Origin of the sequence: Sabulibacter ruber, from assembly GCF_017355955.1 — a bacterium.
Classification (GTDB): domain Bacteria; phylum Bacteroidota; class Bacteroidia; order Cytophagales; family Hymenobacteraceae; genus Nibribacter; species Nibribacter ruber_A.
Genome location: NZ_JAFFID010000001.1, coordinates 632,688 through 689,781, shown reverse-complemented (window position 1 = coordinate 689,781; position 57,094 = coordinate 632,688). Strand labels below are relative to the sequence as shown.

Genomic DNA, 57,094 nt, shown 5'->3' with positions numbered 1-57,094 from the left:
CGTCCGTTCCTTTTTACAGCAGATCAGAGGGTAGGGCAGTTGCTCTGAATTAAGGTGGGTTCTTCTCCTCCTCGCTCGCCTCTGGCGAGTGTGGGTTATCTTGCGGCCTCTGGCCGCTAGGTACATTCAAGAAATATACCCGCATTGCGGCCAGAGGCCGCAAGATAACTCACACTCGCCAGAGGCGAGCGAAGGGATTGTAGGGATGAATAGCCCATAGCCTAGGAACCACCTCCTCAGAAAACCTACCACTTTGCTGCTTACTCTTCAACTTTCAAAGTAACAAGTCATGCTTATTCAATTACATCCAGATATACGTCCTGAGGATAAAGCGGCCATTGTAGACAAGGCCAAGGAACTGAAATACAAAACCACTGAGGTGGTGACCCAGGCCGGCCATTACCTGGTGGGCACCGGCAAAGCTGAGTTTGACGTGCGTACCATCGGCAATCTGCCGGGCATCAAAGACATCCACATCGTGTCTGATGAGTACCGCCTGGTGTCGCGTAAGTGGAAAGTGAACCCTACGGTCATTGACTTCGGGGATGGGTTGCGGGTGAAGGAGGGCGAGTTCACCATCATGGCCGGTCCTTGTTCCATTGAAAGCGAAGAGCAGATTGAGAAAACCATCAACCACCTGGTGGCCAATAACGTGCGCTTCATGCGGGGTGGGGTGTTCAAGCCGCGTTCCTCGCCGTATTCTTTCCGGGGGATGGGGCTGGAAGGCCTGAAGATGTTCTATGACATGTGCCGGGCCCACAGCATTAAAATTGTAACCGAGGTAATGCAGGTCTCCCAGATCGCGCCCATGGAACCGTACACCGATGTGTTCCAGGTAGGCGCCCGCAACACACAGAACTTCAACTTGCTGGACGAGTTGGGCAAAGTAGACAAGCCCGTACTGCTGAAACGCGGTATCTCCGGAACCATTGATGAGTTGCTGTACTCTGCGGAATACATCTTCTCCGGCGGAAACGAGAAACTGATGCTCTGCGAGCGCGGCATCCGGACCTACGAGACCGCTAGCCGCAATACCCTGGATTTGAACGCTATTCCAATTTTAAAGGAGAAAACGCACCTGCCGGTGATTGTAGACCCTTCGCACGGCATCGGGATCAGGGAATATGTGGAACCGATGGCCTTGGCGGCTATCATGGCCGGTGCCGACGGCATCATCTACGAAACCCATGAGAAGCCAGAGGAAGCGGCCTCAGACGGAGCCCAGACCCTGAGCTTTACGGAGTCGGAACGCATGATCCGGAAAATGCGGAAAGTGTTTGCCCTACGTCAGGAATTAGTCTAAGTACTCCCAGAACTGTAACCAAAACCCATACTACCAGCGTATAAAGCTCAGTTTGCAGGTACTTTCAAAAAGTAATTGTAAGCGGAAGAGGAGGCAAGCTCTGTATTTAAGAAGTAAAAAAATAAACTTTTACTTGACTTTAAATATCGGATATTCTATATTAGTGTCAGTTATGAAAACATTTGCCCAAATTCTAATGATTGTCAATTGCAAACCGTACGCGATGCGTACCGGAGCGGGGACAATATGGGCTGAATCTTGATGACCTAAGAAAAGAAATTCAAACCCAATATGAAGCCTGGCTCCGGTTAACTGGAGTCGGGCTTTTTTTATGTGAAATAGCCATGTATCAACAACAGTACCATCAGTACACCATCCAGCACCAACAGACCTGGAACATCTTGTACACAAAGCGGACACAAGCGTTGTCTGCCGTAGTCTCTGCGCCCTTTTGGCAAGGAGTCAACGCCCTGGAACTGAAGGCTTATTTCATTCCCGATTTCCAGGAGTTGAATTATCTTTTGAAACGCCTTTCTGACTGGGAGGTAGTAGCCGTGGAAGAACCGCTCAGGCCCCGCCAGGTTTTGGCCAAATGGGCTAAGAAGAGATTCCCGGCAGTGACCCAGATACGTCTGCACCCAGACGCTGACCTTCGCTTGCAGGGAGACAAAGACCTCTTCCAGGATGTATTCAGTCTCTTGCCTTGGGTGTTACAGCCGGAGGTGGCAGACTTCATGCACCGGGTAGGGCAGCTGTCTTTGAAACACAAGGATCCGGCAGAAACCGAATTGCTGTGGCGTTTGGTGCAGCACGTATTGGGCAATGGCCTGTTACGCGATGCAGAAGGAAAAGCCACTCTGTTCGGGTTCCACCTGATCTCTAACGCCCCCGAGGCCGAAAAAGCCCTGAGAAGCGAAAACCAGTGGCAGCCTATCGTGCTGGAGGAAATCTTAGGGCAGCCTTACAAAGCGGTAGACCAACCCGTTTCCTACTTTGTTTTAGAATCCTTAGCCGATTTGACTTCCCTGGTTGATCAACTGGAGAAAGAAGGTTTGCCAGTGGTAGAAATACCTGCCCAGCTGCAATTAGCTGCGGTGTAGGCATTCCTTTTAGTGAAATAAAAAGACCTGTATGCTTCCTGTGAGGGCAGCGTACAGGTCTTTTGCTTTTAAAGTCTTTGGTCTATTTTCCAGGAAGAACTTTGGGCTGCGTAGGTGCTTATGATTTGGTGACTGCCATCATAGGGTGCACCTCATAGGAACTTAGCTGGTTTGCCGGATCATTGGTGATAAGCGTGTTCACTTCTTCCTCGTTGTCTACCCGTACTACCGCCGCGCCAAATGGACCGTTGGGGTCTAACACCGGGCCAATTACTACTACGGTTCCATTCTCTACGTACGGAGCCCAGTAGCCCATGTGGGACTGCATGACTTGTTTCTCATCCTCATTCATGTCAAAGGCGAAGGTGGGTCTGGGTGGATTCAGCTTTAAAAAGAAGTACTTCTTGTCTGTAGTCATATAACTAGTTTTACTATGGGTTGAACTCTAAGGGTTATGGGGAATATCTGCTGTTTTAGGCCTGTTTTCAGGAAAAGAGATGGAAAACAAAGCTTCCTTTACTGCTCTAAATTAAAGGCTATCTCATGAAATTTAGCTGAGTTTAATTTCTGGTATCTTACTCTGGTACAAAGCAACCAACTCAGATGCAGTAATTGTCAACCTGCTGAAACACTGGAGAATATAGTAGTGCTCTGCAAGCTGATGTAACGATTGGCGTTAGTCTGTCGTTTGCTCCTACGTCCCATTACCTAATAACTATGATTATCTACAACAGTGGGTTCTTATCACTGGACTATGATCCAAGCACCGATATCATGTCTGTCAGCTTGCCTCCCGTAAGCGATATCCTGGTGCCGGAGATCAACAGGTCTTTTGGCATCATTGTGGAGCATGCCAGAAACTATGACATCAAGAAGCTCCTGTTCGATGCCCGGGAAACCCAGGTAGACATACAGGAAGATGTGTTTGCTCCGGTCATCGCTCACTTTGTGCAGAGCCTGGCTTCCACCCGGGTGCAGAAAATAGCACGCGTTATCTCTTCCAGCATCTTCAGGGAACACGTGGTCAGGAAAGTGTTCAACAACAACGAGCTCCGCATCCAGTTCCAGAGCTTCACGGAGACAGAGCCCGCCCTGGAATGGCTGAAGGAATAGCGAAGTTCTCTTTAGTTCATTACCTTTAGGAAGATCCGGCTTTCTGCTGAAGTTGATTGTTTCCTATTAGGCACCGTTCATCTTCACCATTAATCGGGCTTCCGCTAAGCTTCACCCAATTACTTCTTTTCCTCAATTTTCTCGAAAATAAAGCTGAAAACGCGCACTGAGGCCACATCGGCGGGTCTTTTGCGCAAGGTAATGGTTTTCAGTTCATCGGTTATCTCAATCTCGCCGGCATAGACCGTTTTCGCTCCCTGGTCAGGAATTTCGATGTTAGTGGGAATCCAGCCGGAGATTTGAGAAGAGCGTTGCCACAGACTGAAAGGACTTCCCTGCGGGGTTTTGCCGTGCTCCACATAGACTTTGTACCGGCCATTATCCAATCCTTGCAGCGAAACCTGCGCCACGGGCACCGCATCTATGTCAATTTTGGCCGTCCAGGAATCAGAAGGCTTCAGGCCGAACACAATGGAAGGCTCTTGGTAATCGGCGGTGGCCAGCCAGTAGAGGGAATACACCATTCCTTGCGGCGTTAATTTATGCCGCTCGGGAAGTTTGGTAATCTGATCGTCTATCCTGATCTCAGAGTTTTCAAACTGCGGCTTATCGGCGTAAAACAAACCTACGGAGGTGTAATCGGTTTTCACGTTGGTTTTATCCTCGGGCTGGTGCTCGATGGTCAGGCGGAGCGAATCATTGAAGTTGAGCTTATCAGCAAGATAGAATCGGTAACCGCCGGTACGCGAGGTCATGAGGTCATAGGCCAAGGCTCCGTGAATGGGCAAACTGAAACCTTTGTCCCACTTGTCGGTGACGGCGTACCAGCCGCCGTTGAAGTAGTCTTCCGATCCCGTACCGTGTAACCGCAGCTTGCCATCAATGAAGGCCCGGTCATCGCCCTCAAAATAGTACGTGCTGCCTTCTTCCAGCCCTTGGGTTTGCAGAATGGTGCCAATGTAATGGCCTCTTCCTCTCACATTGGCGATCAGGTGCGGTACCGCCGAGGGGATGTTGTACTGCCGCCTTGCCTGGGCATACAACTTGCCTTCAGTGGCGGCATCCCGCTTGTCATTGGTGTAATAGATGGTGCCTGAGATCAGGATTTCGTCTGGGTCACCGGCCTTTCCTTTGTCGTACTTCAACTTCAGTTCCGCCGACCGATCCACGGGCATGGGTAAATAGGAGTAGAGCTTATTTCTGTCGGCGCCCAGGAGCATGGATTGCATGGCCGGTTTCCCGAACGCAAAGCCAAAGAAGTTGTGCAGGGGCAGTTCAAGGGCATTCTTTTGCTCATTATCCCAGCGGGCGCTCAGCAGTACTTTTTGGTAGGCTTGCAGAAGATCGCTTCCGGCTCCAAGTTCTATGCCTACAATGCGACCCCCTTTCTTCAGCTTAAAAAGGGTTTCTTCGGCTCCCTTCCTTAGCACCAGGTTTACTTTCTGTGACTTGATTTTGTCTCCATACAGCTGAAGTGGCGAGGTTTGGTGGCCCCACGCCGCCCTGACCTTTTCAAAGGCATCTTTATGCTGATCCAGCAGGGAAGGGGTGAAAGTGCCCATTTGTTCGTTTTCCTGCAGGGTGCGGTATTGTACCTGATGAAAGCGGAGGTTCTTGCCGGTATAGATGATCTTCAATGATTTTTGGTAAGGGATGGGCAGGTAACAATAATACCCACCTAGCTGGCTGCCCGAAAGGGGAGCCACAAACGGGTGCTGTTTACCCGAGAAAAGATGGATGAAAGGGATGCTGATTCTAGGGGTCTTTTCGCCGTCAAAGTAGAATTTAACGGTATCTACTTCCGGGGTAGGGGTCCAGATGCGGTTGACAACGCCCGGACCTTTCAGATCGGCCATGACCAAGCCTTCCGGTTCTTTCCGGATGGCCGAGTACTTGCCAGAAAACCCATCATCATTGCCCCCGGTTCGGTCATAGCTGGATAACTGCTCCATTGTTCCTGACCGATACATTGGCAACCGGGAAACATCGGCTAAGTTGAGTAATTCTTTGCGGTAGTTGTCGTTTTGGGCGTATCCGTTCAAAAAAGCACCAAAGAAAAATACGATAACCGATAATAGTTTTTTCATACGGGCTAAGTTAGGGTTAGAGTTGATTGCTTTTTCTGAACGAATGGTATGCTTTGGCCTACGTTTTTTTACCCATCATGCCCAAGGGCGAAGGGTGCTTTTAAGTAGAACCTTGCAGAAACCAGCTCCTGTATTCCGGGTGAGCGCTTCCGCAAAAGGTAGTCATTTAATCTACAAATTCTTTTTCATAAATAAGTACAGAGTTTTGAGTAACAGCATTCTAACCCATTTTCGGGCCAACTACCGTTTATCCTCATATTTTTATATTCCTTCAGCTTCTTGATTCCTCTTACTGGTAACAATTTGTATAAACGACGGGCAAAGCAATCGGCTGAAGGCTCATGTTTATGCCTTGATCCATGCCGTTTTCTATTCTTGCAAGTTACTTTTCAAGGCTAGTATCTTGTCTTTAAACCCATCGTCAACTCCGTATTCACTGTACTTTTTGATTGCCCAATGGAAAACAGGAATTTCAAACCCAGTCTTTTTATGAAGGAGTGTAGACTCCCAATACGGATATTTATAAACCCAAACAAAGCCTCCAATTTCGTTTTCCATTGTTTGGGCTAAAGCGCATCCGAATTCGATGATAGAGATCATGTATTGGTTACTATCATCATTTACGTCACTCGCGTCAATTATGCTTCTGATATATTGCCGGTCAATTGCCTTGTCCAATTTTTCAATGGTCTCTAGAGAGAACTCGTTGAAGTTTGCTAGTTCCTGGAAATCCTGTCTTGAAGCAGAAATCAATGCCTCCACTTGTTTCTTAGTTTTAACATAGCCCTTGTCAGTGCTGTCCACTAGTGTTGAAACGTACGTGTCAGGCTTGAAGGATTGGATCATGTCAGGTTTGACAATCGGTATTTTATGCTCCGGATTGTCGTTCCACTTGTGCACATAAGTTGCATACAAGTCATTACAGTCGGGTAATTCTTCTGATCTATCACAGCTAGAGAACAATGATAAATTGATCAGGGTAATTAGAAATGGGTATGCAAATTTCATATGGTCTTAATCATTTGTCGCTATGATGCCACAAAAAGGGGAGAGGGAAGTTTGTTGCTTTCTTAGTTAAATAGAAGTAAGAAGTAAAAGGTGTTCTCCAATATCATTATTAGTATCAAAAAATAATAAGGACCGTCTGTTGGTATAAGATACAATGCATGACTGAAGAAAAATGATACCTAGTAAAATGTAGATTTTATTCATCATAAATTTCTATCAGGGTCTATACTTACCGGCGAGCGGGGCGGTCAACCCTAGCAGGCGTTTCCTGTTGATGGTAGTAGAGATTATTTCTTTTTACAATCTTTTTAGGATAGAGTAAGCCTCCTCAGCCATTGATTTGAAAAACCGAGAGTCTTCCTCTATTTCTTGATAGCTCTTCCCGATTATTTCTCTTCTATTTTCAATATGGTCAAGTTCTGAATAGCTGATTACCATCCTAATCCGTTGTATTTCTCTATCTGTTAGTTGTTTTAATTCTATTTTTTTAAGCCTGTTAATCAGCTCTTGCCGAAAACCTGTATCTAAATATTGTTCATTATCTCTTAATCGAATCGCTGCTGCTGATGCCTCATCTTCAAATTCTGAGGTTAAAGCAATTTCAATCAGTTCAGTGGTTGTAGGCTCTGGCAGTTGAATAAGGTTAATTTGTCCTGCACCATGATACTCTGAGTTAATTTGATATTTCAGCCATTCCTTGCCGGTTAAATTATCTAAATACCTTTCAATCCAACCATCATTCTGTTGCTCTACTAATATCAAGTCTTTTATAAAACCATTAATTAGTTTTATGTCGCTATATAATTTCCTTTGTCTCAAATTTCTAATTACTTTAAACGGTATAACCAGCTGTTCTGATAAAAGACGGCAAGGGCAGTTAGTCGAGGCACATATTTAGGTATTGTCACTTACTGTTATTTTTTCCACTCTTGCAATTTAATTTCACATACTACCGAATCTCGCAGTCGAATCATTAAATTCTTTGTATAGACGGGGTCTATGTCCATACCGTAGTCTTCCACTATTTGATAGTAGTATTGGTTTGAGTCCGATTGCCAATTTCGCTGCGGTTCTCCAAGTAATTTAACCAACTCTTGGTATTTCAATCCTTTTATTTGTCGGTTGTTAATGAGATCATCAATCATCAAGTCACGGTGCGGGTAATCCATATCTACCTTTACCAACCACTTCTCAGTATCAAATTTTTCTTGTCGGTTACAGGCAGTTCCTGAAACCAGTACCCCAAGCGTGAAAGCTATTTTTGTAAATTTGAATCTCAATTTATATTTATTTTTATTAATTTAATCTAGCGTACTTGGGTAAACGAAGGCGGAAGCCATCAGCCCAAGCTGACGTTTAAGCGTTGTGCGGAGGCATTTTTAATTGATCTCTGAAGTGTCATTATCAGGCTCCCACTCATGTCGGTTTTTTACCTCTTTTGATGCAGGTCGCTTATATAGCTTAAACCCGAAACTATGTTGCAAATAGAAAATAAGGTTACCATCGCCGTCAAATTCTAATCTTACAAACTTGTCGTGGGTTACTATTTTATATTCTGTTTGAGTATCAAGTTCAAATTCAATGCAAGTCGGTTCTACCCAAACCGACTTTTTGTTTTCTGAATGATTAGCAAATTCAATTTCAAATAGCCGTTCTGGGTTTTCGTAAAAGTATTTAATCCGCTCTTCCAGATAATTCCTCTTTCTGAAAAGTTTAGAAAACCACATTTAAAGGCCGTGTTATATAATTTCTAATTTATTGCTTGCGCACAATTACTAGATAAACGTAGCCAATCCCAATTATCAGCCATACACACATGCTCAAACCTCAGGTTAACAATTCAATTTGGGCTGATAACCGGAATTGCTCAGCCGAATATACTGTATAGCAGCCACTAAATAAGCGTGCCTCCGTTTCGGGGCTGATTTTAAGAAACCAGCCCCGAAACGGAGGCACGTTAGCAATAGAAGCAGGGATCTACAAAACTCCCTTCAAGACTTCCCACACGTTGTTGGCCAGTATTTTCTGCCCGGCGGCGGTAGGGTGTACCCCATCGGGTTGGTTCAGGGAGCGCACTCCGCCAACGCCTTCTAACAGGAAAGGAACCAGGGCCATGTTGTTCTCGGTGGCCAGTTGCCTGAAAATCACCCTGAACTCACTGGCGTACCGGCCACCCATGCTGGGGGGGACCTCCATGCCCAGCATCACCTGTTTGGCGTCTGGGTACTTGGCCCTTACCTTGTCCACAATGGCCTGCAGGTTGCGCTTGGTCTCGGCTGGCGGAATGCCTCTTAACCCGTCGTTGGCGCCCAGTTCCAGCACAAACACATCTACGGGCTGGCGCAGGAGCCAGTCTATCCGGTTTTTACCGCCCGCCGAGGTCTCGCCGCTTAGGCCGGCATTGATGGCTTTGTAAGGAAGATCCAGCGAATCTATTTTTTTCTGAATAAGCGCCGGGAAAGACTCAGAAGGATTTAGTCCGTACCCTGCGGTAAGGCTGTTGCCGAAGAAGAGGATGTTTTTCATAGGTTGGGGGGCCTTGGACTCCGCGTCTTTCTGTTTGCCGGGTTCATTTTCTCCCGCGCCGCCGTTGTTTCCAGAACAACCGGCAAACAGAAAGGCACAGAGCAACAGGTACAGGAATGAAAGTTTATACATGTTCTCGCTTTTTCTTGTTCTCATACAAAGAAAGTACTTATAACTTGTTTAAAGCGTTTGAGGTTTACGTAATGCATTATAAAACCTGTTCTGTAATTTACCGACTACTTTAACGCTACCAGAACAATTTCCTTTCTCATCAAATAACTGCTTGTGACGCCAATTCTTCATATTCAGGATCTTACCAAAACCTACCAGAGTACCGGCCAAACCCTTACGGTACTGGACAACATCAATTTCTCGGTGGAGGCAGGCTCTACCATCTCCATTGTGGGTCCTTCCGGAAGCGGAAAAACCACCTTGCTGGGCCTTTGCGCCGGCCTTGACCGATCTACCTCCGGAATGGTGGAGCTGAACGGCATCCGCCTGGATACCCTCACCGAAGACGCCCGGGCGCAGGTCCGTAATCAGTACGTGGGGTTCATCTTCCAGAACTTCCAGCTGCTGCCCACGCTTACCGCCCTGGAAAACGTGATGGTACCGCTGGAACTCAGAGGTGAGCGGAACATCAAACCCCAAGCCATAGACCTGCTTGACAAAGTCGGCCTGGCTAACCGGTCTCACCATTATCCGGCGCAATTATCAGGAGGAGAGCAGCAGCGGGTATCTTTGGCCCGGGCCTTTTCCAATAAGCCCAAGATTCTGTTTGCCGATGAACCCACCGGTAACCTGGATGCCGAGACGGGCGAACGGGTAGAGAAACTCATTTTTGATCTGAACCGCGAGGCCGGCACCACGCTGGTGCTGGTGACCCATGATGCCGAGCTGGCTTCGCGTACCCAACGCATCCTGCGCATGAAAGGCGGAAAACTGATCTCAGACGAAAGAACCGAAAGTTTCTCCGGCAGCACGCTGGGCCAGCAAACCGGTTTTAATTGAAAATGGGAAAAACAGCCCCAAAACAGAAAACCACAGGTAAAACCGGGTTGATCTGGCTCTATTGGCTCAGTTGGGGTTCTTACGGGTACAAACGCTTCTAACACATGACAAACCTTAATTTTCCGTGGCTGGTGAAAATGGCCTGGCGCGATAGCCGCCGCAATCGCTCACGGTTATTTCTTTTTATCTCATCCATTATCCTGGGCATTGCCGCGCTGGTGGCAATTTTCTCCTTCGGCTACAACCTGCGCGAAGACATAGACGACCAGGCCAAAGAACTGATTGGCGCCGATCTGGTCATTACTAGCAACCGTCCGGTTAATCCCAAAATGTTGCCATTGTTGGATTCCTTGGGCACGCGGCGTTCGCGGGAACGCAGTTTCGCGTCCATGATCCTGTTCCCCAAAAACCAGGGAACCCGTTTGGTACAGATCAGGGCGTTGGAAGGGCAATTCCCGTATTACGGGGAATTGGAGACGGTACCGGCATCGGCGGCGCAGAATTTCCGGGAAGGGCAACAGGCAATCGTTGACAAAACCCTCATGCTGCAGTTTGATGCCCGGGTAGGAGACTCCATCAAAGTAGGAGAGGTGACTTTCCAGATTGTGGGAATCCTGAACAAAGCGCCAGGGCAAACGGGTATCTCCGCCACGGTAGCTCCGGCGGTGTACATCCCGCTGCGGTATCTGCCCCAAACCGGTCTGGAGCAAAAGGGCAGCCGCATCAATTACCTGTTCTACTACAAGTTCGGTAACCAAACCGATGTGCAGCAACTGGTCAAGAAGTTGGAGCCCAGGCTGGAGAAAGAAGCCCTGAACACCGAGACCATAGAGACGCAGCGCGAAGACATGGGACGTTCTTTGCAGGACCTTACCAATTTCCTGGCGCTGGTTGGGTTTATTGCCTTGCTTCTGGGCAGTATTGGCGTGGCCAGTGCCATACACGTGTACATTAGGGAGAAGCTCCGGTCTATTGCCATTCTCCGTTGCATGGGCGTAAGTGCGGTACAGGCCTTTTTGATTTACCTGATTCAGATACTGGGCATCGGGTTGCTGGGCTCCATCATTGGGGCGGTGCTGGGTACCGTGGTGCAGCAGTTGTTGCCCAAAGTGCTGGAAGATTTGTTGCCCATTGACATCACGGTTGGTATCTCCTGGCTGGCGATTTTCCAGGCCATCGGGTTAGGATTAATTATTTCCCTGCTGTTTGCCTTGCTGCCCCTGGTGAGCGTTAGGAACGTTTCACCGTTGAACACCTTACGAATCTCGCTGGAGAGTACCGGCATGTTCAAAGACCCGCTTAAATGGCTGGTCTACGCCCTTATTCTGTTGTTCATCTTCGGGTTCACTTACCTGCAGACCCAGAACCTGAAAGAGGCGGGCTACTTTACCTTAGGCGTCCTGGGCGGATTCATTGTCTTAGCGGGTATTGCGGCAGCGCTGATGTGGGCCGTGCGCCGGTTCTTCCCGGAGTCCTGGAGCTATCTCTGGCGGCAAGGCTTGGCTAACCTGTTCCGACCTAACAACCAGACCCTCATTCTGATAGTCTCCATTGGCTTAGGTACGGCTTTCATCTGCACGCTGTACTTTGTGCAAACCATTCTCATGAACAGAGTGACCCTGGCCGCCCGCGAAAACCAGCCCAACATGGTGCTGTTTGACATTCAACAAGGCCAACGGGCAGCCGTGGCGTCGCTTACCAAACAGCAGGGGTTACCTGTCATTCAACAAGTGCCCATTGTGACCATGCGCATTGAGGAAATCAACGGGTTAACCGCCGAGAAAGCTTTGGAAGACAGTACCTCAGGCGTATCTCCCAGGGCCTTCCAGCGCGAGATCCGGTCCACGTTCAGAAGTGTGCTGATGGATTCTGAACGGATTACCGATGGAACCTGGCTGGGCAAAGTAAATTCGCCATCCGACACCATTTACGTATCCATTGAGAACAACTATGCCGAGCGCATCAAGGTGAAAGTGGGCGACCAGATAGTGTTCAACGTACAGGGCGCGCTTATTCCTACGGTGGTGGGCAGCCTGCGCGAAGTAGACTGGAACCGCATCCAAACCAATTTCCGGGTGGTCTTTCCGGTGGGCGTGCTGGAGGAAGCCCCGCAATTCCACGTGCTCATCACCAAAGTGCCTTCAGCCGAGGCCTCGGCTAAGTTTCAGCAGGCGGTGGTGCGCCAGTTCCCCAACATTTCTATCATTGACCTTGAGTTGATTTTGAGCGTTATGGACGAACTCATGGATAAGATTGGCTTTGTGATCCGGTTCATGGCGGCATTCAGCATCATCACCGGTTTAGTGGTACTGGTAGCCTCGGTGCTCATCAGCAAGTACCAGCGCATGCAGGAGAGCGTGTTGCTCCGAACCATTGGGGCTAGCAAGAAACAGATTTTCGCCATCACAGCCCTTGAGTACTTCTTTTTGGGTGCCTTAGCGGCAGGAACCGGCATTGTGCTTTCCCTCATCGGGAGCTGGGCCCTGGCTAAGTATTCCTTTGAAACCAGCTTCACCCCGCAACCCTGGCCGGTATTGATCCTGTTCCTGATGATCTCCCTGCTTACGGTATTGATAGGCTTGTTCAACAGCCGAAGCGTGGTTAACCAATCACCTTTGGAAATACTACGGTCAGAATCTTGAGAGTTGTTCTTCCTTTCCTGGCGCGAGACTAAGGTCTCGTGACTTGAGATGTCGCGAGTCTCCAGACTCGCCGTGAACCAACAGCGCCATAGTAGGAAAGAATGGAAATTCACTAAAAAGCGAATCGGGGCTACATTTCAAAATGTAGACCCGATTCGCTTTTTAGTTGGTGTAAACGGTTTCTCTTCTGGGGTAAGAATCTAATTCCTTGATAGCGAACGGCGTTGGTTGATGTTCTTTTGGAATGCGTACGACGTTACAGTGTAACGTCGCTACAGTCCAGATATGTAGCGTCGTTGCACTGCAACGACGTCATCTGCCTGGATGAAAGGGTACGTCCCTCCATAGGCTAATAAGATGCAAAACACCTTCTAAACGCAAGAGTTCAGGGCAACTTAATTAGAATTAAATAAACCACCTTCTTCCTATTTAGGTCCTGTTTTCTTGAAAACAGGACCTAAACGATTTACCAATTACTTCCCTTTGGTAAAGGCTTACAACTCTTTCTTAGCAGAAGTCTCCACCACTTTATACCAGACCTCGCTTTTCTTGTCCTGCTTCTGCGTGTAAGCCACAAGGATTTTAGACGCACTAAGCCCCATCACCACCGGGTGGGTAGCGCTGGTGGCGTCTGAGGTAAGATACGTCTGCAACACGGTTTTACCCGAGGCATCCCTCACCTGTAACCCAATTCGGCTGTTGAACAACTTGGAATTAGGCACCTGCTCATCCCACACCAACGCCAGTTGGTTTTCCCCGAAGCTGGTGAGCTGCGGGTGTTTGGCCGAGGGAAGTTGACTTACTTGCTCTCTGGGGGCAAAGGTGTTTGCTGAAGTTTTATGGCTGTAGAAGACCCCGCTGCCGCCGCCCATGGTATACCAGGCCGCGTGCAGTCCGCTTTGGTTCCAGGCCAGGGTAGGGCCGGTGTGCGGACAGCCTTTGATAGTCCAATTATCTACGCTGATGCGTTCTCGGGGAGCGAAGGTCTGCCCGTTATCCGCGGAAACCAAGTGCATCATATCCCGGATGCTGTCGTTTAGGATGGCCCGGTAGGCGGCGTGGAGTTGGCCGGTGCCGTCCACGAACAGATCGGTGCGGCAGCATTGGCAGAGCTGCTGGTCAATGACTTTCTCGTAGGTGAACCCGTTTCGGCCGGAGGTGCTGGAGAAGTAGAGGCTGGAACCTTCCTTGGGCGTGTTCTTGCGGGAGTCCAGCCAGATGGCAGCAATTTCGCCGGTGGGCAGCAAGGCGATGTCAAAGTAGCGTTCGTCAATGCTGTTTTCGGCATCCTGCGCCAGTTGCTTAGGGTCGGTCCAGGTTTTCCCCCCGTCAAACGATTGGGTGTATTTCACCAGACCGGCGTAGCTGTTCTCGGGGTTGGGGTTCTGCACGGCAAACATGGCCAGAATGTCGCCGTTCTTCTTGAACAGGATCTTGGACAGGTTCTCATCGTGCGGATACACGCCCTGAGAGGTAGGCACCGTCATGGGTTCCCCAAAGGTGGTGCCGCCATCCTTTGAACGTGCGTACATGAGTAGGTAATTGCCCGTGGTGTCCTGCGCCTGTACCCAACACAGCACCGGATTGCCTTGCTGGTCCTGTGTGAGATAAGGGCAGGAGGCTTTCAGGTTTGCCAGGGAAATCCGGTTTTCTGATGGTACCTCCTGCGCGGCTTTGGAATGACAACCTGCCAGCCACAGGAAGCACAAAAAAGATAGAAGGGTAGTAATGCGGTATGGGTAGTGCATAAAGTCTTTGCGAAAAAAATGAGGTAAATGCCTGTGCTTGTTTTTAGCTTACTTTCTGTAAAACAGCTGTAAACCAAGCTTCAGCTAAACTAATCTGGTAAGTTGGTTGAGGTTATTCTCAGCCTCCTTTTCCAATGAATTGATACCCCACGCCCACGTTGAAGGTGCGCGGCACGCCTTGCCGATAGCTCTTGCCATAAGAGTATTTGTCTACCGTGGTGGCGTAAAGTTTATCAGTGAGGTTGATGGCGTTCACCCACGCTTCAAAGCCTTTGTAGGTGTAGCCCACCCGGGTATTGAACAGGTGATACCCGCCGTAATATTCAGAGTTCACGGGGTCCATGTAGTATTTGCCTACGCGCTGCCATTCCAGTCCCACACGGAAACCTTTCAGAAAAGCCGGACGGTAGGTGACTTCGGCATTGCCGATGAACCGGGGCGCGGTGGCCATCTCGTTGCCGGAGTAATCGGCGCCGCGCTCCACGTAGGTCAGAAACCAGTGCTGGGCATTGGTGCCGCTTACTCTAAAGGAGAGTGCCTCAGAAGGGGCATAGTTCAGGGTGTATTCAATGCCGCGGTGGCGGGTACGGCCGGTGTTCTGGTTTTGGTAGGAACCATCGTCCAACCGCACCGAGATGATCTCGTCTTTGCCGTCCATCTGGTACAAGCTCACATCCAGGTAGGCTCTGTGCTGCAAGAAACTCCACCAGCCTCCCACTTCGTAGCTGCTGAAATCAGAGGGTTGCAGGGTGGGCACTTTTACGCCGCGGTATAGTTCAGTGATCTGCGGCGGCGCAAAACCCAGGCTGTAATTGGCGTAAATTCCCTGACTTTTCCCGAAGTCATAGGTCAGGCCCAGCTTGGGCGAGAATTGCCGGTAACCGTTTTCCTCATCGGGGGCGCCGGTGAACGCGGAGGGCGGTAGGAAGTTGTCAAAGGTATAGTCCATCCGGTCGTACCGAAGGGCCGCCACCAGTTTCAGGCGCTCCAGCGGGGAGATCTCGGCGTGGGCGTTAACGGCGGTGTTCAGCAGATCCACGGAGTAGTGGGTAAGAAGCGAATCAGAGGAGGTGTAGCCGGTGTACAGGCCGTTTTCGTCCCGATCTATGTCAATGAACCGGGCGGTGTAGGTGGCGGGGCTGTAATCGGCACTGACGCCAGCAATGAGGCTGGCGTTCAGAAACGAGAAAGACTTGCGGTGCTGCGCAATAAGGCCGTAGCTGGTGAAAGCGTCTTCGTTGATCTCGCCTTTGGCTTTGCGGGCATTGCCCTGCACGTTCCCGATGGCGTAGAACGGGTTCTGCCCGATGGCGTTGTTCCGGAAGAACAGGGTAGCCTGGGTTTGGTTAGAGGCATCCCAGGCGTGTTCCAGGGTGCTTCTGAGGCGCAGGGCGTTGACCTTGCGGTAGGTGAAGGTGTGCAGGCTACTGTACTCTTTCCGGAAGAATCGGGTGCTGTCCAGGCCGCCGGTTTGGTCGGTTTGGTAGTCCACCAGGCTGCCCGAGGTGGTCAGTTTGCTGCGGTCACTGATGCGGTAATCGGCCCGAAGGGTGAACGCCAGCTTGTCAAAATCGCTGTGGCTGATGATGCCGTCCCGTTGCGCGGCGTAGTAGCCTCCGGCAAAGATGCCCACCTTCCCGTAGGTATTGGACACGCTGAAATCGGTTCTGCGGTAGCCCTGGTTGCTGCCTTCCACCTGTACTTTAGCGGTGGGTACCGGAGCCGGAGCCTGCGTGATGAAATTGACAGCCCCGCCAATGGCTTCGCTCCCGTACAGCGAGGAGGCCGGACCACGTATGACCTCAATGTTCTTCAAGGCCGCCATGTTGATCTCAATGAGCGCGTTGTGGTTGAAATCACCGGAGGTACGGATAGGAATGCCGTCTTCCAGGTACAGGAAAAGGCTTTTGTAGCCAATGGGTTGCCGGATGGCCATGGTGTGCTGCTCGTTGCCCAGGTTCACCATGTACACGCCACTTACCTTGTTGAGGACCTGGTCCAGCGTGGTGGCTTTGGTTTCCTGCAACACCTGGCTGGAGATCGTGCTGATGGCCACGGGCGCCTCGGTTCTGGCCTGAGCCTGCCTACTGGCCGAGACAATAACCTGGTTCAGTTGGTTGGAGGTGGGCGTTAAGGAAACCAGGGTAAAGTTTTCTTGTAGTGGTACTTGCCGGGTGTTGTAGCCCAGGTAGGAAACTATTAGTTCTTTAGGCATTTGCTCGGTTTTTAGGGTAAAGCTACCGTCGGTTCCGGTAATGGTTCCGGTGGTATTCTGGGCCAGTTGGACCGAGGCACCTACCAGGGCTTCTTTGGTATAGGCATCCAGCACCCGTCCCTTTACCGTGATTTGGGCATGGGCGTAGTGCACCAGCATCAGGAGCGTACAGATGCCGGCAAAAAGTCTTTTTTGCATGGAAATAATATTACAGTGTAGAAAATGCAGGTACAGCAGCAAGTCCCGGGCACATGCCGGACACGGCTATCCGCTTCGGCGAAAAGGTGCCGAAGTAAATTTTCCTTACACTGTAAACTTTGGTGGGTGGAAGACAGAAAGATGAACACCTATTGGCCTTCCTGCCGACGTAGAAGTGAACTGCTGGTACTGGTGAGGAATTCTAAGTGTGTTTGCGGCAACCAAAGGCTGGTAGTAAAGCGTAATCTCCTGCTTTTGTTTCTGGCTTTTCTGGTTGGTAGGGTCCTGGGTCTGCTCGGCCTTTTTGAGCTTTTTGGCCAGGTAGCACTTGCCGTGGCATTTCATCTGCGGCTTCTCGCGGTTAATGCAAAGCACCTTGGATATGAAATCTTTGTTGGCCTCGTAGTCCAGCACAATAAAGAACTTACTGAATGCCTGAGACAGCATCACCAGTAGCAGCAATATGGTGGCAAGTTTTTTCAAGAGGTTCTAAATCGGCGCAAAGGTAAGGAAGCAACTCTAAACTTCTTGAATCAAGACGGCCCAAATGCAGGAAGGGTTGCCTTTCTCCTGACAAACAGGTTTTTAGGGTGTTTTTTCTGAAATCAGGCAAAACCAACGATCTTCCGCGGAGGCTTGGTTTCTGTTAAGTGGAATTCTAGCTTACAGAAGGCTGGGAGTTAATACCGTAGTCCAAGCTTTTGGTAAATGAAGCTCAACAACCACACCGGGCCGATGAGCAGGAACTGGAGGTCTTTCAGGAAGGATGGTTTCTTGCCTTCAATCTTATGCCCGATGAACTGACCAATCCAGGCCACCACAAAGATGATGAGGCAGAAAGCCCAAAGCGGCAGTTGCTCGGCCTGGTCCAGTTGGTAGACAATCCAGAGAAAGAAAGCCGTGACCAGGATCATGCCCACCGCCAGGCTGGGGGAAAGCGCTATGTAGTACACCATGCACAGCAGCACAAACAGAATGCCCCAGTTGAAGATGAACGGCAGCTCCCGGAAGAACTCAGGAACGGGGATAGACCAAATCAACCCCACCAGGCTGATCATGATGGCGGGAACGCAGATCCAGTGGATGAGTTTGTTGGTGCCGTTGCGGTGGCTTTCGGCGTACTCGTCTAGCAGGTGATGAATTGCAGCCATGGCTCTTTTTTACTTTAAGGTACTCATTCTTTCAGAAGAAGTAAAGAGCTATATTCAAGTAGTTTATGCTACATAGAATGGAGGTTTGGCTGCTGTCTGGATTTTGTAAATTCAGGTAAAAAAAAACCTATTGGTGTGGTGAATTATGCTTTGTTTTCACCAGGTACAGGCCTTTATTTCCAAATAGGGTAGAGCAGGAAGTAGTGGGAGCAAGCTGGTAACTTGAAAAGAATTCAGCCCTGTTTCTACTGTTGAGGAACCAGGCCCGGTTCATGATGGAAGATTCAGCAGGAAAGTCGGTTACTACGGGTTGGTTGGCTTGAATGGCTTTAGCAACAGTTTCCCTTAAAACCGGTGCGGGTGCTGAGATTTCATAAGCATTGGGATGATACTTGCCGGTATGATAGAAGAGGTAGGTATCAAAGGCATTCTTGTCTTCAAGCAAAAGAACGGCCTGCGGGTGTTGTTTCACATAAGCCAACGTACAGGCATGATTGGTATACGTGTAAAAATACGACGGGAGGACAGCATAGGCCAAGTTCCATAACAGCAGGCTGGTGCCCAGCAGAAACAGGTTTCCAGGGTGCTCTATCTTAATGCTACCAAGGCTGATGGCCAGGAGAATAGGAACCATGACCATGAATTCGGCATTTCCCACGGCAAACCAGGCAAACAGCAGTTGCATGCCTAGAATAGCAGCATGGGTCCAGAAGGAGGATGGATGGAGAAGGGCAAGGTTTCTACGGGTGCGTAAGTAGCTTCTGAAGGCAAGGCTGAAAAGAAAGCTGGTGACTAGTGCAGGAATTATGTAAAATAGATTCTGCTTTCCTAAATAATATAATCGGCCGTGTACTTCCAGAAACGTGCGGATTAAGGAGATACCCGTCAGTAGAAAGTTCTTGTAGGTGATAGCGCTTTCTACTTCACCTTTGTAGAAGTCCAGAAAGACAAACCTAGGTGCTTGCGAATAGGGGATGTGCTGAAGGGCCATAACAACTGCATATCCTAAGGGCACTACACCAGCGGGCAAAACAAACCAGCTAATCTTTTTCCAGTTCCACCCCGAGGTGATTCCAACCGACAGGAGTAGACCTAGCCACCAGAAGAAATGGACCTGGTGGTACAGACAGGCTACGGCAGCCCAGAAACTGCTTCCTAGAATGTACTCGATTTTTCTGGTGGTTTGATACTTACACCAGAAATAACTGCCTAGAGCGGAAAAGAAGATGGGTAAGATGTAGGTTTCGTTTTCGGTTGCGTACCGCATCGTGCCAAAACTGGCTCCGGCCAGGAAAACCAATCCGGCCTGTATTCTTGCATCTGGTTGTAACTGCGCCAAAATACGCCACAAAACAAAGAGAGAGGCACCCGCAAAGCAACTATTCAGCAGCTGAAGCAACTCCAGCGGAGCCACAGCAATGCCTGTATTTTGCAGCAAAGTATAAATTCCCAGCCCTGAGATGTTGTAAAGCAGATGGTGCGGTTGCCATAGGTCTACCTGCCACTTTACACAGGCTGCATAATCCAGGGAATCTGACGTGGGGTTTTGGGTAGGAAAAACGGCATACACCAGGAACAGGCCAAGAATCAGGAAAAGAGGCAAAAAACGGCTTGAGAAGAAGCGGTCTGATTGGATGGCCATGTAACGCGGAGCAGCAATAGACTTCAACATAAGTCTCTTTTACCCAAAGGTATTTCTTTCCCCTGATTTTTCGTTATCTCAGAGATAAGGAATAACCGTGGCAATAGTCACGTAAAGCCCGGCGTTTTTCAGCCATTTTCCAGAAAATAGCCTTAAAACAAAGAAAATCTGGAATCCTGTGGCTAACAGGAGTGGTTTTTGCCTGCCTCTGGGTTATTCTTTACTTTTAGACCCGTTTAGAAACACGCAAATATGAAAAAAACGCCTGTTACCGTATCGGCGCTCCTGCTGGCAGCTATGCTGGCGGGTGGCTGTGCGAAGAATTCAACTCCTACTGCTTCCAACGCCGCCCCGGTGACCCGGATGCCGGGCGAGGCAAGTGCCGTTGCCAATACCAACATGGTTTCGGCGGTGCAGACCTCTCCGCCGCAGGTCATCCTGGACGATGCTAATTTCAATTATGTGGCCGATCAATTTGCCGATCTGCGCATTCTGCGATACCGCGTACCGGGCTTCGAGAATCTATCGGCGCAGCAAAAGGAATTGCTGTATTACCTGTACGAAGCCGCGCTGTCGGGCCGCGATATTATCTATGACCAGAACTACAAGCATAACCTGCGCATCCGCCGCACCCTGGACGCGGTGGTGAAGAACAAGCGTGATCGGTCTACCTCGCCGGATTGGGAGAAGTTCATGGTGTACACCAAGCGCTTTTGGTTCTCCAACGGTATTCACCACCACTACTCGGCCAACAAGATTTTGCCGGAGTTCAGCCAGGAGTTTTTGGCCACTTCTATCCGGAAAGTGCCGGCCAATCAGCTACCCTTGAAGCAGGGCGAAACCGTGGAGGCATTCATAAAGTGGATCACGCCCATTCTGTTTGATCCGAACCTGGATGCCAAACAGGTCAATAAAGCCGCCAATCAGGACCTGATCAAAACCTCGGCGGTTAACTTCTATGAAGGGGTAAGCCAGAAAGAGGTGGAGGCCTTCTACGCCAAGCAAACAAACAAGAACGATCCCAGACCAATATCGCACGGCCTCAACTCCAAGGTGGTGAAGGAAAATGGCCAGCTAGTGGAGAAACCCTGGAAAGTAGACGGCATGTACGGCGCGGCCATTGAGCGTATTGTGTTCTGGCTGGAGAAAGCCGTTACCGTTGCCGAAAACGACCAACAGCGACTAGCCCTCCAGAAACTGGTAGAGTTCTACCGCACCGGCGACCTGAAGGTGTTTGATGACTATAATATTGCCTGGGTCAAAGACGTGAACTCCAAGGTAGATGTGGTGAACGGTTTCATTGAGGTGTACGACGACCCGCTGGGCATCAAAGGTTCCTATGAATCGGTGGTGTCGTTCAGAGACGAGGAGGCCACCAAGCGCATCAAGGCCATTGGGGACCAGGCGCAGTGGTTTGAAGACAACTCGCCGCTGTTGCCACAGCACAAGAAAAAGAATGTGGTGGGCATTACCGCCAAGGTGATTACCACAGTGGTGGAGGCCGGCGATGCCGCACCTGCTACGCCCATCGGGATTAACCTGCCTAACGCAAACTGGATCAGGAAAGAACATGGCTCCAAATCGGTGAACCTGGGCAACATTGTGCACGCGTACAATGAATCTGCCAACACTGGCGGAAGCACTTTAAGCGAGTTCGCATTTAGCCAGGAAGAGATTGACCGCGCCAAAAAGTACGGTTCCCTGGCCAGCGACCTGCACACCGATATGCACGAGGTTATCGGGCACGCATCGGGGCAGATCAATCCGGGCGTGGGTACGCCCAAGCAGACCCTGAAAAACTACGCCAGTACCATTGAAGAAGGCCGTGCCGATCTTGTAGCGCTTTACTACGTGATGGACCCTAAACTGGTAGAGATTGGCGTAATGCCTTCTCTGGAGGCCGGTAAAGCCGAATACGATGCCTACATCCGGAACGGACTGATGACACAGTTGTCTCGCATTGCGCCCGGCGAAAAGATTGAGGAAGACCACATGCGCAACCGCCAGATGGTGGCCGCCTGGGCTTTTGAGAAAGGGAAAAAGGACAATGTGATTGAGCGTGTTTCCCGCCAGGGCAAGACCTACTACAAGATCAACGACTACCAGAAGCTGCGTGAGCTGTTTGGGCAATTACTGCGCGAAACCCAGCGCATCACGTCTGAGGGAGACTTCAAGGCCGCCGAGAAACTGGTTGAAACCTACGGCGTAAACGTTGACCCTGCCCTGCACAAGGAAGTGTTACAGCGCTACAGCAAACTAGACATTGCACCGTACCAGGGCTTTATTCAGCCTAAGCTAACCCCGGTAGTGAAGGACGGGAAAATTGTGGATGTGCTGCTGGTGTACCCAGACAACTTTACGCAACAAATGCTGGAATACGGCGAAGTGTACAACCTGCTGCCAGATTACAACTAAACCGTTTAAGGCCTAGTTTTCAGAAAACGGCAGTAAAACAGAAATGCCCGCAAGTTGCGGGCATTTCTGTTTTACTGCCGTTTCAATTATAAAGGGTAAAAAACGTTCTTGTTCTTATAAATGGCACAATCAGTAAACCTATCCCTCGCTCGCCTCTGGCGAGTGTGAGTTATGTGGCGGCCTCTGGCCGCTATGCTATATAGATTAAACCAAACATCAGCACTCCGCAGACTACTCACTCAAAGTCCAGCGATGGGAAAAATTCCTCTATCTCGCTGTCTGAACCCCTGCCCGCAGAACCCGGGAGGTAACCAGCAACTGACCCAGGTGCCGCATGGTGTGCTCTGCGGCATGAAAAAGCAAACCACCAACCGTGGACGGAATCTGGGCCCGGCCTACACCGCGTACTTCCGTGAGGGTAGCAGGATCTGTGTTCTTCAACTGGTCTACGGCTTTTTCAACCTGTAGCGAGAAAGCCTGCACTAACTCCTGTACAGACCCTCCGGTAGCGGGTGCCGTACCTTCTGATTTTAGATATGCCAAAGCTTCTTCTGAAAGGGCTTCTCCTCTGGCATACGTAAGCAGGCGGTGCAACACACCGGTGAGGTGCTGCAGATGGAAGCCCACAGAGGCTAACCCGGCCGGTTTCTCCCACAGTAGATGTTCGGGGAAGTCCTGCATATAGCGTTCCACTTCTTCGCGGGCCTGCAGAAGCGCATGCGCGGCAGGCTGCAGCAGGGCAGGTACATCGGGGAGAGGGCCTCTGAGCCAAACTTCTGGTTTTTGTTCTTTTTCCATAGTTTTCTGTAAAACAGGCCTAAAATAAAAATGCCCCACCAAAAGGCGGGGCATTTTCTAAGATTTATCTGGGTCTTTCTTCCATTACTGGATGAATAGACGGAACTCAGCACGGCGGTTTCTAGCACGGCCGGCGTTGGTGGTGTTAGGAGCGATTGGACGCTCTTCGCCAAATCCTTCAGTGATCACACGGTCAGAGCTGATACCTTTTTGGTTTGTGAAGTAAGACTTGGCAGCCTCAGCTCTGCGAACTGACAGCTCCTGGTTGTACTCGTTAGAACCAATGTGGTCAGCGTGGCCGGAGATACGCAGGTTGTAGTGCGGATATTTACCCAGCATGGTCGCGATTCTGTCCAGAGTTGGGTAAGAGGTTCTCTTCAGAACGGCTCTGTTGAACTCGAACTCGATTTTTGGAACGCGGGCCATGTAAGTGCTGTCAGCAGCATCCAAGCCTGGGCAACCCATGTTAGCGGCAGAACCAGCTACATCTGGGCAACGGTCAACGTCATCGTTCACGCCGTCGTTATCGCGGTCAACTACCAATGGACATCCGCTGGCGTCTACACGAGTACCGGCTGGAGTGCCTGGGCATTTGTCGTTTTTGTCAGCTACGCCGTCGCCGTCAGCATCTGGGCAACCTCTTGTAGCGGCAGGACCAGCTTGGTCTGGACATTCGTCTTCTGAGTCACGTACGCCGTCACCGTCTTTATCTGGGCAACCTTGCAAGGCAGCAGTACCGGCCTCAGTTGGGCATTGGTCTTGGTAATCTGGAACGCCGTCGCCGTCACCATCCAATGGACAACCTTTTTTGTCTACCTGTACGCCAGCCGGAGTATCCGGACATTCGTCTCTTCTGTCAGAAACACCATCGCCGTCAGTATCTTTCGCTTTGCCTAAGCCAAAGGAGATACCAGCTGAGTGCTGCAGGTAACGGTCATTCAACTCATCTGTGTCGCGGTATTTGATACCGTCAATCAGGTCAGTGGTAGGGTAGTTGAAGGTACTTTGCACAAAGATGCCAAACGCATCAGAGATTCTGAAGTTGATACCGGCTCCACCGGCATAGTTCATGCGCAGGATACCTTCATCATAAGTGGCCGGGGTAGCCCCGGTTGGGTAGTAGGCTTCAACGCTGGCGTACTGAGCGCCCACGCTACCAATCAGGTAAGGCCCAATGAAAGCATCTTCCTTCAGGATCTTGCCATTGTTCAGCTTCAGTTTCAAGCCCAGGTTAGCTGTACCAATTTCATCGTCAAAGCGCATGGTACCGGTACCACCGTTGAAGGTGAAGTTGCCAACATCCTGCTTCAGGTTGAAGTAGTTCAGCTGCAATGACAAGTCAAAGGAAGGAGAGAGATAGCGGTTTATTCCTAAACCTCCGCCCCAGGAACCATTGCTCATGTCCCAGATATCATTGCGAAGATTGGTGCGGGCCTGGATGTTGCTGCCATACAACGAAATGCTGGTTCGTCGATCTGCAGATTGACCCACTGACTCAGTGGGAGCCACCATAGCCAGCAGTAAACCGCCGAGTACAGAAGCTTTAAGTAATGTTTTTTTCATAGTGTTTACAGAGTTGTAATATAGTATTCTGCACATATTTACCGGTTTTTCAGTAAAATGTTGCCCATAATGAATAAAAATAAATTCTAATATTAGGTAAATCTCAGATAGGCAGCGATTTAAAATTTGTAAAAACTTGATTATTCATAAAATTGAATTGACTAATAGAACAAATTTGAAGGAAAAATAGCCTGTATGAGCAGATGTCTATATAGAAGTATATATAAAAAAAAGGAGAACATTTTGGGTTCTCCTTTTTAGGTTTAAGGTCTTTACAACTTAGACGTTGAATCTAAAGTGCATGATATCACCGTCTTGCACCACGTAATCTTTGCCTTCCAGCGCCATTTTACCGGCTTCTTTTATTTTAGCCTCGGTCTTGTACTCCATGTAATCTTTGAGCTTGATCACCTCTGCCCGGATGAAGCCTTTCTCAAAGTCTGAGTGAATCACGCCGGCCGCCTGCGGAGCTTTCCAGCCTTTCCGGATGGTCCAGGCCCGTACTTCTTTCACCCCGGCGGTAAAGTACGTGATCAGGTCCAGCAGGGCATAGGAAGCTCTGATTAATTGGTTCAGGCCCGATTCTTTAAGGCCGTACTCAGACAGGAACATCTCCTTTTCCTCAGGATCATTGAAATCAGCGATCTGGGCTTCAATGGCGGCTGAGATAACCACTACCTGGGCCTTCTCGTCTTTCACGTGCTCTTTCAGCGCATCCAGGAACTTGTTGCCGGTCTGGATAGACTCTTCGTCTACGTTGGCCACATAAATTACGGGCTTAATGGTAAGCAACTGAAGGTCTGCCACGGCTTCTAAATCCTCTTCTGAGTAATCTAAAGAACGGGCGTTCTTGCCGCTTTCCAGGTGGTCTTTGAAGCGCTGCAGGCTGGCGTATTCTTTTTTGGCTTTGGCATCGCCGGATTTGGCGGTACGCTCTACCTTGGCAATTTTCTTGTCAAGGGATTCCAAGTCTTTCAGTTGCAGCTCGGTGTCAATCACGTCTTTGTCAAACACCGGGTCAACGCCACCTGCCACGTGTACAATGTTAGGGTCATCAAAGCAGCGCACCACGTGAATGACGGCGTCTACCTCTCTGATGTTGGCCAGGAATTTATTGCCCAAGCCTTCGCCTTTGCTGGCGCCTTTTACCAGACCGGCAATGTCCACAAATTCCATGACGGTAGGTACCACCCGCTCCGGGTGCACCAATTCCTCCAGAATCTGCAGACGCTCATCGGGCACGGTGATCACGCCCACGTTCGGTTCAATGGTACAGAAAGGGTAGTTAGCCGACTCGGCTTTGGCGTTTGACAAGGCATTGAACAGCGTAGATTTACCCACGTTTGGCAAACCCACTATTCCACAACGAAGTCCCATATAAATAAGGTTGGTCTATTTTCTAAGGTTGATGTATGCGCTTTGGGGCTGATTTCAGGAAAACAGGCCCTTTTCAGAAGCGGGTGCAAATATACGCAATCCTGAGAGGACTATCCCACATATAACAAACAATAGAAGGATTGTTTGTATGGTCAGAAGATAGAGGAATGTAGAATGAACTTTTAGTTTGATGCCCAATCACCATTTTACGGTCTAAAGAAGAACACAAGCCGCTGAAGTAGAGCCAAGAAGCTTAATGGTAAAAACCATGCAGAAATTAAGCAGGTCAAGAAGTCTTTTTGAATCAGAGAACATATTTACCCTGATGAAGTGTGTCTTGTTTGTATTCTAAGTTGTTGTAAATGAATTTATTGCAAATGGGGGGTAGGGCATGGTTTATTTCAATTATGGTGTGTCATCAAGATGTAAACGTAAGTTAATATAAAATTTTAAATAATTTATTTTGTTTTATATAGTTAAACTTATATATTTATACAAGTAGCAACTTGAAAGTAAATTTTATATGTGGGTAATGCTTCCATGTTCATATTTAGAAATATTATATCCTCAACCATTTTGGTGAGTTAAGTAGAAACATAATATGTCTAGTCAAGTTTGTCTAGAGCTATTCAATCTTTATTGAATTCATTGATTGAGATCAACTAATTTATTTATCTATCTGAAACAAGAAGAAGATATATATAATGCTACCCTTTATACATACTGCTGTTCAATACAAGACAGAACCGATTTACAGAAAACCAAATAACTCAAAAAATAGGATAGAGGTAATTGATGCTTTAAGAGGTATTTCCTTGTTTGGAATTATTATTGCCCATTGTGTGTATTCTTTTTACAAATCTTCTCCACAAAGTTACGTGAAGGAGCTAGGCTATATAGATAATTTACTTTTATTTGTAGTGAATTTATTTATTGAACGAAAATTTTTTACAATTTTCTCTTTTATTTTTGGTTTAATTTTTGCAATCCAAAATGAAAAAGGAAATAATAAAAGAAGTTTTGTATTTAAATTCTTGTGGAAAATGCTACTTCTTCTAATAATTGGAGTATTGCACAATGAAATTTATAACTTTGACATACTTCAAATCTATGCATTTTGTGGATTGATTTTGGTTCTATTTAGTGAATGTAAAACCAAAATTTTGCCTATAGTTAGTCTTGTATTCTGGGTTCTAAGTAGTATTGCGATATTTTATTCCGAAGATTTGATACAATTTTTTAAAAGTATAGAGTCTAATGGATGTTTAATTCCAGCAAAGCTCCCTTTTCAAGTGTTTTCTGGACGTTTACCAATGATCTTAAGCTTATTTATATTTGGGTACTTTGTTGGAAGATTGAAACTTTTCAATGATTTGGTAAACCATGAGCACTACTTTATAAAGGCTATGATCATTTCATTCTTTATAAAATTTTGCTTCTCATTAGGTAAAGAGTTTGAGTTGATTAATGTGACTTCATTAGCTTATGAAGCTACGATAGTTCCTTTGCAAAACCTTACATTGGCTTGTATATACGTTAGTTTAGTAGTTGTTTTAAGTAATAGAATTAAAGTCTTTAAAAAATTGACAAGTTGGTTAATTCCTTTAGGTAAAACTGGGTTAACAAATTATGTTGCTCAGTCTGTTTATTTTCTTTTCTTATTTGAATACTTATTTAAGTATCTATTCAAGCTTGAAAATCTATATGTTCCTCTTTTAATAACATTGTTCTTCTTCTTTACTCAAGTAATTATTTCTAAATGGTGGACTTCCTGTTATAGACTAGGACCAGTGGAATGGTTATGGAAATCTTGTTGCGAATTCAAATTTAAAAATAATAAATTTTGACAATTGTGCTATTTACTAAAATATGAAAATTGTTAAGGTTTATTATAAGCTAATTATCTATAATAAATAAATTTAATGTATAAATGCGTGTGTTGAAAGAATGCTGTTAAGAAGTATAGGGCAGTGCCGGGACAATATTAATATCTTATAAAATTAATTCCCCGCTTATTGAAAAGATTTCATGCCTTATTTTTATTTAAAATGACATAAAAACATGGATTTATCCCTAACCCAAGAATTTTTATCCATAAATATTCTTGTGCACTATCACATGCCAGATCCTTAAAGAGTCGTCCTCCTTTTATATGGACTATAATAAGAATGAACCCTTCATAATTCCAGTCTGAATTTTGCTTAGGATACTACAGAACGGAGAAAATTCCTGAACAGTACAAAACCTTCTACAAATAGGCTGTTTGATCTGCTTAGCTCTAAGATATGGGAAGAGCTTGATTTCCTGATTTCCGATAAAAGCAATGGACTAACTGGACTACTCCTCGTAGACTAAGCTAATTGCAAAGTATTTAGAGGCTTAAAATCAGTAGTACACCTCCAAGTGAATCATCAAATCTATGGAAAAGAGAAAATTAGGAACCCAAGGCTTAACGGTATCGGCGCTGGGGCTGGGCTGCATGGGCATGTCTGACTTCTACAGCAACCGAGACGATAATGAATCCATCGCCACCATCCATCAAGCCCTGGATCTGGGCATTGACTTCCTGGACACCGCCGACATGTACGGAGTGGGAGCCAACGAAGAACTGGTGGGCATAGCCATCCGGGACAGGAGAGACCAGGTGGTGCTGGCGACTAAATTCGGGAACGTGCGCGATGAGAGAGGAAATTTCCTGGGCATTAACGGTTCGCCGGAGTACGTGAGGAAAGCCTGCGAAGCCAGCCTTCGGCGCTTAGGCGTAGACTACATTGATTTGTATTACCAGCACCGGGTAGACAAGCAAACGCCCATTGAGGAAACCGTTGGCGCTATGGCCGAGCTGGTGAAAGAGGGCAAGGTGCGGTACCTGGGCTTGTCAGAGGCCTCGGCGGCTACCCTGGCACGGGCGCACAAGGTACACCCCATCAGTGCACTGCAAACGGAGTACTCGCTCTGGAGCCGCGATGTGGAGGATGAGATCCTGCCCGCCTGCCGCGAGCTGGGGATCGGGTTTGTGCCGTACAGTCCGCTGGGCAGGGGCTTTTTAACCGGCCAATTCAAAAAACTGGAAGACATACCCGAGGACGATTACCGCCGCCATTCCCCGCGTTTCCAAGGCGAGAACTTCCAGAAGAATCTGGATTTGGTACAAAAAATAGAAGAGATGGCCGGTAAGAAAGGCTGCTCTGCCTCGCAGTTAGCCTTGGCGTGGTTGCTGGCTCAGGGAGAAGACATAGTACCTATTCCTGGCACCAAACGACGCAAGTACCTGGAGGAAAACGTAGGAGCCCTGCAGGTTTCATTGTCGCAGGATGAACTGGACGAGATTGAAGCCATTGCGCCGAAAGGAGTAGCCGCCGGTCAGCGCTACGCCGCTCCGCAGATGGGCAACCTGAATGTTTGATCTACTCCAGCATTCTATTTCTCAGCTGATTTTCAGAAAACAAGCCAATTTCCTGTTAATCCTTGCCCACCCTGTTTTCAGGGGCGGGGAAGGATTGCCAGGAAAATTTCAGATATCCCCACAAACGGTAACCTAACTTTTAGACCACATGCCCGAAGGTCCCGAAATGGTTTTCCTGAAAGAGCAGGCCGAGCAATTCATCGGTCAGCGGGTTCTGGAGGCAAAAGGAGCCGCGAAAAACATTCCGTACAGAATATTGGTGGAGCAGGAGTTGCGGGAGATCAAGACCTTTGGCAAGGAGATTTTCTTCTGTTTTCAGGGTTTCGTCTTGCGGGTTCACCTGATGCTGTTCGGAAAGTATATCTTTAATGAGGAAATCAACCGGGAACTTACTTTGGGGGTCGCCTTTGAGGATGGGGAAATCAACTTTTACGCCAGCGATTGCCGGGTCATTCAAGAGCCTTTGTCTGATGTGTATGACTGGACCACCGATGTGCTGCATCCTTCGTTTGATGCCGCGAAAGCCCAACAGAATATCACTCGCAAACCTGACCAGCTGATCTGCGACGCGTTGCTGGACCAAACCATTTTAGCCGGAGTGGGCAACGGGATCAAGAACGAGGTCTTGTTCCGGGCGCAGATCCACCCCGAAAGCGTGGTAGGCGAAATTCCTGATCTTCAATTGAAATCTTTGATTAGGGTCTGCGTGACCCTCAGCATTGAATATTTGGAGTGGATTAGGGAAGGTACCGTCCCCCGGCCTTGGCAGGTGTACCGGCAGAAAGAGTGCCCCAGAGATCGCGTCCCTTTACGTAAAGCCAGGTTGGGGAGACCGGCCCGTTCCTGTTACTTCTGTGAAGTCTGCCAGTACCTGTACCTGCCAGATGCTCTTTGACTTTCAAGAATTGTTTTTAGCCTGATTTTAAGATTTTGGGTGTAAAATGAACCAGAATACCAGTAGCTTGCCCGCATGATACTAACCGGCTATTCCGTCCTGATCACCGCCCTGTGGATTCTGGTTTGCCTATACGTGCTGATCAACAGCCGGAAAGTGAAGTACCTCAAAGACATTCCGGTTACCCCAGACTCAACGCAGCCTTCGGTAGCGGTCGTCATCGCGGTGAAGGACGAAGAGGCCGAAGTAAAGGAGGCCCTCACCAGTGTGTGCCTGCTGGAGTACCAGCCCCTAAAGATTCTTGTCATTGATGACCGCTCCACCGACCGCACCCCGGAGATCCTTCGGCAGATGGTGCAGCAAAACCCTGAGCTTACGTTATTCACCATCAGAGAACTTCCTGGTGGCTGGCTTGGGAAAAACCACGCCTTGTACCAGGGGTACTGCGCCACCACCGAGGAGTGGCTGCTCTTTACCGATGCCGACGTGAAGTTTGGCAGGCAAGCACTAAAGAAAGCCATGGCCTATGCAGTAGCAAACCGGTTAGATCATCTCACGGTGCTGCCCGAGATTACTTCCCGGTCGGTTATTTTCCAGAGCGTAATGACCACTTTCTCCCTGATGCTGGAGCTGAGGCAACGCCCGTGGGATGTGCCTAAGCCCAATACCAAAGCCTCAATAGGTGTTGGCGCGTTCAACCTGATCAGACGGACAGCCTATGAAAAAGCCGGAACGCACACGGTTATCTCCCTCCGGCCCGATGATGATTTAAAACTGGGTGAACTAGTGAAGAAAGCGGGGCTTCGGCAAGATGTGATGTATGGGGAGAAGGAAGTGTCCCTGGAGTGGTATACCAGCCTAAAGGAATTCGTGAATGGCCTCATGAAAAACACCTTCTCCGTGGCCAATTACAATCTGCTGCATGCCATAGGCATGGCGCTGGCTACGTTTTTGGTGTTTGTGTTACCGGTGCCGTTGGTGCTTTTTAGCGGCGCTTATGGTTGGCAGATGGCAGTACTGCTTTTGATTTCCCAGATGTTGCTGATGGCTTTCAAAAGCGGAATCCATGGCAAGTGGTGGCACACCTTTATGATTCCGTTTGCCGGGGCCGTGATGATTTTTGTGATTCTGAGGGCGGCCTATGTAACGCTCAGGCAGGGCGGGATTTACTGGCGGAACAGCTTTTATCCTTTGTCTGAACTCAGGAAGCAAAAGTAGAAGAGAGGGGTTGCCTAAACCTTGAGCAAAGGAGTAGCCAGCCCTATTATGGAGTTTTCTTCCTTTCCGCAAGGGGAAAGAGGATTCTGAGCCGTTTTTAGTAAAACAGCCAAAAACCAGGAAAGAGATAAAAAAAGCTCACGCGAGGCATGAGCTTGAGGAAATTTCAGTAAGGAACTATTCCCACTTCAATTCTTCATCTACTGCAGCTTCAGATTCTGCGTGTTCTAAACGCTCCAGTTCCGCCAATGCCTCTTCAGACAATAACTCACCTTTTACATGGTTAACGGTTTCCTGCAGCGCTTCCATGAACTTGGCAAAGTCTTCTTTGTACAAGAAAATCTTGTGCTTTTCGTAAGAGTAGTTGTCATCCTTGAACTTGCGTTTGCTCTCCGTGATTGTCAGGTAATAATCATTGGAGCGGGTTGACTTCACATCAAAGAAATAGGTGCGCTTTCCTGCTCTTACTCTCTGCGAGTAGATTTCTGCTTTGTCGTTGTTCTCTTCCACCATAACTTAAAGGTTCCTTATTTATTTGAAGTAGCCAATTTAAAGGAACAGATTCATATCTAAAAATTTTTAAGATTAAATTTAATAGCTAAATTAGAATGTACTAATGTTTGTAAGAGACAAACTTTCATGCGAAAAAGCCTACTTTGTCTTCTTCTTTGCCTGTTGCAGGGAATTAGTTTTGCCAGTAAATCACGCCTCACAGGCACCGCAACGTTCTATGCCAAAGCCCATATCGGGCACAGAACCACCAGCGGCGAGCGCTACAACCCCAATGAGTTAACCGCGGCCCACGCCACTCTGCCCATCAATAGTTATGTGCAGGTGCATAATCTAAAGAACGGCCGCACCGTGCTGGTAAGAATTAATGACCGCATGAGCCGCAATTCACGTTACGTGATAGACGTTTCCAGAAAGGCGGCCCAGACCCTGGGCATCATTGGCGCCGGAATGGGAAAGGTGAAGTTGGTGGTGGTCAGCAAAGAAGAGGCCCTGGCCCAAATTAAGAAGGTAGACAAAGCAGCATGAGTAGAGTAACCGTTGATTTAGACAGTGTCCGGAACATCCATAACCTGGAGTTGCTGGCCAAGCGTTTGGTGGAAGGGTTTATCACCGGTTTGCATAAATCGCCGTACCACGGTTTCTCCGTGGAATTCTCCGAGCACCGGCTCTACAATTCCGGCGAAAGTACCCGCCACATGGACTGGAAAGTCTTCGCCCGTACCGAGAAGCTGTTTGTGAAACGCTACGAAGAGGAAACCAACCTCCGCTGCCAGTTGCTGCTGGATGTGTCTGGCTCCATGTATTATCCCACGCACAACTATGGCAAGCTTTCCTATGCCGTGCTAAGCGCCGCCGCACTGGCTACTTTGCTCCAGAAACAGCGCGACGCGGTGGGGCTTACCACGTTCGCTGACCAGATTGAACTGCAGACGCCCATTAAATCTACCGGGGCGCACCTGCACACGTTAATGTTAGCCTTGCAGCAGCAGTTGCAGAAACCGGCCCCGCCGCAGAAAGAAACCCGGGTGTCGGCCATGCTGCACCACATCGCACAGCAGTTGCCCAAACGCTCTTTGGTAATTCTTTTCAGCGATTTGCTCAGCCAATACGAGCAACTGGACGAGATTTTCCTGGCCCTGCAACACCTGCGTCACCAACAGCACGAGGTTTTGTTGTTCCATCTTACCCACGCCGAAACCGAGGAGGATTTTCACTTCCCTGACAAACCCTTTATGTTCACGGGACTGGAAACCGGCGAAAAGATCAAAGTACAACCCTCCGAGATCCGGGACGAATATGTGAAAGCCATGCGGCAATTCAAGAACGAACTGAAATTACGCTGTGGCCAAAACCGCATCGACCTGGTCTCAGTTGATCTGCGCGAGCCCATTGATAAAGTACTGCAGGCGTACTTAATCAAAAGGCAGAAAGTGCGCTAACGTTTTAGGCCTGATTTAGGGAAATAAGCTCAGAAACAACTTCTGTTTTTGACTCAAGACTCAAGACTTAGAACTCAAGACTCAGGACTACTCACTGGCGCATTATCCAGCGATTGCCACAGGTACCTGCACGCCAGAGTTCTGTGTGGTTTCCAAGGAAGCGACAGTTCCAGCATCTTGGCTTTGGCTTGTTTGTGGCTTTCAGTGAATTGGTAGAGGCGTTTCATGGCGTTGTAAATACCCAGATCGTCTACCGGCATTACATCGGGGCGGTGGAGGGCAAACATCAGGATCATCTCGGCGGTCCAGCGGCCAATTCCTTTGACTTGTACCAGGCGGGCAATCAGTTCCTCATCCGGTAAATGAGCCAGAAGGTTGTCTTCCAGGTGGCCAGCGGCTTTGTGCTCCGCCAGGTTCTGCAGATAGCCAATTTTCTGTTTGGACAAACCTGCCGCTCGCAAAGTCTCAAAAGGCATGGAAAGCAGCAGGCTAGGTTCTGGGTAGTTTTCGGGAAAAAGGGCCAGAAACCGGGCCTTGATGGTGGCCGCCGCCTTCACCGACAATTGCTGCGAGATCACCGAACTCAGCAAGGCATCATAAATGGGCCGCGTAGTAGTAGGGGTGATAATAGGGGAAGCCTGCAGCACCAGTTGGTACAGCACCGGGTCTTGCCGGAACAAAGAAGCGTGGGTTTCGTTCATGCCTTCATTAAATTGAGTAGTGGTTGGGGTAAACGTAACGTAGAGGGAAAGCCCTGCAAAATAAAGCATCAACCCAACGTTCTTACGCTTAAATTGCCCTTAAAAGTAGCCGCTTTCTTGGTGGCTGTTAACTGAACCTTCATGAAAATCATTGAATGTCCCCGCGACGCAATGCAAGGCCTGGCCGACTTTGTGCCTACTGAACTGAAAGTACAGTACCTGCAAGCCTTGCTCCAGGTGGGATTTGATACGCTTGATTTCGGGTCTTTTGTCTCGCCCAAGGCCATTCCGCAGATGCGCGACACCGCCGAGGTGCTGGCTCAGTTAGACCTTTCCGCTACCACCACCAAGTTGCTGGCCATTGTGGCGAACGTGCGGGGTGCGGAGCAGGCGGTAAGTTATGCGCCCATCCGGTACATCGGGTTTCCTTTGTCTTTGTCAGAAACGTTTCAGAAACGCAACACCAATAAAAGTATCTCTGAGGCGCTGGTGGAGGTAGCCCAGATGCAGGAGCTTTGCCTCAAAACCGGCAAGGAACTGGTGCTGTACCTTTCCATGGGCTTCGGGAACCCGTACGGTGAGCCATGGGAACCGACCCTAGTGGGGGAGATGACCCAAAAGCTGGACGAGCTCGGCATCAAGATCGTTTCGTTGTCTGACACCATCGGGGTTTCCTCGCCGGAGACCATCCTGCCCTTGTTCCAGACCTTGATTCCCGCATTCCCGCACATTGAATTTGGGGCGCATTTGCATACCAGCCCCAGCACCTGGCAGGAGAAAGTGGAAGCCGTGTACGCCAGCGGCTGTCGGCGTATGGATGGGGCGCTGCTGGGCTACGGCGGCTGCCCCATGGCCAAAGATGAGCTGGTAGGCAACATGCCCACCGAGAAAATGGTGGCTTATTTACAAGAGAAAGGCGTACCTTTGAACCTGAACCAGGAGGCGCTTTCCGAGGCAATGGCCTTAGCGACCCACGTTTTTCAATCGCATTAACCCACATGGCACAGCCGGTTGTAGATATTTTTATTCCTTGTTTTGTTGATCAACTGTTCCCGCAAACCGCCTGGAACATGGTGAAGGTGCTGGAGGCATTAGGCTGTAAGGTGCGGTACAATACCAACCAGACCTGCTGCGGACAGCCCGCGTACAACGCCGGTTTCCAGCAGGAGTGCCGCCAGGTAGCTGATAAGTTCCTGGAAGATTTCTCGTCTGAGGACAGCGACTACATTGTGGCACCATCGGCCTCGTGCGTGGGCATGGTCCGGAACGCGTACGCCAACATTTTCGTGACGTCCTCCAACTTTGTGAAGTACCGGGCCATGGAGCGAAAAGTGCTGGAGCTAACCGAGTTCCTGACCGATGTGCTGCAGGTGCAGCAGATTCCCGGTGCCCGATTGAACGCCAAAGTCACATATCATGACTCCTGCAGCGCCCTGCGCGAGTGCGGCATCAAGGAAGGTCCTAGAAAACTACTGGAAATGGTGGAAGGACTGAGTTTAACTGAGATGCGCGAAAACGAGACCTGTTGCGGTTTTGGCGGTACCTTTGCCGCCAAATTTGAAGCCATCTCGGTGGCCATGGCCGAGCAGAAAGTAGAAAACGCCCTCAGCACCGGAGCCGAGTACATCGTCTCCACCGATACCAGCTGCCTCATGCACCTGGACGCCTACGCCCGCAAGCAGAACAAACCCATCAAGGTGATGCACATTGCCGATGTGCTGGCCAGTGGCTGGTAACCCTACCCAAACCCGTACTTAAATAGAAAAGCGGAGCCCGTTTTAAAGCAGATTTGAAGAAAACTGCTCTAAAACGGGCTCCGCTTTTATCGTGTATGAGTTACTTCAGTCCTTTCACAAACCCAACTACCTCGGGCATTAGCTTAGGCGTCAGCGGAAGCGTTGGGTTGGAGTACGTCGCCATGTTCGCTTTCAGGTCCATTGTGGTTTCTTTGAGCACGTGGTTCATGTTCTCCACTTCCACCAGTTTGCTTTTGGGGGCGGCGGTAGCCAGCAAGGTAGCCTCATTGGTGGTTACCTGCAGATCCAGGTTGCCCTGCACCACCAGCACCGGCACCGTCAACTTCCTGATTTCAGCCTGCGGATCATACTTGAACCAGGAAATGAGATACGGCTGTACGCTGGGGCGGAACAACGAGGCCAGCATGGGGTTCACCTCTGCCACGGTGTGGCCCTGCACCAGTTGGTCCAGGATAGGAAAGGCGGCTTCGGTGACCATCTTGGGCTGCATCATCAGTTGCTGGCGGATGACCTTGTCAGCGGGCTGGCCTGCCCCGGCCAGGGAAATAAACCCATCGGCTTTGGATTGACGGGCGGCGATCATGCCAATGAGCGAACCTTCGCTGTGGCCCAGCACCACTACTTTGCTGAACCGCTTGTCTTTCTTCAACTGCTGCACCCAGGCGGCGGCGTCCTGCACGTAATGGTCAAACCGCAGGTCAAACTCAGACATGGCAGCCGCTTTGCTTTCGGCTATGCCGCGTTTGTCGTAGCGCAGAGAGGCAATACCCTGGGCGTGCAGTTCTTCGGCCACCATTTTAAGGCTGTTGTTCTGCATCATGGGGTTATTCCCGTCCCGGTCGGTAGGGCCAGAGCCGGAGAGGATCAGCACCACCGGCATTGGTTTCCCCGAGGCAGGGACCAGCAACGTGCCCTTGAGAGATCCTTTGGCGGTGTTCAGTTCAATGGGTTCGCCGGCAGTTACAGCTCCAGATTGCGCCTGCACCCGCAACAAACTCCAGAAGAGAAGCACCACTAACAGCAGAGGTCGGTTTTTCATTGGATTTCTGAAAAAGAGGCTGAAATCAAAGTCTTAGGACAGGAGCGGGGTAGCGGCATCCAGTACCCGCTGCTTCAGGCTAGCCGAGGCCTGGGCCAAGGGAAGACGTACGTACGGTCCGCAGATGCCCACTTGCTCCAGCACCAGCTTCACACCTACCGGATTAGCCTCTTCGTACATAAGCGGGTTTATTTTCCCGAAGGAGCGTTGCAAAGCACCGGCCTCTTTGAAGTTGCCTTCCAAAGCCAGGCGCGTCATACGGCTGAATCTTTCCGGGAAGGCATTTGCCAGTACCGAGATGATGCCGTCGCCGCCCACTGAGATTAGGGGCACGGTGGTCATGTCATCGCCGCTGATCACCAGGAAACCTTCCGGTTTTTCCTCAATAATGGCCATGTACTGCTCCAGGTTTCCGCAGGCGTCTTTGGTCCCGATGATGTTGGGGTGCTGGGCCAACCGCAGTGTAGTGGCCGCTGTCATGTTAATGCCGGTGCGGCCGGGCACGTTGTAGAGCAATACCGGTACCGGAGAAGCATCGGCAATGGCGGTGTAGTGCAGGAAAACACCCTCTTGCGACGGTTTGTTGTAATACGGGCACACACTTAGTATGGCGTCAATGTCGGTGAAGTCAATCTTTTGGATCTGCTCCAGCACCGACCTGGTATCGTTGCTGCCCAGGCCATATACCAAGGGTTTGCGGCCGGCAATGCGCTCTTTCGCAAAGGCCAGGAGTTGCGTTCTTTCCTCCGGGGTTGTGGTCACGCTCTCGCCGGTGGTGCCGTTCACAATCAGGTAATCGGCGCCGTTGTCCAGCGTAAAATCAATCAATCGGCCGAAAGCCTCTATGTCTACGGACAGGTCTGAAGTAAAGGGTGTTACCAATGCCACACCTGTTCCTCTCAATGCTTGCATGTTTGTTTTCTTGATGAAGTATTTAGGCCGCAAAGATACGTTTTTGCCCCAACAGTTTTAACCCATGCCTAACGTTTGTTCTTAGAAAGAAAAAACGCTTCTCTTTGCCTGGCCCTTTTACTTCTTCAAACTCAGCGGTTGGGCTGCTTTCTGAACCGCCGCCTCCAACTCAGCCCAATCGGTTTCCTCCAGGTGCATGGCAAATACCTTTTTTACTTTCAAGTTTTCGCGCTGCACCGCCTGGGTCAGTTCAGAGACATACTGCGGCATGAAGAACGATTTATCCGGCATACGCTGGGCCAGGTCACTGCCGTAAAGCAGCTGGTGCTCGGGGAAATAAACCATCATCATACGTTCACCGCCTTCACCGCGCACCGGGTACAGTTCCAGTCGGTTCGGGCCGGTCCCGATCACGGTTTTGCCTGAAACCAAAGTAATGTCTGCTTTTCTGGGCTTGGTTTGCAGCAGATCCGGATGCTGGGTATGCGGGGCTTTGAGGTAGCGCTCCAGAATTGGTTTGTTCAGGTCCAGGGCGATGATGGGAATGCCCAACGCCGCATATTCCCGAATGCCGGCGAAGTGCGGCCAGGCATCTGAGGTGGTGATCACGCCTTTGATCTTCTGGTTAGGAAAGCGCCTATTTGCTTCCGCGATGACCTTGCTGGAGTACCCCGACGAGATAGGAGCTTCCAGAATGAGCAAACCGTCTGGTTGCTGCACGATGGCCACATCCCACATGCCGGGTATTTTCACCACCCCGACTGCCAAAGTGTCCGCGGGTTTGTTGGGCAGACCCAGCGGCAAGCTGTCTATGTTCCGAGCGGGTTGTTTCAGGAAAGCCTGTCGGGTTGCCTCTGGAATGGCGAAGGTATCCGCCGGGGCGGCAGGGTTCAGCTTCAGATCCAGAATGGTAAACTCCTCGTACGGTTGCTGGTTTCGCTCTACGTTTCGCTGGCGCGGGTACCGGATGCCGCCCGTCTCCAGGGTCCAGTAAGAGTAAATAGTGCGGGTGGTCACATCGCCCCAACGCCCGATGAACAGGTCATCGGGGTACGAATCGGTGAGGTCCAGGGCGGTGGGAAGGTGGGTATGGGCGTTCAGGAGCAGACGCACGGGGTTGCCGTTCCAGGTAAAGGAGAGAACCTGCTGCGGCACGTTCTGGTAAATTACCTGCTTCTCCAGTTTCAGGTCCTTGGCCAGCAAGGCCGTCAGCAGCAGCCGTTCCGGAGCCAGGGCGAAGGTTTCCTCGGCTTCCCGCAATTGGTTAGGCTTGCCGGGAGCCACCCGCGGTCCCATTTCCTGGGCGGCGGCTCCCTCTGAAATTTTCATGGTAACCGGGCTCCATTCCGGCGATTGGGTGAATTTGCTTTGCGTTTTCCTGAGCAGCCGCTTCTGCGCCACATCCCGCAGTTCATCAACCTGCACGTAAGAGACAATCCAAGGACCCTCCGGCCTTTCGGATTGTTCGGTCCAGTACCGGTGCCCGATGCCGTGGTAGGAAAGGGAAGAGATGGATTTCAGGGCTGCTTCTCCGCCCATCGCGGCAATGGCTTGTTGTACTACCTGCTGGGCTGTAGGGGTGGTTTTCTGTTTCTGGGCGTGGGCATACCCAGTCACGGTGGCCAGCGCTAACATCAAAAGCTTCTTTTTCATAGAGGTAAACGGTTGGGTGGGGCGTTTCAGGCCAGTTTTCTGAAAAATGGCTTTGAAACAGTGCGAAGAACCGGTACTCTAAAAAAGAAAAGAAGGCAATTGCAGCCAACGGCAGAGCCTCACGGCCGATAGCCCATTTAATGCAGTCAGTGGCGGAACAGGCCCTATGATTCCAACTGCTGTTGCAGCGGCTCGCGGCGGGACCGGCTAACTTTGAGTTGGGTTCCGTCCTGCAGCACCGCCACGGCTTCCTGGTTGAAATACGTCTGCAAAGACTGAATACGGTCAATGTTCACGATGGTGCTGCGGTGGATGCGCACAAATTGCCTTGGGTCCAGCTGGGTTTCCAGTTGCTGCAACGGTTCGCGGTGCAGGTATTTTTTCCGGCCCAGATGGATGGCCACGTAGTAGTCCTCGGCCTGCAGCCAGTCAATGTCAGAGACTTTCAGCACTACTTGGCCTTGCGCTTCTTTCACCAAAATTCTCTGCAGGTACCTGGGCGGAGTGGGCGGGGCCAATTGCTGAAGCATCTGGGTCAACTGTAGCTGCAATTGCTCCGCCGAGGGATTTCTTTGGACAAATCGTTTCGCTTTGGAAAGGGTGCGGAAGAAACGCTCGTCATCAAAGGGTTTTAACAGGTAATCTACGGCGTTGGCTTCAAAAGCCTGCAGAGCATACTGGTCATAGGCCGTCACGAACACAATCACCGGCATTTGTCCGGCAGACAGGCGGGAGGCTACCTCCAAACCGGTCATTCCCGGCATCTGGATGTCCAGGAACAACAAATCGGGACGGAGTAGGGATATCTTCTCCAATGCCTCGGCCCCGTGGCCGCAGGTAGCCACTACCTCTATTTCCGGGTCACTTTCCAGCAACAAGGCCAAGCCTTCCCGGGCCAGGGGCTCATCGTCCACTACTATGGTTCTGATTTTAGTCATGGTTAACTGAGGTTGGGAGGATGATCTGGGCTACGGTGCCGCCGCCGGGAGCAGGCAACAGGTGAAATTGCGCAGACTCACCGTACAAGGTCTCTAGGCGCTGACGCGTGTTGCGCAGGCCTATTCCGCTGGCAGACCCAAGGTTTTCAGTTAGCCCAATGCCGTTATCCTGCACCTCAAGAATTAGGTGCTGGTTCTGGGCGGAGGCCGTAATCTGTACCTGGCCACCTGTAAGTTTCTCTTTAAGGCCATGGCGCAAGGCATTCTCCACCAGCGGTTGCAGGAGTAGGGCTGGTACTTTGATTTTCTCGGCGGTGGGGTCTACCTGAATGGAATAAGTGAGGCGGTCCTGAAACCGGATGCCTTCAATCTCCAGGTATTTCTGCACCAGGGCAATTTCCTGGCACAAAGGAATCAACTGCACGTGGGAACTGTCCAGCAGGAACCGCAACAGGTCACTCAGGCCCGCAATCATTTTAATGGCGGTTTGATCCTCGTGTTTGCGCACCAGCATGGAAATGGAGTTGAGTGTATTAAAGAGGAAATGCGGCTGAAGTTGCATTTTGAGGCTTTCCAGGCGGGCATCGCTGAGCTGTTTTTCCAGGGCCAGGGCCCGCGCCTCCCGTTCCCGGTAAAAACGGCGGTAGGTGAATGCGTAACCAATGCCCGCTACCATGGCGTAGATGATCAGCTGGAAATGAAACCAACTGCCCAGATACCCCCGCACGTAATCCCACAGCTCGTATTTGGAGCCCGCGGTGCGGAGCGAGTACGTGAAGAGCGCCTGGAAAGTAGTCTGTAAAAGCGCTACGGCAATGGCAATGGGCAGGTGCCGGGCCAGCAGCGAAGCGGTGGAAACTTGCCGGTGAATCCAGCGGTTGCTCAGCGCCAGAATAAAAGGAGTGTAACAGGCCCAGAGAAAATAGAAGGGGAGTTGCCGCAGAAACGCCTTGCCCAGGGTCACGGGCATGTCGCCGCCCTTCTCCATGAGGTAGTACTGCACCGAGGAGAAGATCCCCAGCAGGCACCACCCCAGGAAGAGCGTCACATACAAGCGGTTTTTCTGCAGAAAGGAAGCCAAGCGATCCGTTTTTAAGCCAATTTGGGAAAATCAGGCCAAATATAGCGCATCGGCTATAAGTTCTTGCTTTCCACCCAGCGCATAAAACTTTCTTTGTAGCTATCGCCAATGGGTATTTCCTGCTCCTTTATTTTGATGCGGCTTTTCTCGATACTGTCAATGTGCGCCAGCGAAACAATGTAAGAGCGGTGCACGCGGGCGAACTCCAGTTCAGGCAACTTCTCCATGATCTTGTTCATGGATAACAGGGTGATAATCTTACGGGACGTGGTGTGCAAGATCACGTAATCCTTGAGGCCTTCAATGAAGAGAATGTCTCTCAGGTTTACCCGCAAAGTCTTGTAATCGGCCTTCACGAAGATGAAATCCTCGGTTTCATTTTGGTGGGTTACAGGGGCGGAAGCCACTGCTGCAGCGGGTTGCAACTGGGCCCGTTCATAGACTTTGTTCACGGCTTTGAAGAACCGGTCAAAGGGGATAGGCTTGAGCAGGTAGTCTACGGCATCCAGGGTAAACCCGTCCAGGGCGTACTGTGGATAGGCGGAGGTGAAGATGACGGCCGGCCGGTTCATTAGCGACTGCACAAACTGCACGCCGGTGATCTCGGGCATCTCAATGTCCAGGAACAGGAGATCGATGGGTTGCCGCTGCAGGATGGCCATGGCCTCCAGGGGACTGGAGCAGGTCTGAACCAGGTTCAGAAACGGGATCTTGCTGATGTAGGAGCGCATGAGGTCCAGCGCGAGCGGTTCATCGTCAATGGCGAGGCAGGTCAGTTGCATACGGCAAGTTAATGGTTAAGATAGGGTATTCAAGACCAGTTTCACGTCAAATTGCTGATTCTGCAGTTGGGTGTCCAGGGTGTAGGCATTGGGGTAGAGCAGTTCCAAACGCCGCCGGAGATTCTGCAAGCCAATCCCGCCAAAGGCATCTTGATTGGGCGTTCGTTTGCTGGTGTTATGTGTGGCGAAGGTAAGTTGGCCGTCCTCGGTGTGCAGGCAGATGTGCATGGGCGCAGTGGTGAGCCCGTGCTTGAACATGTTCTCTACCAGAGGCATAAGTAGCATGGGTGGCAGCAATACCTTAGATACAGTTCCTTTCACGTCCAGGGTCAACAGCTCGGGGTTGGGCAACCGCAGCCGGTGCAGGTCCAGCAGGTGTTCCAGGTGCTCAATCTCCTTTTCCAGGGGGACCAGTGGGGTGTCGGTCTCATAGAGTTGATAGCGTAGCAGCAGCGACAGTTTCAGGATGGCATCGGGCGTGCTGGGGGCGTTCTGGTAGGCCAGTGAGTAGATGTTGTTGAGCGTGTTGAACAGGAAATGCGGGTTCACCTGGGCCTTGAGCAATTCCAGTTCGGTGGTGGTCTGCTGGTGCTCCAGTTCTTTGCGGCGGCGTTCGTTGCGCAGGTAATCGCCGGTTACCTTCAGGGCCGAGCTCAAGAATACGTTCATGATGCCCATGATCGCCAGCTGCACCATAATGGTAGAGAACCTGGTGATGGCCGGCGACTTCCTGATCTGGGCGGCTATCTTAGGGTCATGGGCAGCAATTCTTTTCCATTCATATAACTCAAGGGGCGTACGAAGGGCCGCGAAGGCCGCCAGGGTGAGAATCACCGTTAAAGCGTATAGCACCACTTTATCTTTGGCCAGGATCTTAGGTACCAATACAAACCAATTAAAATAGAACAGGGCCAGGTGAAACAGGAACGTTTGCGCCAGATCTACCAGCTTCCAGGTGATGGGCAGGGAGTTGTACCTGAAGTTGGAATAAAATAGATTGAATACCAGCAGCGCTACCCAAAGCAGCACATGGAGCAGAAGCGGCGTGTGTTTCTTCATCGTTTTCCTGAAAACAAGCCAAAACTACGCATTCACCTACGCTTTCCCGCAGGAACGAAAAGGATTTAGACCAACGCCTGTATTTTATAGATGAACAGCTTGAAATGGGTAAAAGCGGGATTCGTCTACAAGAATAAGGGGTTGGTATAGTTTAGTTGCAGCCGCCGGAGGAACCGCTTTCATTTGAAGCATCAAACCCCTTCGGCTATGAAACACCTTATCCAAACGCAGGACCTGCGCTACCGCTACGGCAGCCGCGAAATCCTGACCGGTTTACACCTGAACATCCCCAAAGGCAGCATCTACGGGTTTCTGGGACCCAACGGGGCCGGTAAAACCACCACCATTCGCCTGCTGTTAGGGTTGCTCAAACCATCGGGAGGCTCAATTCAATTGTTCGGGAAGGAACTGGGCCGGAATAGGGTGGAGGTGCTCCGGCAGATTGGTGCCCTGATTGAAGTGCCCAGCCTGTACCGCCACCTTTCCGGCCGAGACAACCTGGAAGTTTTGCGCCGCCTGCTGGGCGTAGACAAGAAGCGGGTGGAGATCGTGCTGGAGATTGTGCGGCTGCAGCAGGACGCCCACCGACCGGTGAAGCATTATTCCCTGGGCATGTGCCAGCGGCTGGGCATCGCGCTGGCGTTGCTTTCAGACCCCGAGCTGCTCATCCTGGACGAGCCTACGAACGGCTTAGACCCCAGTGGCATCCGGGAAATGCGCGAACTGCTGATTGACTTGAACCAGGAGCATGGTAAAACCATCTTTCTGTCTAGCCACCTGCTCAGTGAAATTGAGAAAACGGTCACCCATTTGTCTATCCTGCACCAGGGCAGGCTCTCGTTTGAAGGCTCGGTGCAGGAACTACGGCAGAAAACCTTACCTGCAAGAGTACTGGAAGTGGAGGTAGATAATGTCCTGTCAGCAAATGAAGTACTGTTATTGCAGGGGTACGAAGTGGAAGCTTTGCCAGGTAACCGATTACGCGTTTCCGTGCCGGTCAAGGAAGCCGTGGGGCACCTGAACCGCTTGTTGGTGAACCATGGAATTACGGTGTCTGGCCTGGTTTATGCCCAACAGAGTCTGGAAGAAGTTTTCCTTTCCATGACCCAGCAAGAATTACCGGCAAACTCTATCCTTACACAAACCTCACCTCTTTGCCTTGTTTAAAAATGGAAACTACGGTTACTTATTTGCGGCGCGGACTTTCCGCTGAGTCGCTTAAAATCAAGAACTCCTGGGCGCTGTGGCTTTCGGTGTTGGCCCCTCTCTCGGTGGTGGGTATGACGTTTCTGGTCTTCTTTTTCCGGGGCGATCGAATTCTGAAGCCGGGGGCAGACCCGTGGTTTCATTGGGTAGGGAACAACTTCATGGCTACTTCCCAGTTGCTGCTTCCCATGTTCCTGGCCTTGGTAACGGCGCTGGTGAACGGCATTGAGCACAATTCCTACGGCTGGAAACAGCTGTATGCCGCTCCCGTGCCCAAATGGACTGTCTTTGTAAACAAGTACCTGTTGCTGTTGTGGCTCACGCTGGTGTCGTTTGTCACGTTCTGGGCGGGTTTGTTGGCGGCCGGGTACCTGCTGGGCTTCCTGAAGCCCGAGTTTGGGTTCCAGCATTACCAGCACGTGGCCCACATCAGTATAGGCGCTTTTCGCATCTTCCTGGCCTCGTTGTTCATCCTGACCCTGCAGTTCTGCATCAGTTTTCAGTTCAGAAACATCGCGGTAAGCATCGGGTCGGGGATAATGTTTGTGCTGGCGTTCCTTATTGGTTCCAGCTGGGAGCACATTGGCTATTACCCGTACAGCTGGCCTTTCTTTGCGGCTAACACCTCTACCTCAAAAGAAGCCCACTTGTTTGTGCCCCAAATGTGGTACAGCCTGGGTTGTAGCGCGGCGCTCCTTGTCCTAGGCACCTGGTATTCCAGCAAAAGAGTGCGGCAATAGTTCTTCGGCTAGTTTTCTAAAAACAGGCTTAAAACCAATTCAAATGAAAGTTTTATTTACCCTTGGGGTGGGTGTGCTGTTGGGCTGGCTTTCTTCTATCTGCGATGTAGAAGGACAACTTGCCCTGGAGCAGCACCAGGCTGACCTGGAATCCATCCTGCAGTACCAGGCTGCCGCCGAGAACGGGGAGGAGGAAGTGGTGCGTTCTGGGCTGTTTGTCTGGCCTTAAGGTACTTTGTACCTCAGAAAAGTGTGTAGTACGGTTCTTTTTCCTTGTCATAAAGCCTGATGCGGCCTTGCAACACCATGATGCCTAACAGGCGCTGAAGTTGGGGTTTAGGTAAGCTACCAAGCTGCATGAAATCTTTGAGGGTGAGCCGGCGGAATCTTTTGAGCAGCTCCAGAATACGTTCCTGCTGGTGGTCAACTATTTCCTCCAGGGTCTCAGTAGCCGGCTCCGGGGAGGGCAGAGTTCCTTCCACCAGATTGGTCTGCACACTCTCGTCTTTCACCCTGATGTAACTGCGCCAGTCATCTTCTTTCACTTTGGCTAAGTGAGGTTTAGTAGTACTTTCCGGTATGATCACTTTAAGTACGGTGCCCTCGTCCATTTCCACTTCCTGGTAGAAGACCTGCACCGGCGGATCACAGAAAGAGTTCACGGCCAGGTTCAACGTGTGCATTTCCTCTTCCGGGTCTACGCCGGTAATGGTGCCGTTGTCCTGCACGCCCACCAAAATCTGACCGCCCCGGGCGTTGGCAAAGGATACAATGGTGCGGGCAATGCGGGCCGCATGGGCAATAGTCTTCTTGAACTCCAGGGTTTCGCTTTCGCCCTGCATGATCAACAAATACATTTCCTGGGTTCCTTGCATGCCGCTGTGCCTCCTGTTTTAAGGGTGAAAAAAGAAAAGCAGCCTAAAATCCCGTCTGCTCCGCACTGATGTCCCAAAGCCGGCGGGCCAGGTGGGCGTTGTTGGAATCGGCGGAGGAGTTCACCTGGCGGCTGTTCTTGAAGTACTTGCCGCTTACGTGCTTTACGTACGGCGAGGTAGCCAGATACACCGAGGTTTGGGCACCCTTAGCCGGCGATTTCATGAACAACCGGCTCAGGAGCATCAGGCTCTTCACAAAGATATTGCTGTTCTTCCCAAAATTGGTGGCCACCACGCCCGGGTGCAGGCAGTTCACGGTCACATTGGTGAACTCAGTTCGGCGGGCTAGTTCATAGGTGAAGTAGATGTTGGCCAGCTTGGAATCTGCGTAGGCGGTTATGGCGCTGTATTTCTCGGGCTTGCCCGCGTGCTCAAAGTCCAGTTGCCCCAGCCGGTGGGCTTCTGACGTCACGTTGATCACCCGGCCTTGCTCCGAGGCCAGCAAAGAATCCATGAGCAGGTTGGTGAGCAGGAAAGGAGCCAGGTGGTTGGTGGCCCAGGCCAGTTCCCATCCGTCTACTGTGGTTTGCAGGGTGCCGGGAATCAGGCCCGCGTTGTTGATGAGCACGTCAATGACCGGGTAGTTCTCTTTTAGTTCTTCGGCTACGCGCCTTACCTCCTGCAAAGAAGACAAATCTGCCAGGTGGAGCGATAGCCTGGCCTCTGGTACTTTTTTCTGGATATCGGTGATGGCCTGCTGGCCTTTCTGGGCGCTCCGGCAAATTAGTATCACGTGGGCCCCTTGCTGGGCCAAGGCTTCGGCGGTGGCTTTTCCAATGCCCGAGCTTGCGCCCGTCACTACCATCACCCTCTGGTCTGTTTGTGTTGTCATGTCCTCTGCTGATCCGGCTTCTCGGGGATATTGGGCACTACGGAAAAATCTGGGTTTTAGCTGTGTTCTGTCAAAAATAGGCCCAAAACGAAAAATGCGGCCTTTTCGGGGCCGCATTCTCTTGTATGAGGAAGCAAATATTCCTTAGAAAGGAAGGTCGTTGTCCATGTCGTCGCTGATGAAGGAGCTGCTGGATTTAACCGGCTGCTGGGCGTAAGGGTTTCCTGCGGCTTGTGGCTGGGCGGCACCGGCGTGCTCTACTCTCCAGGCCTGCAGGTTGGTGAAGTACATGGTGGTGCCGTTTTTAGTGAACGGTTTACCGCTCAGGTTGAAAGCAACCTTCACTTCATCGCCTTTTTTGTAGTTATCAAGAATACCGCACTTGTCTTGGGTAAGCTGAAACTTGGCATATTGCGTATAAGAGCCGTCTGGAATCTCCAACACGAATTCACGTTTCCGGAATTTTTCGCTCACTTGGGTTTCGTCAAAGATTTCGTGCAATCTTCCCTGTACATCAAAAGACATAGGTGATAATTTTAATATGATTAGTAAAGTAAACTCTACAAATATACAAAGAATAGGGGGTTTAGATTCCCCTTCGGGGACATTAATTTATCCACCGACCCATGGTATTTGCAGAGGCTTTTCACGTGTATTTTGCCTATCGTTTTGTCCCTCAAACCAGAACTTCTAGAAAAGTAGAAAGAGAACCTTATGGAGAAAAAGCAATCCTTTGCCCTGGCCCTGCACGGCGGGGCCGGCACCATTACCCGTGCTTCCCTAACCCCCGAACTGGAGAAAGAATACCGCACCGCCCTACGGCAGGCCCTGGAGGTGGGGTATAACATCTTGCGGGAGGGAGGTTCTGCCTTAACCGCCGTGGAAGCCACCGTAGTGAACCTAGAGGATTGTCCTTTGTTTAACGCCGGGCGCGGATCGGTCTTCAACAAACTGGGTTTCCACGAGATGGATGCCTCCATTATGTGCGGCAGGAACCTGGAAGCCGGAGCCATCACCGGCGTACGAAACATCAAGAACCCCATTTTGCTGGCCAGCGAAGTCTTGCACCATTCAGACCACGTGTTCCTGAGCCACCCCGGGGCCGAGGAGTTTGCCCGCAACCAGGGCCTTGCTTTTGAGCCCGATGCCTATTTCTTTACCCAGCAACGCTACGACCAGTGGCAAGCCCTGCGCGATTCTGATGTCTACATGCTGGACCACTCTGAGACTGAGGAAAAGAAATTCGGGACGGTGGGAGCCGTGGCGGTAGACCTGGAAGGGAATCTGGCGGCGGCTACCTCTACCGGGGGCATGACCAACAAGAACTTCAACCGCATTGGCGACACTCCTGTTATTGGAGCCGGCACTTACGCCAATAACAAGACCTGCGCTGTTTCCTGCACAGGCCACGGCGAGTACTTTATCCGGAACGTGGTGGCGTATGACATTTCCTGCCTCATGGAGTACAAAGGCCTGTCTTTAACGGAGGCCTCCAACCTGGTAGTGCACCAGAAACTGAAACAGCACGGCGGCGAAGGCGGGCTGGTGGCGGTAAGCTATACCTGCGAAGTGGCCTTGCCGTTCAATTCTGAGGGCATGTACCGGGGCAGCTGGGTTGCGGGGCAGGAACCAACTGTGGCTATTTACCAGGAGTAGCTCTTTTGGGGCTGCTTTCCAGAAAGTAGCCCCAAAACCCTTGGGAACTCTATTCCTCCAGGGCGGGCAGTTTCTTGCCCACGCAGAACTTGCGTTCTTTTATATCATAGTAGTTGCCCAAAGCCAACACGTGTACCCTGAAATTCTCAATGGAAAGGGGAGTGCCTGGGGCGGTGTAAGACGTATTGTTGTGTTTGATGTGGTGGCCGTCTACCACAATCACCAGGTTAGAACCAATGGTTTCTATAAAGTTACCCTGGCTGATCAGGACGCCGGTGTCTTCGCCCAACCCTATGCCTATTTTAAAAGGGTGCGTAGCTACGGCTTCCATCAGGCGGCCGAATCGGCCACGTTTCACGAAATGCGAGTCAAAAATGACGTTGGCCTGAAAAGACAAGCCACGGTCCAGCTTCACTGATCCTTTCAGGAGCGCCCTGGAACTGCTGCCGCCCGTGATCATGATGTCTGACATGGCCATGGCGCCGGCGCTGGTGCCCGCAATCACAAAGCCCTCCTCGTAGTGGTACCGCTGCAGCAGAATCTGGTGGAAGGCAGAACCCAGGAAAATCCGGGAAAGCCGGGACTGGTCGCCGCCGGTGAACATCACGCCGCTGGCCTTGCGCAACCGCTCCAGGTACTCGGGTTTGAGCACATCGGCCTCTTCCCTGATGTCCATGACGTTCACCTGCTTACAGCCCAGTACCTGAAAGGCATGCAGATACAGGGCCCCCAACTCCTCAGGGATCATGGAAGCAGTGGTGATGACTTCAATTTGAGCCTCGTGGCCCCCCATTTCATCAATGATGCGCTTAAGAATACCTAGCTCAAAAAAATTCAGGTGGAACTGTTTTTTTGCTCTGGGGTAGGTGCCTTTGTCTTCGTTTCCGCCTACGGCGATGAGAATGCCCTTGGGAGCCTGCTCAAATTTGGTCATGTATGCTGTAATCTGATTCTTTTGGGCTTATACGGTGCAAAACCGGGCAGTGACTAAACAATTTGGAAACCTGCCCCGGCAGCAGAAGTTCTTGAATTCTTTTGAACTAGGCAAAAAACGCATCGTATAGAAAATATACTTAGTGGAGATTTTCACCTAAAACTGTATAGCTATGAAATTAACATCATTGAATGACTTGTTCATCCACCAGATGAAAGATCTGTACAACGCAGAGCAGCAAATCATGAAGGCGATGCCTGAAATAATGCAGAAGGTATCTAACCGCGAGCTGGCCTCCGCAATGGAACAGCACATGATGGAAACCAGAGGCCAGATTGAGCGGCTGGAGCAATGCTTCCAGATTCTGGGCATGAGTGGTTCCGGTGAAAAATGTATGGCCATGGAGGGCATCATTAGAGAGGCCCGCGAGTTCCTGACCCATGACGCCGATCCAGAAGTGATGGATGCCGGTATCATTGCCTGTGCCCAGCGCATTGAGCACTATGAAATTGCCGGTTACGGCACCGCCTGTACCTACGCCAAGTTCTTAGGCCACAACGAGGTGCTGGACCTGCTCAAAGCCATTCTGAACGAAGAGAAAATGACCGACGAGAAACTGACCGTGATTGCTGAGAGTACAGTGAACAACAGAGCTGAAAATCACTAATCAAAGCACCTGATTTCAATAAGGAGGCCCGCCAGAGAGATTCTGGCGGGCCTCTTTAGTGATAAAAGCAGCGCTGTTGTAGCGGCTTACTGCAAAAGCGGGTCCAGGGTGCTGGTAGAAACCGCGTGATAATTAGGGCGCGCTTTCCGGTAAATGTCTCTTGCCCTGGTTTTTCCTTCCTCTGTTTGCAGCAATGCTTTGTACAAGGGCAACAGAAACTTCCTTCTGCCTACTCTCACCAGAAACGCCTCCAAGGCAGGGTAAGCCATTTCATAGCGGTGTTTAATGGCGTGCCGTAGCCACTCTGCCTGGATTTCTGCGTTCCCGGAATCTGTGAACCCAAAGGCCTGGTTCAGCTCCTGCATTTGAGATACGCTTAGCTCCCTGGGCAGATTGGTTAAGAAATATAGCCACTCATGCGTGCTCCAGTCACCAGTGGCGAGGTCGCGGGCCGAGGTGCCTTGCTGCCATTTCCCTAGTTCCTGGGCTACTTTTTCAAATAGAACCGCTTTGGTGGGGGGAGTTCCCTGCGGTAAGCCGGGGGTATGTATCCAGCCCTCTGCATTTATTTTTTGTCTGAGCTCTTCATCTCCGTTTATCAGCTCATTTTCCAGGAACAACTCAAAACCGGCCGTATCCATGGACTGGAACCGGAACGTACCAAAGTATTTATTGACAAACGCATCGAATTGTTCGCGCCCCACCAACTTTTCTATGTGGCGGAGAAAGTAATTGCCCTTCTCGTAGGCAATCTCAGTGAGGCCTTCGTCTGGGTCGCGGTTCTCCAGGTTCAGTTTGAGGCAGGTGTCCTGGGGTTTGTCTTGGAGGTCCTCCAGGGTGTGGAGCAAGTCCTGGTAGCCCAGGGTGTGCAGCATTTCGGCGTAATCTTGGCCGTACAAGGCTTCCATGATGCGGCGCTCAAAGTACACGGTAAAGCCTTCGTTGAGCCAGAAGTCGTTCCAGGTGGCATTGGTGACCAGATTCCCCGACCAGGAGTGGGCCAGTTCGTGCGCCACCAGGCTGGTGAGCGAGCGATCTCCGGCAATGATAGTAGGCGTGGCGAAGGTGAGCTTGGGGTTTTCCATGCCGCCAAACGGGAAACTGGGCGGAAGCACCAGCAAATCATAGCGGCCCCACAGGTAAGGACCGTATAAACTTTCCGCTGCTTCCAGCATTTTCTCAGTATCGGCAAACTCATATGCGGCTGCCTCTATGGAGGAGGGCTCGGCGTACACACCGCAGCGGGTACCCAGGGGCGCAAAGGTTAGATCACCCACCGCTAAAGACAAGAGGTAGGAGGGAATAGGCTGCTCCATCTTAAAAAAGTACCTGCCGCTTGCGTCTTTTTCCTGCGGATTGTCGGCGCTCATGAGGGGCAGCAGATGTGAAGGCACCTGAACTTTGGCTGTGTAGGTAAACCGTATGCTGGGACTGTCCTGGCATGGCAACCAGGTGCGCGCCAGAATTGCCTGGGACTGGGTAAACAGGAATGGGTGGGTTTTACCGGCGGTTTGGCTGGGTTCAAGCCACTGCAGGGCAGCAGCCTGAGGGGTGGTCTGGAATTGAATCTCTACCCGGTTTGAGGCAGGCTGAAGCGGAATATGCAAGGCTTGCCCCAGGAATGGCTTCTCCTCGGTTAAGATAAAATCCACGTCCTGATCAATCCCATCTACCCGCACTTCGGTGATGTGCAGGTGACGTACATCAAATATCACTTCAGGTGCATCTTGGTGGTTTATCTGGTAAAAACCGGTGCCGGTGAGTTGCTTTTTCTCAAAGTCAACCTGCAGTTCCCAGTCTACGTGGGTGATACGGGCAATCTCGGGTCTGGAAAAGGAATGAGGATCCTGGGGGAAGGTAGTGGGTGTGCTATTGCTAAAATCCATTTTGAATGAGTTTGATATCTGTGGTTAAAACATTTTGCCCTTTGGCAGGTTCTTTGGTGTTACTGAACATAATACGTTTAGAAAGGCATTCCTAAATCCTGAACAAGCTGATTCGCTTATCTGGGTTTAGCTGTTTTAGGGCTGTTTTTCGGTTTTAAAGCAAGAAACATGTTGGTTTATGATTGTAAGCAAAGTACAATTTATTATGTGGGCTATCCCTTAACTTTTTAGGCCTTTCTCAGTATAAGTAACAAACTCCAATGATAGGTAGAACCTCTATGAAATTAAATAAAATCTCTCTTTGTTTTTTCCTGTTTCTTATAATGACCATGGCACTGGTGTCAGCCTGCGCCAAGTCTGGCGATAAGCAGCAAAAGAAAGTAGCGCTTGCTGCTGCCAAAGAGTTTCCTCAACAAACCGACAGTGTGTACGTGGTGAACTTCACCAGGAGCGATGCAGACTTCAAAGAACACCTAAACCTCATGAAACTCTTTTACCGGGAGCGCCAGTACCGGTTCGCCTGGTTTAAAGACGGGGAGTTGGTGCCCCAGGCCTACAAGTTGGTGGAAGTAATTGGTAGAGCCCATGAAGAAGGCCTCAACCCCAATGACTATGCCCGCAAAGACTTGAAGGGAATGTTTCAACGGCTGGAGCAGGCCAAGAATGATTCTACCCGCCACAAGCTGCAGGAAGAACTGGATGTAACCTTAACCGCCTCTTACTTTGATTATGCCACTGACTTCTACAAGGGAACCGTTGACCCCCGTAGCATGGATAACATTGAGTGGGAGGTAAAACGAAACAAAATAAAACTGCACAAAGCGCTGCAGACCATTCTGAAGGAGCGGGAGAGCCGTTATCCTTACTATGAGTTTGAAGCCCTGCACGACGGGTACATCCGGCTCAGAACGGCCCTGAAACAGTACCGCCAAGCCAAACAGGAGGGGGGCTGGCCTAAAATTGAGCTGGCTACTAAAATGCTGAAGCCCGGTGATTCTGCGCAAGCCGTATTAACCGTGAGACACCGTATCCTGGGCAAACCCGCTGAAAACACCCCGCAAAACCGGGTATATGATCCTCAACTTGCCGCCGCTGTGAAGAACTTCCAGATCAGGCATGGCTTAAAACCCGATGGGGTAGTAGGAGGGGAGACCTTACGTGTCATGAACATCCCGATTGAAGAAAGGATTGACCAGATTATCCTGAACATGGAGCGGTGGCGTTGGGTGCCCAAGCGCTTTGAGGATAAGTATGTGTTTGTGAACATCCCTGAATACATGTTGCACGTTTTTGAAAAAGGGAAGGAAGTGTTGAACATGAAAGTGGTGGTAGGAAAGGAAATGCATGCTACCCCGGTCTTCAGTGATAAACTGGAGTACATTGTGTTCTATCCTTACTGGAACATCACACCGCAAATCTTAACCGAAGAGATTGCCCCAGCCCAAGCCCAAAACCCCAACTACTTAGCCCGAAATGATATGGAGTTGGTGAAAGACATAGGTAACAATAAGGTGCAGGTATTGCCTGCTTCTTCGGTAGACTGGTACTCAGTTGACGAGAATTTCAAATACCGGGTACGTCAGCGCCCGGGAAGTAAGAACCCATTAGGGTTTGTGAAATTCATCTTCCCGAACGAGCACAATGTTTACCTGCACGATACCCCGTCAGATCACCTGTTCAACCAGGCCGAAAGAGGTTTCAGCCACGGCTGTATCAGGTTAGAGAAGCCATTTGAGTTGGCGCAGTACCTGCTGAAGGATCAGAAACAGTGGACCCCTTCTGCCATCAAAGCAGCCATGCACGGAGGCGAAGAAAAGTATGTGAATCTCTCTGCAAAAGTGCCGGTGTACATTGTATATTTCACCGCTTGGGTAGACGATGCCGGTGCTGTACATTTCCGGGATGATGTCTACGGTCACGATAGGGATTTAGAAATGGCTTATTTTAGATAATAGGTTGTAAGGTTCTCTGTAGAGCTCTAAAAGAAGAGGCCCCGTTCCTGCTCAAAGTATGAGCAGGAACGGGGCCTCTTCTTTTGCCAAAACCAAAACAGCTTTCCTGAATATTTTAAATGTGCAACTTAGGGTTTAGTTGCATTGGCATGTAGATCTGTCTTGAGGTAGGCCATTACATTTACCGCTTCTTCCCAACAAGAATTCAAAAACTGCTTTATTGATACATCTTACTCACAAGGTGGAAGAGTAGCAGATTAAAGGAAAGGATAAGTTAGACCTAGTGCTTCAAACCCATTCCCCTTTGTCAATGTGGCAGACCTGGTGTTGCGGTAGTTAAGAGAGAAGCACTAAGGTTACCAAATCCTAATAATTAATACAACAAGGTCTGAATTGATAGCTTATACAAATTTAAACCCAGTTTACAATTGTATAACAAATGTAAACTGGGTTTAAATTTGTTATATTGCGAATACATTAAATAGGATGGTTAGGTTTCTTTACAGCGTAAGTGATTATGCTTGAACATATTAAGGTTGTTTATTCAAGTTGCACTTAAGTTTAGGGTGTAAGCTTATCAACTTAAGCCTTTTATTCCGAACAGGGTTAGCGTTACATTTAGATAGCATCCTTTTCTTACCTACTCAAGACCAAAGTGGCAGAATTACTTTCCAGGATTACCGAAATACTTAGTTGGAGCTCATTGGGACCAGCTACTTTTGCCGACGAGATTGGGGTGGCAAGAGCCGTGATAAGCCATATTTTGTCTGAAAGAAACAAAGCCAGTTTAGAGGTGGTGCAAAAGATTCTGGCCCGTTTTTCAGAAATCTCCCCAGAATGGCTACTGCTGGGCCAGGGTGAAATGCTAAAAAGGTTAGATGAAAATAGGGCTACCGAAGCCACTAGCTCAATAGAAACCCTAGAAACCCAGAAGAGCTCAGAAGAGCTTCATTCGGCTCAAAGGAATGAGAAAGTGCAATTGCCAAATTCTCAAATAAAAGGAGTGAAGCAGCAACTCGCCTCTGAGGAAAGAAAAGTAATAAAGGTTATTCTCCTGTATTCAGACGGAAAATTCGAAAGCTTTGATCAACCCAATTAGTATTTTGCTGCCTGGCAACCGCAGCTGAAAGCAGTAGTAGGGCTTTATACAAATTGAATTTAAAGAAGAGGTGCTTTGTGGGTATAGGCACACCTCAGGCATGGGGCACCGGTAAAGTTGAAGCCCCCGTTCAGTCAAAGAATAGGAAGGCCTTCTTTCTAAAGGGTTCTCTGGTCAGGTAAAATAAAAGCAGTTTGAATTGAAGGATAGTGCTATGAGAGCATGGACACATCAATCAGGTAAACTCCATCTTCTGCCGTTTGGGTTAGGTGGAGATGGAGTTTAGGCAACTCTCCGTAGTGGTTTGCAATCCCTTTGATTACACCTACCCCCAACTGAGGAATATTCCTTTTAGATCTATAGATTATCTGCAGAGATTTAGGGCCCTTCCGGGTTATCTCCAAAATAGGAGGGGTAACTTCTGGGTTGTTGGTTCGCACGGCATGGTGCATGGTGCGTTCTGTGTGCTCCAGAACATCCATGGTTCTCCAGGCCGGATCTATATAGGCTTTGTACACCTTCAACAAGTTGGGGACAAGCGCGTACCCAAATCTCTCCAGAAAAGTACCCGGTTCTGCATCCAACTCCTTAATAGCTTCTCCCACCAGTGAAAAAACAATGGAGTCAGGATATACCTGCGTGGCATCTATCGATAATCCTTCTGCATTGGCTTTCCTGGAAATGTTGTTCCAAACGGCAAACCCATGTTCTTTGATAATATACTTCTCAAATTCCAGCAGAATAAAGCCGTGCATATACAGTAGGTGGAAGGGTAAGTGTCTAACTTTAAGCTTTGGCTTATACGAAACTTAGACGGCGTGAGATGGAATAGCCTTAGCCTGTTAAGCATAAGGCTAATAAGTAGAAAAACAGGAAAGAAATAAAGAAGCCTCTCATTTCTGAGAGGCTTCTGCGGTCCGGACGGGACTCGAACCCGCGACCTCCGCCGTGACAGGGCGGCATTCTAACCAACTGAACTACCGGACCAACTTTTTATCTTCTCAGGACCTGCTGTCCCGTTTTGATGGTGCAAATATGTAGAGTTAAATTTTACGATGCAACTTTCTGCATCAAGAAACTTAACTTTTTTTCTGGTTTGTGCCTTTAGTTCTGTTTTGAACCTGTTTTAAGCAAATCAAGCCCAAAAACTGAGGCGAGCCTCCTGCAAGGCTTCCTAAACGAAAGAGCACAAAAAAGCCTCTCATTTCTGAGAGGCTTCTGCGGTCCGGACGGGACTCGAACCCGCGACCTCCGCCGTGACAGGGCGGCATTCTAACCAACTGAACTACCGGACCAACTTTTTATCTTCTCAGGACCTGCTGTCCCGTTTTGATGATGCAAATATGGGGGGTAGATTTTTACCACACAAGGGGCAAACCTAAAAATAGGCAAATTTATATATGCCTGAACAGGTAACAGGTTCATTCTCAAACCGAAAATTTTCCTTAAAAACTTGAAAAAAGTCCTGCTACTAAACTTTGCAAGTTTCGTTTACCTTTGTAGTCACACTTTAGCTAAACGTAAGGGGCATTAGTATGCTATTAGATTTTGAACAACCCATTGCTTCCCTGGAAGGGAAACTTGCCGAAATGAAGAAACTGGCCTCAGAAAGCCAGGTAGACGTAAGCGAGGCAGTTCAGGCATTGGAGGAAAAAATTAAGACGCTTAAGAAAGAAACCTACGCCAATCTTACCCGCTGGCAGCGGGTGCAGCTCTCACGCCACGTAGAGCGGCCTTATACCTTAGACTATATCAATGGCTTGACTTCTTCTTTCATTGAATTACACGGTGACCGCAACGTGCGCGATGACAAAGCCATGGTAGGTGGTTTTGGTGAGATTGAAGGAAAAACAGTCATGTTCATTGGTCAGCAGAAAGGCCGTAACACCAAAGAGCG

At 50.0% G+C, this 57,094-nt stretch carries 53 protein-coding genes and 2 tRNA genes (2 of these 55 only partly in view); 23 read left to right on the top strand and 32 right to left on the bottom strand.

Going from position 1 to position 57,094, the window contains the following annotated elements; translation table 11 throughout:
- The 3 genes from trpA to JT719_RS02920 all read left to right on the top strand — a co-directional run.
- Positions 1-34: the 3' end of a tryptophan synthase subunit alpha gene (gene trpA / locus JT719_RS02930; protein ID WP_207430908.1), read on the top strand. It extends 746 nt beyond the left edge of the window; 34 of the gene's 780 nt are visible here — the last part of the coding sequence; its start codon lies beyond the left edge, outside the window; the stop codon is at positions 32-34.
- 255 nt (positions 35-289) lie between these two features.
- Positions 290-1,303 carry a 3-deoxy-7-phosphoheptulonate synthase gene (gene aroF, locus JT719_RS02925; RefSeq protein ID WP_207430906.1) on the top strand — a complete coding sequence of 338 codons (1,014 nt, stop codon included), beginning with the start codon at positions 290-292 and terminating at the stop codon, positions 1,301-1,303.
- Between the two features lie 344 nt (positions 1,304-1,647).
- Positions 1,648-2,403, top strand: coding sequence for a hypothetical protein (locus JT719_RS02920; RefSeq protein ID WP_207430904.1), 756 nt, complete (start codon positions 1,648-1,650; stop codon positions 2,401-2,403).
- Positions 2,404-2,521: 118 nt separating this feature from the next.
- Here the strand turns inward: JT719_RS02920 and JT719_RS02915 are convergent, their stop codons facing one another.
- Positions 2,522-2,821 (bottom strand): YciI family protein, encoded by a 300-nt coding sequence (locus JT719_RS02915; protein WP_207430902.1) that lies wholly within the window; start codon positions 2,819-2,821, stop codon positions 2,522-2,524.
- 299 nt (positions 2,822-3,120) lie between these two features.
- Here JT719_RS02915 and JT719_RS02910 point away from each other — a divergent pair, with 299 nt between their 5' ends.
- The gene (locus JT719_RS02910) at positions 3,121-3,516 is read left to right on the top strand and encodes a hypothetical protein (RefSeq protein ID WP_207430901.1); all 396 of its coding nucleotides are present in this window, start codon (positions 3,121-3,123) and stop codon (positions 3,514-3,516) included.
- A gap of 119 nt (positions 3,517-3,635) precedes the next feature.
- Here the strand turns inward: JT719_RS02910 and JT719_RS02905 are convergent, their stop codons facing one another.
- The 6 genes from JT719_RS02905 to JT719_RS02880 all read right to left on the bottom strand — a co-directional run bounded on the left by JT719_RS02905 (position 3,636) and on the right by JT719_RS02880 (position 9,269).
- Entirely contained in the window at positions 3,636-5,603 is a 1,968-nt protein-coding gene (locus JT719_RS02905; RefSeq protein ID WP_207430899.1) for a glycoside hydrolase family 172 protein, read from the bottom strand.
- Between the two features lie 369 nt (positions 5,604-5,972).
- A complete protein-coding gene (locus JT719_RS02900) occupies positions 5,973-6,611 on the bottom strand; it encodes a hypothetical protein (protein WP_207430897.1) in 639 nt (212 codons plus the stop codon).
- 297 nt (positions 6,612-6,908) lie between these two features.
- On the bottom strand, positions 6,909-7,373 hold the full coding sequence (locus JT719_RS02895) for a hypothetical protein (RefSeq protein ID WP_207430895.1): 465 nt from the start codon (positions 7,371-7,373) through the stop codon (positions 6,909-6,911).
- A 152-nt stretch (positions 7,374-7,525) separates the two neighbouring features.
- The gene (locus JT719_RS02890; protein ID WP_207430893.1) at positions 7,526-7,891 is read right to left on the bottom strand and encodes a hypothetical protein; all 366 of its coding nucleotides are present in this window, start codon (positions 7,889-7,891) and stop codon (positions 7,526-7,528) included.
- Positions 7,892-7,990: 99 nt separating this feature from the next.
- Positions 7,991-8,338 carry a hypothetical protein gene (locus tag JT719_RS02885; RefSeq protein WP_207430892.1) on the bottom strand — a complete coding sequence of 116 codons (348 nt, stop codon included), beginning with the start codon at positions 8,336-8,338 and terminating at the stop codon, positions 7,991-7,993.
- Between the two features lie 250 nt (positions 8,339-8,588).
- Positions 8,589-9,269, bottom strand: coding sequence for an arylesterase (locus JT719_RS02880; protein WP_207430891.1), 681 nt, complete (start codon positions 9,267-9,269; stop codon positions 8,589-8,591).
- 153 nt (positions 9,270-9,422) lie between these two features.
- Between JT719_RS02880 and JT719_RS02875 the strand changes: the two genes are divergently transcribed.
- Together JT719_RS02875 and JT719_RS02870 are read left to right on the top strand one after the other, a co-directional pair.
- Positions 9,423-10,148, top strand: a complete 726-nt coding sequence (locus tag JT719_RS02875) for an ATP-binding cassette domain-containing protein (protein WP_207430890.1) — start codon at positions 9,423-9,425, stop codon at positions 10,146-10,148.
- Between the two features lie 104 nt (positions 10,149-10,252).
- Entirely contained in the window at positions 10,253-12,790 is a 2,538-nt protein-coding gene (locus JT719_RS02870) for an ABC transporter permease (protein WP_242693056.1), read from the top strand.
- Between the two features lie 494 nt (positions 12,791-13,284).
- On the opposite strand, the gene JT719_RS02865 is transcribed toward JT719_RS02870, so the two are convergent.
- From JT719_RS02865 to JT719_RS02845, 5 genes are all read right to left on the bottom strand, one after another.
- On the bottom strand, positions 13,285-14,538 hold the full coding sequence (locus JT719_RS02865) for a sialidase family protein (RefSeq protein ID WP_207430889.1): 1,254 nt from the start codon (positions 14,536-14,538) through the stop codon (positions 13,285-13,287).
- Positions 14,539-14,656: 118 nt separating this feature from the next.
- Complete coding sequence (locus JT719_RS02860; protein WP_207430887.1) at positions 14,657-16,951, bottom strand: TonB-dependent receptor; 2,295 nt, start codon at positions 16,949-16,951, stop codon at positions 14,657-14,659.
- Positions 16,952-17,056: 105 nt separating this feature from the next.
- On the bottom strand, positions 17,057-17,434 hold the full coding sequence (locus tag JT719_RS02855) for a hypothetical protein (RefSeq protein WP_207430886.1): 378 nt from the start codon (positions 17,432-17,434) through the stop codon (positions 17,057-17,059).
- Between the two features lie 197 nt (positions 17,435-17,631).
- Complete coding sequence (locus tag JT719_RS02850) at positions 17,632-18,102, bottom strand: Mpo1 family 2-hydroxy fatty acid dioxygenase (RefSeq protein ID WP_207430885.1); 471 nt, start codon at positions 18,100-18,102, stop codon at positions 17,632-17,634.
- A 127-nt stretch (positions 18,103-18,229) separates the two neighbouring features.
- Entirely contained in the window at positions 18,230-19,774 is a 1,545-nt protein-coding gene (locus JT719_RS02845; RefSeq protein WP_207430884.1) for a hypothetical protein, read from the bottom strand.
- A gap of 222 nt (positions 19,775-19,996) precedes the next feature.
- Between JT719_RS02845 and JT719_RS02840 the strand changes: the two genes are divergently transcribed.
- Complete coding sequence (locus JT719_RS02840) at positions 19,997-22,159, top strand: dipeptidyl peptidase 3 (protein WP_242693055.1); 2,163 nt, start codon at positions 19,997-19,999, stop codon at positions 22,157-22,159.
- Between the two features lie 267 nt (positions 22,160-22,426).
- Here JT719_RS02840 and JT719_RS02835 read toward each other — a convergent pair whose 3' ends face one another.
- The 3 genes from JT719_RS02835 to ychF all read right to left on the bottom strand — a co-directional run bounded on the left by JT719_RS02835 (position 22,427) and on the right by ychF (position 25,897).
- Complete coding sequence (locus JT719_RS02835) at positions 22,427-22,957, bottom strand: DinB family protein (RefSeq protein WP_207430883.1); 531 nt, start codon at positions 22,955-22,957, stop codon at positions 22,427-22,429.
- A gap of 84 nt (positions 22,958-23,041) precedes the next feature.
- A complete protein-coding gene (locus JT719_RS02830) occupies positions 23,042-24,520 on the bottom strand; it encodes an OmpA family protein (protein WP_207430882.1) in 1,479 nt (492 codons plus the stop codon).
- Between the two features lie 279 nt (positions 24,521-24,799).
- Entirely contained in the window at positions 24,800-25,897 is a 1,098-nt protein-coding gene (ychF, locus tag JT719_RS02825; protein ID WP_207430881.1) for a redox-regulated ATPase YchF, read from the bottom strand.
- Positions 25,898-26,601: 704 nt separating this feature from the next.
- Here ychF and JT719_RS02820 point away from each other — a divergent pair.
- The 4 genes from JT719_RS02820 to JT719_RS02805 all read left to right on the top strand — a co-directional run bounded on the left by JT719_RS02820 (position 26,602) and on the right by JT719_RS02805 (position 31,416).
- Positions 26,602-27,744 carry a DUF418 domain-containing protein gene (locus JT719_RS02820; protein ID WP_207430880.1) on the top strand — a complete coding sequence of 381 codons (1,143 nt, stop codon included), beginning with the start codon at positions 26,602-26,604 and terminating at the stop codon, positions 27,742-27,744.
- Between the two features lie 572 nt (positions 27,745-28,316).
- On the top strand, positions 28,317-29,303 hold the full coding sequence (locus tag JT719_RS02815; RefSeq protein WP_207430879.1) for an aldo/keto reductase: 987 nt from the start codon (positions 28,317-28,319) through the stop codon (positions 29,301-29,303).
- 148 nt (positions 29,304-29,451) lie between these two features.
- The gene (locus tag JT719_RS02810; protein ID WP_207430878.1) at positions 29,452-30,198 is read left to right on the top strand and encodes a hypothetical protein; all 747 of its coding nucleotides are present in this window, start codon (positions 29,452-29,454) and stop codon (positions 30,196-30,198) included.
- 75 nt (positions 30,199-30,273) lie between these two features.
- Positions 30,274-31,416 (top strand): glycosyltransferase family 2 protein, encoded by a 1,143-nt coding sequence (locus tag JT719_RS02805; protein ID WP_207430876.1) that lies wholly within the window; start codon positions 30,274-30,276, stop codon positions 31,414-31,416.
- A gap of 177 nt (positions 31,417-31,593) precedes the next feature.
- Here JT719_RS02805 and JT719_RS02800 read toward each other — a convergent pair whose 3' ends face one another.
- Positions 31,594-31,926, bottom strand: coding sequence for a DUF3276 family protein (locus JT719_RS02800; RefSeq protein WP_207433228.1), 333 nt, complete (start codon positions 31,924-31,926; stop codon positions 31,594-31,596).
- 129 nt (positions 31,927-32,055) lie between these two features.
- Between JT719_RS02800 and JT719_RS02795 the strand changes: the two genes are divergently transcribed.
- Entirely contained in the window at positions 32,056-32,454 is a 399-nt protein-coding gene (locus JT719_RS02795; protein ID WP_207430873.1) for a septal ring lytic transglycosylase RlpA family protein, read from the top strand.
- Complete coding sequence (locus tag JT719_RS02790) at positions 32,451-33,368, top strand: DUF58 domain-containing protein (RefSeq protein WP_207430871.1); 918 nt, start codon at positions 32,451-32,453, stop codon at positions 33,366-33,368. Before JT719_RS02795 ends, JT719_RS02790 begins: the two co-directional genes overlap by 4 nt.
- A gap of 74 nt (positions 33,369-33,442) precedes the next feature.
- Here the strand turns inward: JT719_RS02790 and JT719_RS02785 are convergent, their stop codons facing one another.
- A complete protein-coding gene (locus JT719_RS02785; RefSeq protein WP_242693053.1) occupies positions 33,443-34,138 on the bottom strand; it encodes a DNA-3-methyladenine glycosylase family protein in 696 nt (231 codons plus the stop codon).
- Between the two features lie 72 nt (positions 34,139-34,210).
- On the opposite strand from JT719_RS02785, the gene JT719_RS02780 reads away from it, so the two are divergent.
- Together JT719_RS02780 and JT719_RS02775 are read left to right on the top strand one after the other, a co-directional pair.
- Positions 34,211-35,062, top strand: a complete 852-nt coding sequence (locus JT719_RS02780) for a hydroxymethylglutaryl-CoA lyase (protein ID WP_207430869.1) — start codon at positions 34,211-34,213, stop codon at positions 35,060-35,062.
- Between the two features lie 5 nt (positions 35,063-35,067).
- Entirely contained in the window at positions 35,068-35,805 is a 738-nt protein-coding gene (locus tag JT719_RS02775; protein ID WP_205501057.1) for a (Fe-S)-binding protein, read from the top strand.
- 100 nt (positions 35,806-35,905) lie between these two features.
- Here JT719_RS02775 and JT719_RS02770 read toward each other — a convergent pair whose 3' ends face one another.
- From JT719_RS02770 to JT719_RS02740, 7 genes are all read right to left on the bottom strand, one after another.
- A complete protein-coding gene (locus tag JT719_RS02770) occupies positions 35,906-36,865 on the bottom strand; it encodes an alpha/beta hydrolase (RefSeq protein WP_207430867.1) in 960 nt (319 codons plus the stop codon).
- Between the two features lie 33 nt (positions 36,866-36,898).
- Complete coding sequence (gene dapA, locus JT719_RS02765) at positions 36,899-37,777, bottom strand: 4-hydroxy-tetrahydrodipicolinate synthase (RefSeq protein ID WP_207430865.1); 879 nt, start codon at positions 37,775-37,777, stop codon at positions 36,899-36,901.
- 117 nt (positions 37,778-37,894) lie between these two features.
- Positions 37,895-39,430 carry an MBL fold metallo-hydrolase gene (locus tag JT719_RS02760; RefSeq protein WP_207430863.1) on the bottom strand — a complete coding sequence of 512 codons (1,536 nt, stop codon included), beginning with the start codon at positions 39,428-39,430 and terminating at the stop codon, positions 37,895-37,897.
- 164 nt (positions 39,431-39,594) lie between these two features.
- Complete coding sequence (locus tag JT719_RS02755) at positions 39,595-40,368, bottom strand: LytR/AlgR family response regulator transcription factor (RefSeq protein WP_207430861.1); 774 nt, start codon at positions 40,366-40,368, stop codon at positions 39,595-39,597.
- Positions 40,361-41,449 (bottom strand): sensor histidine kinase, encoded by a 1,089-nt coding sequence (locus tag JT719_RS02750; RefSeq protein ID WP_207430859.1) that lies wholly within the window; start codon positions 41,447-41,449, stop codon positions 40,361-40,363. Before JT719_RS02750 ends, JT719_RS02755 begins: the two co-directional genes overlap by 8 nt.
- Before the next feature lie 53 nt (positions 41,450-41,502).
- Entirely contained in the window at positions 41,503-42,231 is a 729-nt protein-coding gene (locus JT719_RS02745; protein ID WP_207430857.1) for a LytR/AlgR family response regulator transcription factor, read from the bottom strand.
- Between the two features lie 15 nt (positions 42,232-42,246).
- Entirely contained in the window at positions 42,247-43,290 is a 1,044-nt protein-coding gene (locus tag JT719_RS02740; protein ID WP_207430854.1) for a sensor histidine kinase, read from the bottom strand.
- A 207-nt stretch (positions 43,291-43,497) separates the two neighbouring features.
- Between JT719_RS02740 and JT719_RS02735 the strand changes: the two genes are divergently transcribed.
- The 3 genes from JT719_RS02735 to JT719_RS02725 are packed head-to-tail and all read left to right on the top strand — an operon-like array spanning position 43,498 to position 45,465.
- On the top strand, positions 43,498-44,457 hold the full coding sequence (locus JT719_RS02735) for an ABC transporter ATP-binding protein (protein ID WP_207430852.1): 960 nt from the start codon (positions 43,498-43,500) through the stop codon (positions 44,455-44,457).
- A 2-nt stretch (positions 44,458-44,459) separates the two neighbouring features.
- On the top strand, positions 44,460-45,236 hold the full coding sequence (locus JT719_RS02730; RefSeq protein WP_207430850.1) for an ABC transporter permease: 777 nt from the start codon (positions 44,460-44,462) through the stop codon (positions 45,234-45,236).
- 43 nt (positions 45,237-45,279) lie between these two features.
- The gene (locus JT719_RS02725; RefSeq protein ID WP_207430848.1) at positions 45,280-45,465 is read left to right on the top strand and encodes a hypothetical protein; all 186 of its coding nucleotides are present in this window, start codon (positions 45,280-45,282) and stop codon (positions 45,463-45,465) included.
- 13 nt (positions 45,466-45,478) lie between these two features.
- On the opposite strand, the gene JT719_RS02720 is transcribed toward JT719_RS02725, so the two are convergent.
- The 3 genes from JT719_RS02720 to JT719_RS02710 all read right to left on the bottom strand — a co-directional run bounded on the left by JT719_RS02720 (position 45,479) and on the right by JT719_RS02710 (position 47,528).
- Entirely contained in the window at positions 45,479-46,111 is a 633-nt protein-coding gene (locus JT719_RS02720; RefSeq protein ID WP_207430846.1) for an AlbA family DNA-binding domain-containing protein, read from the bottom strand.
- Between the two features lie 43 nt (positions 46,112-46,154).
- Positions 46,155-47,003, bottom strand: coding sequence for an SDR family oxidoreductase (locus tag JT719_RS02715; protein WP_207430844.1), 849 nt, complete (start codon positions 47,001-47,003; stop codon positions 46,155-46,157).
- Positions 47,004-47,147: 144 nt separating this feature from the next.
- On the bottom strand, positions 47,148-47,528 hold the full coding sequence (locus JT719_RS02710) for a DUF3127 domain-containing protein (RefSeq protein WP_207430842.1): 381 nt from the start codon (positions 47,526-47,528) through the stop codon (positions 47,148-47,150).
- Between the two features lie 189 nt (positions 47,529-47,717).
- Here JT719_RS02710 and JT719_RS02705 point away from each other — a divergent pair, with 189 nt between their 5' ends.
- The gene (locus JT719_RS02705) at positions 47,718-48,659 is read left to right on the top strand and encodes an isoaspartyl peptidase/L-asparaginase family protein (RefSeq protein ID WP_207430841.1); all 942 of its coding nucleotides are present in this window, start codon (positions 47,718-47,720) and stop codon (positions 48,657-48,659) included.
- A gap of 49 nt (positions 48,660-48,708) precedes the next feature.
- Here the strand turns inward: JT719_RS02705 and JT719_RS02700 are convergent, their stop codons facing one another.
- Positions 48,709-49,593 carry a cyanophycinase gene (locus JT719_RS02700; protein WP_207430840.1) on the bottom strand — a complete coding sequence of 295 codons (885 nt, stop codon included), beginning with the start codon at positions 49,591-49,593 and terminating at the stop codon, positions 48,709-48,711.
- A gap of 172 nt (positions 49,594-49,765) precedes the next feature.
- Here JT719_RS02700 and JT719_RS02695 point away from each other — a divergent pair, with 172 nt between their 5' ends.
- Positions 49,766-50,260, top strand: a complete 495-nt coding sequence (locus JT719_RS02695; protein ID WP_207430839.1) for a YciE/YciF ferroxidase family protein — start codon at positions 49,766-49,768, stop codon at positions 50,258-50,260.
- Between the two features lie 86 nt (positions 50,261-50,346).
- Here the strand turns inward: JT719_RS02695 and JT719_RS02690 are convergent, their stop codons facing one another.
- Positions 50,347-52,146: a M1 family metallopeptidase gene (locus JT719_RS02690; RefSeq protein WP_207430838.1), complete on the bottom strand. Its 1,800-nt coding sequence runs from the start codon at positions 52,144-52,146 to the stop codon at positions 50,347-50,349.
- Positions 52,147-52,475: 329 nt separating this feature from the next.
- Here JT719_RS02690 and JT719_RS02685 point away from each other — a divergent pair, with 329 nt between their 5' ends.
- Both JT719_RS02685 and JT719_RS02680 read left to right on the top strand, forming a co-directional pair.
- Positions 52,476-54,098, top strand: coding sequence for a L,D-transpeptidase family protein (locus tag JT719_RS02685; protein WP_242693052.1), 1,623 nt, complete (start codon positions 52,476-52,478; stop codon positions 54,096-54,098).
- 655 nt (positions 54,099-54,753) lie between these two features.
- Positions 54,754-55,197, top strand: a complete 444-nt coding sequence (locus JT719_RS02680; RefSeq protein ID WP_207430835.1) for a helix-turn-helix domain-containing protein — start codon at positions 54,754-54,756, stop codon at positions 55,195-55,197.
- A 212-nt stretch (positions 55,198-55,409) separates the two neighbouring features.
- Here the strand turns inward: JT719_RS02680 and JT719_RS02675 are convergent, their stop codons facing one another.
- The 3 genes from JT719_RS02675 to JT719_RS02665 form a co-directional block, all read right to left on the bottom strand.
- Positions 55,410-55,952: a heme NO-binding domain-containing protein gene (locus JT719_RS02675; protein ID WP_207430834.1), complete on the bottom strand. Its 543-nt coding sequence runs from the start codon at positions 55,950-55,952 to the stop codon at positions 55,410-55,412.
- Between the two features lie 158 nt (positions 55,953-56,110).
- A tRNA-Asp gene (locus JT719_RS02670) sits at positions 56,111-56,184 on the bottom strand.
- Between the two features lie 234 nt (positions 56,185-56,418).
- A tRNA-Asp gene (locus JT719_RS02665) sits at positions 56,419-56,492 on the bottom strand.
- A 240-nt stretch (positions 56,493-56,732) separates the two neighbouring features.
- On the opposite strand from JT719_RS02665, the gene JT719_RS02660 reads away from it, so the two are divergent.
- On the top strand, positions 56,733-57,094 hold the 5' end (the start) of the coding sequence (locus JT719_RS02660; RefSeq protein ID WP_207430829.1) for an acetyl-CoA carboxylase carboxyltransferase subunit alpha. Its footprint extends 586 nt past the window's final position; only the first 362 of its 948 coding nucleotides appear in the window; its start codon is at positions 56,733-56,735; its stop codon lies beyond the right edge, outside the window.

What these genes read in the sequence shown, in the direction of transcription:
- aroF (WP_207430906.1), top strand. Translation starts at nt 290, where the DNA reads ATGCTTATTCAATTACATCCAGATATACGTCCTGAGGATAAAGCGGCC.
- JT719_RS02920 (WP_207430904.1), top strand. Translation starts at nt 1,648, where the DNA reads ATGTATCAACAACAGTACCATCAGTACACCATCCAGCACCAACAGACC.
- JT719_RS02915 (WP_207430902.1), bottom strand. Translation starts at nt 2,821, where the DNA reads ATGACTACAGACAAGAAGTACTTCTTTTTAAAGCTGAATCCACCCAGA.
- JT719_RS02910 (WP_207430901.1), top strand. Translation starts at nt 3,121, where the DNA reads ATGATTATCTACAACAGTGGGTTCTTATCACTGGACTATGATCCAAGC.
- JT719_RS02905 (WP_207430899.1), bottom strand. Translation starts at nt 5,603, where the DNA reads ATGAAAAAACTATTATCGGTTATCGTATTTTTCTTTGGTGCTTTTTTG.
- JT719_RS02900 (WP_207430897.1), bottom strand. Translation starts at nt 6,611, where the DNA reads ATGAAATTTGCATACCCATTTCTAATTACCCTGATCAATTTATCATTG.
- JT719_RS02885 (WP_207430892.1), bottom strand. Translation starts at nt 8,338, where the DNA reads ATGTGGTTTTCTAAACTTTTCAGAAAGAGGAATTATCTGGAAGAGCGG.
- JT719_RS02880 (WP_207430891.1), bottom strand. Translation starts at nt 9,269, where the DNA reads ATGTATAAACTTTCATTCCTGTACCTGTTGCTCTGTGCCTTTCTGTTT.
- JT719_RS02870 (WP_242693056.1), top strand. Translation starts at nt 10,253, where the DNA reads ATGACAAACCTTAATTTTCCGTGGCTGGTGAAAATGGCCTGGCGCGAT.
- JT719_RS02865 (WP_207430889.1), bottom strand. Translation starts at nt 14,538, where the DNA reads ATGCACTACCCATACCGCATTACTACCCTTCTATCTTTTTTGTGCTTC.
- JT719_RS02860 (WP_207430887.1), bottom strand. Translation starts at nt 16,951, where the DNA reads ATGCAAAAAAGACTTTTTGCCGGCATCTGTACGCTCCTGATGCTGGTG.
- JT719_RS02850 (WP_207430885.1), bottom strand. Translation starts at nt 18,102, where the DNA reads ATGGCTGCAATTCATCACCTGCTAGACGAGTACGCCGAAAGCCACCGC.
- JT719_RS02845 (WP_207430884.1), bottom strand. Translation starts at nt 19,774, where the DNA reads ATGTTGAAGTCTATTGCTGCTCCGCGTTACATGGCCATCCAATCAGAC.
- JT719_RS02840 (WP_242693055.1), top strand. Translation starts at nt 19,997, where the DNA reads ATGAAAAAAACGCCTGTTACCGTATCGGCGCTCCTGCTGGCAGCTATG.
- JT719_RS02835 (WP_207430883.1), bottom strand. Translation starts at nt 22,957, where the DNA reads ATGGAAAAAGAACAAAAACCAGAAGTTTGGCTCAGAGGCCCTCTCCCC.
- JT719_RS02830 (WP_207430882.1), bottom strand. Translation starts at nt 24,520, where the DNA reads ATGAAAAAAACATTACTTAAAGCTTCTGTACTCGGCGGTTTACTGCTG.
- ychF (WP_207430881.1), bottom strand. Translation starts at nt 25,897, where the DNA reads ATGGGACTTCGTTGTGGAATAGTGGGTTTGCCAAACGTGGGTAAATCT.
- JT719_RS02820 (WP_207430880.1), top strand. Translation starts at nt 26,602, where the DNA reads ATGCTACCCTTTATACATACTGCTGTTCAATACAAGACAGAACCGATT.
- JT719_RS02815 (WP_207430879.1), top strand. Translation starts at nt 28,317, where the DNA reads ATGGAAAAGAGAAAATTAGGAACCCAAGGCTTAACGGTATCGGCGCTG.
- JT719_RS02810 (WP_207430878.1), top strand. Translation starts at nt 29,452, where the DNA reads ATGCCCGAAGGTCCCGAAATGGTTTTCCTGAAAGAGCAGGCCGAGCAA.
- JT719_RS02805 (WP_207430876.1), top strand. Translation starts at nt 30,274, where the DNA reads ATGATACTAACCGGCTATTCCGTCCTGATCACCGCCCTGTGGATTCTG.
- JT719_RS02795 (WP_207430873.1), top strand. Translation starts at nt 32,056, where the DNA reads ATGCGAAAAAGCCTACTTTGTCTTCTTCTTTGCCTGTTGCAGGGAATT.
- JT719_RS02790 (WP_207430871.1), top strand. Translation starts at nt 32,451, where the DNA reads ATGAGTAGAGTAACCGTTGATTTAGACAGTGTCCGGAACATCCATAAC.
- JT719_RS02785 (WP_242693053.1), bottom strand. Translation starts at nt 34,138, where the DNA reads ATGCTTTATTTTGCAGGGCTTTCCCTCTACGTTACGTTTACCCCAACC.
- JT719_RS02780 (WP_207430869.1), top strand. Translation starts at nt 34,211, where the DNA reads ATGAAAATCATTGAATGTCCCCGCGACGCAATGCAAGGCCTGGCCGAC.
- JT719_RS02775 (WP_205501057.1), top strand. Translation starts at nt 35,068, where the DNA reads ATGGCACAGCCGGTTGTAGATATTTTTATTCCTTGTTTTGTTGATCAA.
- JT719_RS02770 (WP_207430867.1), bottom strand. Translation starts at nt 36,865, where the DNA reads ATGAAAAACCGACCTCTGCTGTTAGTGGTGCTTCTCTTCTGGAGTTTG.
- dapA (WP_207430865.1), bottom strand. Translation starts at nt 37,777, where the DNA reads ATGCAAGCATTGAGAGGAACAGGTGTGGCATTGGTAACACCCTTTACT.
- JT719_RS02760 (WP_207430863.1), bottom strand. Translation starts at nt 39,430, where the DNA reads ATGAAAAAGAAGCTTTTGATGTTAGCGCTGGCCACCGTGACTGGGTAT.
- JT719_RS02755 (WP_207430861.1), bottom strand. Translation starts at nt 40,368, where the DNA reads ATGACTAAAATCAGAACCATAGTAGTGGACGATGAGCCCCTGGCCCGG.
- JT719_RS02745 (WP_207430857.1), bottom strand. Translation starts at nt 42,231, where the DNA reads ATGCAACTGACCTGCCTCGCCATTGACGATGAACCGCTCGCGCTGGAC.
- JT719_RS02740 (WP_207430854.1), bottom strand. Translation starts at nt 43,290, where the DNA reads ATGAAGAAACACACGCCGCTTCTGCTCCATGTGCTGCTTTGGGTAGCG.
- JT719_RS02735 (WP_207430852.1), top strand. Translation starts at nt 43,498, where the DNA reads ATGAAACACCTTATCCAAACGCAGGACCTGCGCTACCGCTACGGCAGC.
- JT719_RS02730 (WP_207430850.1), top strand. Translation starts at nt 44,460, where the DNA reads ATGGAAACTACGGTTACTTATTTGCGGCGCGGACTTTCCGCTGAGTCG.
- JT719_RS02725 (WP_207430848.1), top strand. Translation starts at nt 45,280, where the DNA reads ATGAAAGTTTTATTTACCCTTGGGGTGGGTGTGCTGTTGGGCTGGCTT.
- JT719_RS02720 (WP_207430846.1), bottom strand. Translation starts at nt 46,111, where the DNA reads ATGCAAGGAACCCAGGAAATGTATTTGTTGATCATGCAGGGCGAAAGC.
- JT719_RS02715 (WP_207430844.1), bottom strand. Translation starts at nt 47,003, where the DNA reads ATGACAACACAAACAGACCAGAGGGTGATGGTAGTGACGGGCGCAAGC.
- JT719_RS02710 (WP_207430842.1), bottom strand. Translation starts at nt 47,528, where the DNA reads ATGTCTTTTGATGTACAGGGAAGATTGCACGAAATCTTTGACGAAACC.
- JT719_RS02705 (WP_207430841.1), top strand. Translation starts at nt 47,718, where the DNA reads ATGGAGAAAAAGCAATCCTTTGCCCTGGCCCTGCACGGCGGGGCCGGC.
- JT719_RS02700 (WP_207430840.1), bottom strand. Translation starts at nt 49,593, where the DNA reads ATGACCAAATTTGAGCAGGCTCCCAAGGGCATTCTCATCGCCGTAGGC.
- JT719_RS02695 (WP_207430839.1), top strand. Translation starts at nt 49,766, where the DNA reads ATGAAATTAACATCATTGAATGACTTGTTCATCCACCAGATGAAAGAT.
- JT719_RS02690 (WP_207430838.1), bottom strand. Translation starts at nt 52,146, where the DNA reads ATGGATTTTAGCAATAGCACACCCACTACCTTCCCCCAGGATCCTCAT.
- JT719_RS02685 (WP_242693052.1), top strand. Translation starts at nt 52,476, where the DNA reads ATGGCACTGGTGTCAGCCTGCGCCAAGTCTGGCGATAAGCAGCAAAAG.
- JT719_RS02675 (WP_207430834.1), bottom strand. Translation starts at nt 55,952, where the DNA reads ATGCACGGCTTTATTCTGCTGGAATTTGAGAAGTATATTATCAAAGAA.